Annotated in this window: 36 protein-coding genes, 2 tRNA genes, 3 rRNA genes and 2 pseudogenes (1 of these 43 only partly in view); 22 read left to right on the top strand and 21 right to left on the bottom strand. The window is 40.7% G+C overall.

Annotated elements, in window-relative coordinates; translation table 11 throughout:
* Positions 1-541: 541 nt before the first annotated feature.
* The 6 genes from rpmH (at position 542) to AMD27_RS16145 (ending at position 5,472) form a co-directional block, all read left to right on the top strand.
* On the top strand, positions 542-676 hold the full coding sequence (gene rpmH, locus AMD27_RS16170; RefSeq protein ID WP_067662597.1) for a 50S ribosomal protein L34: 135 nt from the start codon (positions 542-544) through the stop codon (positions 674-676).
* Between the two features lie 32 nt (positions 677-708).
* On the top strand, positions 709-1,101 hold the full coding sequence (rnpA, locus tag AMD27_RS16165) for a ribonuclease P protein component (RefSeq protein ID WP_067662594.1): 393 nt from the start codon (positions 709-711) through the stop codon (positions 1,099-1,101).
* Between the two features lie 9 nt (positions 1,102-1,110).
* The gene (gene yidD / locus AMD27_RS16160; protein WP_067662591.1) at positions 1,111-1,431 is read left to right on the top strand and encodes a membrane protein insertion efficiency factor YidD; all 321 of its coding nucleotides are present in this window, start codon (positions 1,111-1,113) and stop codon (positions 1,429-1,431) included.
* A gap of 5 nt (positions 1,432-1,436) precedes the next feature.
* On the top strand, positions 1,437-3,194 hold the full coding sequence (yidC, locus tag AMD27_RS16155; RefSeq protein WP_067662588.1) for a membrane protein insertase YidC: 1,758 nt from the start codon (positions 1,437-1,439) through the stop codon (positions 3,192-3,194).
* 81 nt (positions 3,195-3,275) lie between these two features.
* Positions 3,276-4,640, top strand: coding sequence for a tRNA uridine-5-carboxymethylaminomethyl(34) synthesis GTPase MnmE (mnmE, locus tag AMD27_RS16150; protein WP_067662585.1), 1,365 nt, complete (start codon positions 3,276-3,278; stop codon positions 4,638-4,640).
* 469 nt (positions 4,641-5,109) lie between these two features.
* Positions 5,110-5,472 carry a NirD/YgiW/YdeI family stress tolerance protein gene (locus tag AMD27_RS16145; RefSeq protein WP_067662582.1) on the top strand — a complete coding sequence of 121 codons (363 nt, stop codon included), beginning with the start codon at positions 5,110-5,112 and terminating at the stop codon, positions 5,470-5,472.
* 46 nt (positions 5,473-5,518) lie between these two features.
* Here AMD27_RS16145 and AMD27_RS16140 read toward each other — a convergent pair whose 3' ends face one another.
* A complete protein-coding gene (locus AMD27_RS16140; protein ID WP_150115791.1) occupies positions 5,519-6,775 on the bottom strand; it encodes an MFS transporter in 1,257 nt (418 codons plus the stop codon).
* Between the two features lie 193 nt (positions 6,776-6,968).
* Here AMD27_RS16140 and AMD27_RS16135 point away from each other — a divergent pair, with 193 nt between their 5' ends.
* The gene (locus AMD27_RS16135) at positions 6,969-7,670 is read left to right on the top strand and encodes a DsbC family protein (RefSeq protein WP_416202824.1); all 702 of its coding nucleotides are present in this window, start codon (positions 6,969-6,971) and stop codon (positions 7,668-7,670) included.
* 127 nt (positions 7,671-7,797) lie between these two features.
* On the opposite strand, the gene AMD27_RS16130 is transcribed toward AMD27_RS16135, so the two are convergent.
* From AMD27_RS16130 to guaD, 3 genes are all read right to left on the bottom strand, one after another.
* Entirely contained in the window at positions 7,798-8,049 is a 252-nt protein-coding gene (locus AMD27_RS16130; RefSeq protein ID WP_067662576.1) for a GlsB/YeaQ/YmgE family stress response membrane protein, read from the bottom strand.
* A gap of 220 nt (positions 8,050-8,269) precedes the next feature.
* Positions 8,270-8,797: a hypoxanthine phosphoribosyltransferase gene (hpt, locus tag AMD27_RS16125; RefSeq protein ID WP_067662573.1), complete on the bottom strand. Its 528-nt coding sequence runs from the start codon at positions 8,795-8,797 to the stop codon at positions 8,270-8,272.
* 247 nt (positions 8,798-9,044) lie between these two features.
* Complete coding sequence (gene guaD / locus AMD27_RS16120) at positions 9,045-10,364, bottom strand: guanine deaminase (RefSeq protein WP_067662570.1); 1,320 nt, start codon at positions 10,362-10,364, stop codon at positions 9,045-9,047.
* Positions 10,365-10,567: 203 nt separating this feature from the next.
* Between guaD and AMD27_RS16115 the strand changes: the two genes are divergently transcribed.
* Entirely contained in the window at positions 10,568-11,062 is a 495-nt protein-coding gene (locus AMD27_RS16115) for a nucleotidyltransferase family protein (protein WP_081406027.1), read from the top strand.
* A gap of 1 nt (position 11,063) precedes the next feature.
* On the opposite strand, the gene AMD27_RS16110 is transcribed toward AMD27_RS16115, so the two are convergent.
* The 3 genes from AMD27_RS16110 to AMD27_RS16100 form a co-directional block, all read right to left on the bottom strand.
* Entirely contained in the window at positions 11,064-11,459 is a 396-nt protein-coding gene (locus AMD27_RS16110; protein WP_067662563.1) for a hypothetical protein, read from the bottom strand.
* Positions 11,460-11,534: 75 nt separating this feature from the next.
* Entirely contained in the window at positions 11,535-12,497 is a 963-nt protein-coding gene (locus tag AMD27_RS16105; RefSeq protein WP_067662560.1) for a TerC family protein, read from the bottom strand.
* A gap of 322 nt (positions 12,498-12,819) precedes the next feature.
* Positions 12,820-14,013 carry a sugar transporter gene (locus AMD27_RS16100; protein WP_067662557.1) on the bottom strand — a complete coding sequence of 398 codons (1,194 nt, stop codon included), beginning with the start codon at positions 14,011-14,013 and terminating at the stop codon, positions 12,820-12,822.
* A gap of 203 nt (positions 14,014-14,216) precedes the next feature.
* Here AMD27_RS16100 and AMD27_RS16095 point away from each other — a divergent pair, with 203 nt between their 5' ends.
* On the top strand, positions 14,217-14,504 hold the full coding sequence (locus AMD27_RS16095; protein ID WP_067662556.1) for a GNAT family N-acetyltransferase: 288 nt from the start codon (positions 14,217-14,219) through the stop codon (positions 14,502-14,504).
* A gap of 39 nt (positions 14,505-14,543) precedes the next feature.
* Positions 14,544-14,828 carry a GNAT family N-acetyltransferase gene (locus tag AMD27_RS16090; RefSeq protein ID WP_067662554.1) on the top strand — a complete coding sequence of 95 codons (285 nt, stop codon included), beginning with the start codon at positions 14,544-14,546 and terminating at the stop codon, positions 14,826-14,828.
* 288 nt (positions 14,829-15,116) lie between these two features.
* Here AMD27_RS16090 and AMD27_RS19310 read toward each other — a convergent pair whose 3' ends face one another.
* From AMD27_RS19310 to AMD27_RS16075, 5 genes and pseudogenes are all read right to left on the bottom strand, one after another.
* Positions 15,117-15,332, bottom strand: coding sequence for a transposase family protein (locus AMD27_RS19310; protein WP_212846454.1), 216 nt, complete (start codon positions 15,330-15,332; stop codon positions 15,117-15,119).
* Positions 15,287-15,586, bottom strand: coding sequence for a transposase (locus tag AMD27_RS19305; RefSeq protein WP_212846453.1), 300 nt, complete (start codon positions 15,584-15,586; stop codon positions 15,287-15,289). Before AMD27_RS19305 ends, AMD27_RS19310 begins: the two co-directional genes overlap by 46 nt.
* On the bottom strand, positions 15,534-15,929 hold the full coding sequence (locus AMD27_RS18930) for a transposase family protein (protein WP_067662552.1): 396 nt from the start codon (positions 15,927-15,929) through the stop codon (positions 15,534-15,536). The genes AMD27_RS19305 and AMD27_RS18930 overlap by 53 nt, the downstream gene beginning before the upstream one ends.
* 120 nt (positions 15,930-16,049) lie before the next feature.
* A pseudogene (locus AMD27_RS19240) lies at positions 16,050-16,526 on the bottom strand (transposase).
* 68 nt (positions 16,527-16,594) lie between these two features.
* Entirely contained in the window at positions 16,595-16,969 is a 375-nt protein-coding gene (locus AMD27_RS16075) for an IS630 transposase-related protein (protein WP_067662548.1), read from the bottom strand.
* 332 nt (positions 16,970-17,301) lie between these two features.
* Between AMD27_RS16075 and AMD27_RS16070 the strand changes: the two genes are divergently transcribed.
* A complete protein-coding gene (locus tag AMD27_RS16070; protein ID WP_067662545.1) occupies positions 17,302-17,640 on the top strand; it encodes a BLUF domain-containing protein in 339 nt (112 codons plus the stop codon).
* Positions 17,641-17,852: 212 nt separating this feature from the next.
* Here the strand turns inward: AMD27_RS16070 and mpl are convergent, their stop codons facing one another.
* Positions 17,853-19,217: a UDP-N-acetylmuramate:L-alanyl-gamma-D-glutamyl-meso-diaminopimelate ligase gene (mpl, locus tag AMD27_RS16065; RefSeq protein ID WP_067662542.1), complete on the bottom strand. Its 1,365-nt coding sequence runs from the start codon at positions 19,215-19,217 to the stop codon at positions 17,853-17,855.
* Positions 19,218-19,469: 252 nt separating this feature from the next.
* Here mpl and AMD27_RS16060 point away from each other — a divergent pair, with 252 nt between their 5' ends.
* From AMD27_RS16060 to AMD27_RS16045, 4 genes are all read left to right on the top strand, one after another.
* Positions 19,470-19,814, top strand: coding sequence for a DMT family protein (locus AMD27_RS16060; protein WP_067662539.1), 345 nt, complete (start codon positions 19,470-19,472; stop codon positions 19,812-19,814).
* A 194-nt stretch (positions 19,815-20,008) separates the two neighbouring features.
* Entirely contained in the window at positions 20,009-20,521 is a 513-nt protein-coding gene (purE, locus tag AMD27_RS16055; protein ID WP_067662536.1) for a 5-(carboxyamino)imidazole ribonucleotide mutase, read from the top strand.
* Between the two features lie 27 nt (positions 20,522-20,548).
* The gene (locus tag AMD27_RS16050) at positions 20,549-21,670 is read left to right on the top strand and encodes a 5-(carboxyamino)imidazole ribonucleotide synthase (RefSeq protein ID WP_067662533.1); all 1,122 of its coding nucleotides are present in this window, start codon (positions 20,549-20,551) and stop codon (positions 21,668-21,670) included.
* 652 nt (positions 21,671-22,322) lie between these two features.
* Positions 22,323-23,654 (top strand): lytic murein transglycosylase, encoded by a 1,332-nt coding sequence (locus tag AMD27_RS16045; RefSeq protein WP_067662530.1) that lies wholly within the window; start codon positions 22,323-22,325, stop codon positions 23,652-23,654.
* A 116-nt stretch (positions 23,655-23,770) separates the two neighbouring features.
* Here the strand turns inward: AMD27_RS16045 and AMD27_RS16040 are convergent, their stop codons facing one another.
* Both AMD27_RS16040 and AMD27_RS16035 read right to left on the bottom strand, forming a co-directional pair.
* On the bottom strand, positions 23,771-24,145 hold the full coding sequence (locus tag AMD27_RS16040) for a hypothetical protein (protein ID WP_067662527.1): 375 nt from the start codon (positions 24,143-24,145) through the stop codon (positions 23,771-23,773).
* 113 nt (positions 24,146-24,258) lie between these two features.
* Entirely contained in the window at positions 24,259-25,176 is a 918-nt protein-coding gene (locus tag AMD27_RS16035) for a matrixin family metalloprotease (protein WP_067662524.1), read from the bottom strand.
* 696 nt (positions 25,177-25,872) lie between these two features.
* Here AMD27_RS16035 and AMD27_RS16030 point away from each other — a divergent pair.
* The 6 genes and pseudogenes from AMD27_RS16030 to AMD27_RS16005 all read left to right on the top strand — a co-directional run.
* A 16S ribosomal RNA gene (locus AMD27_RS16030) occupies positions 25,873-27,410 on the top strand.
* A 61-nt stretch (positions 27,411-27,471) separates the two neighbouring features.
* A tRNA-Ile gene (locus AMD27_RS16025) sits at positions 27,472-27,548 on the top strand.
* Between the two features lie 73 nt (positions 27,549-27,621).
* Positions 27,622-27,697, top strand: a tRNA-Ala gene (locus AMD27_RS16020).
* 479 nt (positions 27,698-28,176) lie between these two features.
* A 23S ribosomal RNA gene (locus tag AMD27_RS16015) occupies positions 28,177-31,071 on the top strand.
* Positions 31,072-31,236: 165 nt separating this feature from the next.
* Positions 31,237-31,351, top strand: a 5S ribosomal RNA gene (rrf, locus tag AMD27_RS16010).
* The 16S, 23S and 5S rRNA genes sit together here with 2 tRNA genes alongside, the layout of an rRNA operon.
* Before the next feature lie 353 nt (positions 31,352-31,704).
* A pseudogene (locus AMD27_RS16005) lies at positions 31,705-32,854 on the top strand (esterase-like activity of phytase family protein); the annotation flags it as partial.
* A 179-nt stretch (positions 32,855-33,033) separates the two neighbouring features.
* On the opposite strand, the gene AMD27_RS16000 reads toward AMD27_RS16005, so the two are convergent.
* The 6 genes from AMD27_RS16000 to tssH are packed head-to-tail and all read right to left on the bottom strand — an operon-like array spanning position 33,034 to position 40,726.
* On the bottom strand, positions 33,034-33,954 hold the full coding sequence (locus AMD27_RS16000; RefSeq protein ID WP_212846471.1) for a M15 family metallopeptidase: 921 nt from the start codon (positions 33,952-33,954) through the stop codon (positions 33,034-33,036).
* 59 nt (positions 33,955-34,013) lie between these two features.
* The gene (locus AMD27_RS15995) at positions 34,014-34,688 is read right to left on the bottom strand and encodes a hypothetical protein (protein ID WP_067662518.1); all 675 of its coding nucleotides are present in this window, start codon (positions 34,686-34,688) and stop codon (positions 34,014-34,016) included.
* An 11-nt stretch (positions 34,689-34,699) separates the two neighbouring features.
* Positions 34,700-35,503 (bottom strand): type IVB secretion system protein IcmH/DotU, encoded by an 804-nt coding sequence (gene icmH, locus AMD27_RS15990; protein WP_067662515.1) that lies wholly within the window; start codon positions 35,501-35,503, stop codon positions 34,700-34,702.
* Between the two features lie 10 nt (positions 35,504-35,513).
* Complete coding sequence (gene tssK / locus AMD27_RS15985; protein ID WP_067662512.1) at positions 35,514-36,881, bottom strand: type VI secretion system baseplate subunit TssK; 1,368 nt, start codon at positions 36,879-36,881, stop codon at positions 35,514-35,516.
* Positions 36,882-36,887: 6 nt separating this feature from the next.
* Positions 36,888-38,003, bottom strand: a complete 1,116-nt coding sequence (gene tssA, locus AMD27_RS15980) for a type VI secretion system protein TssA (protein ID WP_067663103.1) — start codon at positions 38,001-38,003, stop codon at positions 36,888-36,890.
* 26 nt (positions 38,004-38,029) lie between these two features.
* A complete protein-coding gene (gene tssH, locus AMD27_RS15975; RefSeq protein ID WP_067662509.1) occupies positions 38,030-40,726 on the bottom strand; it encodes a type VI secretion system ATPase TssH in 2,697 nt (898 codons plus the stop codon).
* A 389-nt stretch (positions 40,727-41,115) separates the two neighbouring features.
* Between tssH and AMD27_RS15970 the strand changes: the two genes are divergently transcribed.
* On the top strand, positions 41,116-41,207 hold the start of the coding sequence (locus AMD27_RS15970; protein WP_228140683.1) for a hypothetical protein. Its footprint extends 571 nt past the window's final position; the window shows 92 of its 663 coding nt (coding positions 1-92); the start codon lies at positions 41,116-41,118; its stop codon lies off the right edge, out of view.

The raw sequence follows: 41,207 nt of genomic DNA, 5'->3' as shown, positions 1-41,207 counted from the left end.
AAAACAGCAAAAGAATGAATTTAAATTTGAAATTTTAAATTTAAATCGCATGTGGATAAGCTTTTCCACAAGCTGTGGATAAATAAAACCTCAAAGTTATCCGCAAAACATGCGCATCATAAAGACAGGGTTATTCACAAGATAACACGATGATTTAATTTTAAAATATAGAGATTTCCACAGAAAAAACAGCTTCTAATAATAATAAACTTAAATTTATAAATTTGAATTTATATACTACAACAAAGAAATCTGGGGATAAACTGCATAATTTAAATTTAAATTCAAACCAATTGATATTCAGTTAAAAACAATAGACCTATGGATAACTCTGAGGATATTGTTGTAGATATCTTATATAGCTTTTATAAAACAAGCATTTAAGCTGTGAGTAATAGAATTAGAGGCTATTTAGGATTATTTTTAAACAAAAAAAGATCATCCTAGAAACGATGTAACAAAAACTGTTAATTCTTGACAGAACAAAGAATGCACAATACAATCGCGAACCTTTATAGAACACCAATTTTGGAGTTTCGATATGAAACGTACTTTCCAACCATCTGAATTAAAGCGCAAACGCGTTCATGGTTTCCGCGCACGTATGGCTACTAAAGCAGGTCGTCAAGTTTTAGCTCGTCGTCGTGCAAAAGGTCGGCAAAGCCTAACTGTTTAATCGCAGTTAGTCTTATCGACGATATGGGTGTTATGACACTTTATAGTTTCAGTCCAGAGGTGAGAATCCGATGTGCTGCAGATTACAAAGGTGTATTTGATGGTGCGCTTTTTAAAGTGCATCAACCCCATTTCCTCTTTCTTGCAAAATGCACTGAACAGCCGAAAAGCCGTTTAGGAATTGTTGTTGCCAAGAAAAAAGTGCGCCGTGCGCACGAAAGAAATCGAATAAAACGTATTGCTCGTGAAAGCTTTCGCTTACATCAGCAACAACTAGATGTATTGGATATTGTGGTTATGCCAAAAGTCGGTATAGAAGCAGTGCCTAATGCTGAATTGCATCAACAGTTACAATTTGCGTGGCAAAAGCTTCAGCGTCTTGTAAAAAAACATCAAAAAATATCTATTTCCTCTCCTCAAAATTAGAGGTGGCCAATGGTTCGTATATTGCATTGGTTGATTCGTTTCTATCAAATTGCGATTAGTCCGCTCCTTGGACCTCGTTGTCGTTATATTCCAACTTGTTCTCAATATTCGCTAGAAGCAATCCATACGCACGGCTCGATGAAAGGTGTCTGGTATGCAACGAAGCGTGTCTGTCGATGTCACCCTTGGGGTGGAAGTGGTTACGATCCTGTTCCGAAAAAAGCAATTCGTTTTATTTCATTTCAGCAAATAGATTCTCAAATGACTCACGTTCCTGTACCCTTGCGTGAGCGTTTTTTGAACCAAAATCACTCTAACCATTTGGGGTAAACGATATGCAACAATGGGCCAGATTTGCAATTCTCGGGGCCATGTTCGTCACCGCATATTTGCTTATTTTAGCTTGGCAAAAAGATTATGGTCATGCCGAAACTGCCGTTCAGCCAAAGCCGGCTGCAGTGGTTGCGCATGATGTATCTGCAGATTTGCCAAATAGCGAAACAGCCGCGGTTGTGACAGACATTCCGCAAGCAAATATTGCTGCTGCACAACAAAATACAGCTGCTCCAGCACCTGTAAATCAACAATTGATTTCAGTTCAGACTGATGTATATCATCTTTGGATTAGTCCAAAAGGTGGCGATATCGTTCGTATTGAACTTTTGAATCATGACAAGAGCAAAGACAGTGATCAATCATTTGTTATGCTTGAAAATGATGAAAAAAGAACCTATGTCGCTCAGTCAGGCCTGATTGGTTTAAATGGACCAGACAGTAGCCGCAGTGGTCGCCCTAGTTACGAATTTGAAAAATCGAGCTATACATTAGCAGATGCAAAATCTTCTCAAACGAAAGAAGGTCAAGCTGAAAAAGTGTTGTCAGTACCTATGGTATTGAAAACTGCTGATGGCGTAGAAATTATTAAGACCTTTACTTTCAAAGAAGGTAATTACCCAGTCAATGTGAGCTATCAGGTTGTGAACCGTAGCGCGCAAAACTGGCAAGGTCAGATGTTTGGTCAAATCAAACGTGATAATTCAGACGATCCAGGTAAATCGGATCAAGGGATCTTTACCCTTGGAACTTACCTAGGTGGCGCTTGGGGTACACCAGATGAACACTATAACAAGTTAAAGTTTGATAACTTTACAGAAGAGAAGTTGAGCACAGAGGCCAAAGGTGGTTGGGTTGCTATGGTTCAACATTACTTCGTGAGTGCTTGGATTCCAGGTCATTTTGGTACACAGCCGTATTCTGCGAAGTTGGAATCACGTAAATCTGCTGATGGTATGAACATCATTGGTTTTACGTCTCCAACGATCAATGTTCCTGCAGGCAAAACCATGACTGTGGACGCAACCTTCTATTCAGGTCCAAAAATTCAATCTGAATTAAAAGACTTGGCGGTGGGTTTAAACCAAACTGTAGATTACGGTTGGTTATGGCCAATTGCTAAACTATTGTTCTTAGGTTTGCAATTCTTCCATGGCATTGTGGGCAACTGGGGTTGGTCAATTATTTTATTGACGGTTCTGGTGAAATTGATTCTTTGGCCATTGTCGTCTAAGAGCTATCGCTCAATGGCGAAAATGCGTGTGATTGCACCTGAAATGCAGCGTATGAAAGAAGAGTTTGGTGAAGACCGTATGCGTTTCTCTCAAGAAATGATGGCGCTTTACAAACGCGAGCAAGTGAACCCATTGTCTGGTTGTTTACCACTTCTTCTTCAAATGCCAATCTTCCTTGCGCTGTATTGGGTATTGATGGAATCGGTTGAACTTCGTCATGCACCTTGGCTCGGTTGGATTCAAGATTTATCTGCAATGGATCCATGGTTTATCTTGCCGTTGTTGATGGGTGTGACCATGTTTGTTCAGCAATCATTGAACCCACAGCCTGCTGACCCAATGCAAGCGAAAGTGTTCAAGTTTATGCCGATCATTTTCACAGTATTTATGTTGTTCTTCCCTTCAGGCTTGGTGTTGTACTGGATTGTCAACAACAGTATCACCATCTTGCAACAAAGTATGATCAACAAAAATGTTGCAAAATCACGTGTCAATACAGCCGAAGAAACTCCACCAACCAGCTAGTCTGTGTTGTTGTAGCTGAATCGATCCGCTTAAGGTGATATCCTTAAGCGGATTTTTTTTGCCTTTATTTGAGATACGTTCATGCACACCCCTTTGACTCAAACCACCATTGCTGCCATTGCAACACCGCCCGGTCGTGGTGGCGTCGGGGTGATTCGTCTGTCTGGTCCAAAGGCGTATGCCATTGCTGAGGCATTAACGCAAAAACCTTTAGACAAGCCGCGTTATGCCGGATTTCGTTATTTCTATGATGCTTTCGGTGAAGTCATGGATGAGGGCTTAGCTATTTGCTTCCCAAATCCGCATTCATTTACCGGTGAAGATGTGGTTGAGCTACAAGGTCATGGTGGTCCTGTGATTCAAAATGCCTTGCTGGCGCGTTTGTTTGAACTCGGAGCCATAGCTGCAAAAGCCGGTGAATTTTCCATGCGTGCTTTTGAAAATGGCAAAATGGATTTGGTACAAGCCGAGGCCATTGCGGACTTAATTGATGCCACATCTCAAGCTGCTGCACGTTCTGCGGTGCGTTCTTTACAGGGCGCATTTTCAAATAAAGTAAATGCAGTTTTAGAGCAATTGATTCACTTACGTTTACATGTTGAAGCTGCAATTGATTTTCCAGAAGAGGAAATAGACTTTTTGGCTGATGGAAAAATATTGGCACTGCTTGAAGGTGTACAAAAATCTGTCGGCGCAGTACAACAATCTGCACGTCAAGGCCAGCTTTTACGTGAAGGTTTACAGGTGGTAATTGCAGGTAAGCCCAATGCAGGTAAATCCAGTTTACTCAATGCATTGGCTGGTGTGGACCGTGCGATTGTCACGGATATTGCAGGGACAACACGTGATGTATTGCATGAAAAAATCAGTTTAAATGGTCTTCCCATGACCTTGACCGACACTGCTGGTTTACGTGAAACAGGAGATGTGGTCGAAAAAGAAGGTATTCGCCGCGCCATTAAAGAAATTGAAAATGCTGATCTGTTGCTTTTGGTGTATGACCTAAGCCAAGGCGAAGACCCCCTACAATTGGCGCAAAATTACTTTGCAGAGCATATCGATGCTAAACGTTTAATCTTGATTGCCAATAAATGTGATTTAACGGATCAAGCAGCAGAACTCAGTGATGTTCAAGGTTTTCGCCATGTGACGGTGTCTGCCAAGCAAGAAACAGGCGTTCATGCGCTGATAGATACGATTACAGCGCATGCAGGCTTTCAACCCGAGGAGGATACCTTTATTGCGAGAACCCGCCATTTGGACGCAATGAAGCGCACTCAGGCATATTTGGCAGAAGCACATGAGCAGCTTACCGTCTATCAAGCGGGTGAGTTGGTGGCTGAGTCACTGAGACTGGCTCAAAATGTACTGGGTGAAATTACCGGTGACTTTAGTGCAGATGATTTGCTGGGTGAAATTTTCGGATCGTTTTGTATCGGAAAGTAGCCCCTTTCATAGTAAATCTTTTTGGAAAGAGCCTAAGAATTCATTGTGATAGCTTAGTATTTAATTGTTTTATATAGTGATATTAAGACAATGATCACCATTTCGGATCAGTGGTCTAAGTTTATCTTCTAAAACTTTCAACATTGTAAGTTTTGCTATAAAAAGTCCGTTTAATCGCGGACTTTTTTGCTTTTATTGGCGCTAAATAATTCTATCATCTCTAAAATCATTATTGAGCCTTGAGACGTTAATGCGTTTTAATGTGTAAGAGTTTTTCAGAGCAAGATATGCAGTTTATCTACGATATTGTATTTTTAAAAACTAAGGACGACTAAGTTTCATTTGAAGTTAATAGAACAATGCCATATGTCAGCTTTTTTAGACTTTGCGTAATGCTTTGGTAAGTTTTATATACTTAACGGCAGATACTTTATAAGATGGTTCAGTCTCCTTTTTGATGAGAAGAAAAATGAAAAAAACACCGTTTCTATTGACTGCCCTGCTCTTGGGTTTAACGGCCAATGTGTGGGCTGGCAAGTCTGATCAAACCATTATTGCTGAAGCGAGCAAAAATCTGAGCACTGTTGCAGGCGCAATTAAAGCCAATGATGAGACCCCGGTGAGTGTGACAGGCACCATTGTGCGCCATATCAAAGATGATCATTTCGAGTTAAAGGACAATACTGGCTCGATTCCTGTCGAAATTGATGAAGACTTAGCCACAGTGAAGCAGCTCAAGGCGGGTACGAAAGTCAAAGTTTATGGTGAGGTCGATACGCACCGCGAAAAGCCCACTGATATAGAGGTCCTTAAAATTGAACTTTTAAAGTAATTTAAAACTCATTTTAAAGTGATATGACGTACATATAAAAATCAGCCTAATGAGGCTGATTTTTTAGGTTCAATTGAATTATTTGTGTATGACGTATCCAAAGCACTGCAAACATCAAACCCATGCACATACAGAAGATGAGCACGCCTACACTTAAACCAAAATGATCTGCCAAATATCCCACGGCAATAATCGGAACGATCGTACCCAAATAACCCACAAACAGATACGTTGACATGATCGCTGCACGATTGTCAGGTGTACTCATGCTATGGATTAAACCGAAAGCGCCAAGTAATGTCAAACCATGTCCAATACCAAACAAAACATCACTGATCAAAAACAGCACACTCACTTTAAGCCACATACACAGTGCAAGCATGACCAAGCTCAATACAGCCATGATCAAGCCATAACTCAGACTTTTCGTCGGTTTGATGGCGCGTGAAAAATACTGCACCGTTGCAGAGATAAATAAAATACTGGTGATGGCAATACCACTGACCAATGGTCCATGCCAAGGTAAAATATCTTTTAAAAATGAAGGTGATAAAGATGCAAATAAACTAAATGCAGCAAAAATACAAAAAGCAGCTAAGCAAATAATCCAGAACTGAGCGTGATGCTTTTGCTCTGGGCGTAACAGTTTAGGTGCAAAACTAAAGGCTTGCGCTTTGAAATGATCTGCTTTTAGAAAAAAAAGACTGATCAAGCAAAAGACCGATCCAATCACAACGGGAATATAAGGGGTCACCAGTGGTGCTTCTGAAAACTGTGCAATTAAGCCCCCGATCAATGGACCCAAACCAAAACCAATGGCAGTGATTATAGAACTGAGCTGAGGTGCAATATGCTTATGACTTTCAGGAACGGTTTGAATTAAACCCAATAATGCAGATGTGGTCATTAAACCAGAGGCAATACCAATAATAAAACGCCCGATGCATAGCCAAAGTGCATTGGATGCGAAGATTGAAAAAACCAAACCGATAATGATAAACACCAAACCCACTTGCATGGTTTTGATATAGCCAATGGTGTTACTGGTTCTGCCTAAAAATAGTAATGTGGTCAGGCAGCCGAACATATACGACACAAAAATTAAAGTAATATCGCTGGGCATGAGTTGCCACAATTTTTGGTAGATTGGGTAAAGCGGGCTGGCTAAAGCTGTTCCAATGGTTCCAATACATAAGGCGAGGCTAACTAATATAAAAGGTCGCCATAAGGATAGATTCATAAATTTCTGATTTAATATGGGTGAGTTTTTTCTATGCGTTTCGGGCAAGATAGAATTTAACATTGTGTGATCAAGAGTAAGACCTATCAAAATAATGGTCAATTCATTTCCAGTAAAATAACCAGCTCTACCTGGTTGGTCATTTAAAGGTTTCACGTGAAACATAAGTCACACACAGCTGATAAGATAATTTAAAGAATATCCCATCGTTTAAGATTAGAATAAAAGCAAATAGATGAATGTATAACTCAATATGATTGCAAAAAAAATCGCCGCAATTGCCTGTGCAGCACTTTTCTCAAGCTTGAGTTTTGCCAATGTTGCGACGGTAAAAACAAAGCTTGCGACAAATTATCCCAATATTCAAATCACCAATATACAAGCCACAGAAATGCAGGGTCTATATAGCGGGACTTTGGATAAGCAAGTGGTGTATGTGAATGAAGATGCCCAGCATCTATTTTTGGGTTCAATGATTCGTTTGAAAGATCAGCAAAATCTGACACAAAGTCTCTTGATTCATCAAAATTCAGTCGACTTTAAACAGTTGCCACTTGATGATGCGATTAAATCTGTACGGGGGAATGGGAAGCGCCAACTCGCGATCTTTTCTGACCCAAATTGCCCATATTGTAAGGTTCTTGAAGGTCATTTAGCCAAACTCAACGACGTGACCGTATATACCTTTCTATACCCCATTAAAAATCAGTCCATCATCCCTGCAAAAAAAGTCTGGTGTTCTGCCAATAAAGAATTTACTTGGAAAAACTTAATTCAGAAATCCATTCAACCGACTGGAACTAGCGACTGTGCCAATCCGATTGAACGTAATCTTGCTCTAGGAAAAAAACTCGGCTTACAAGGCACGCCTGTGATTATTTTCTCAAATGGTTTTAAAGTCACGGGTGCCTATCCTGCGCAAGAGATTGAAAAAATTTGGAAAGAATTGGGGCTATAATTATTTTAATTGAATGAATCAAAGGTTTTACAAGCCTAATTTGAGTTTTAGAAAAGCTTCCTTTAAAAATGACAACGCACCTTCAAAGGTGCGTTGTCATGAAAAACAATATTTTATGTAATGTAGATTAGGTTCTTTTCGCAATCATGTTGTAAATGAACAACACGACAATTGCACCAATCACAGAGGCAATGAACCCCGCAGAGGAACCTTCGGGATAAAGCCCCAGCAGACGTCCACCGTAAGTCGCCAATAAAGCCCCGACAATACCCAGTACCGTGGTCATGATAAAACCCAGTTTATCGTCTCCAGGGTGAATCGCGCGTGCAATTAAACCTGCAATGAACCCAATCACAATCGCGCCTAGCAATGAAAACATATGATTCTCCTTGTTGTTCTTTTCGGTTTAGATCTAGAAATAGAAGTCAGATGCTTACTAAAGCATTGACGATCAAGCTAAATTTAAAAAGAGGCCATTTGCTATTTATTGTATATGTTTTGTTCCTGATGTCGAGGACAGGAAAATCCAACGTTAAAAAAAGCGACCGAAGTCGCTTGATGTTTGGATATTATGGTTGATGGCTATTACGGTTTAACCTTCATAGTCCAATTTCACCAATAAATGGAATGTGACGATATTTTTGATCGTAATCGAGACCATAACCCACAATAAATTTATCTTCGACTTCAAAACCTAAAAATTGAACATCAAGATCAATTTCACGGCGTGAAGGCTTACTCACCAAAGTACACAGTTGAATTGAGTTCGGTTGACGAGTTTCCAAAATTTCTAAAACTTTACTTAATGTATTGCCCGAATCAATAATATCTTCAATCACTAAAACATCTTTACCACGGATTTCACCGTCAAGATCTTTTAGAATTTTTACATCACGTGAAGACGTTGTTCCACCCGCATAACTTGAAACGGTCATGAAGTCGAGTTCATGGGGCTTCGCAATCGCGCGGCAAAGATCTGCCATAAAAATCACAGAACCACGAAGTAGGCCGATCAGCACCAATTCCTTGTCACTGTTTGCATAGTGAGCATCAATTTGTTTACCAAGCTCCAAAACTTTTGCATGAATTTCTTCTGCAGAAATCATTACCTTCATTTCAATGGTCATGGGTAGATACCTAAAACAACAATTCAAAAATTAAAAAAGGCGTTGACTTGCAACACCTGTAATATGCGGTAATTTTAAAACATATCTAAATGAGATGCATCACTTTTACTCATAGAATATGTAAGTATTGCTGATCTAGTGGGCATCACGTTTTAAAAGCAATGCACAAAAGACAAATACCCCACCGATCAAAAGATATTTTTTCGTTGAGGTTTTTTTTGATTCAGACTTTGAATTAAGCTTTGAATCAGACGGATTGGTCATAGGCTTTTTGTCCAAAAATATAGGTTGCTTGAATGTTGCGATCATCACCCATGGTGAACAACGCAAATAAGGCATCTTCTATGTTTTTAGCACGTTGTTGGCGCAGTGTCTGTAGCGCGGTTGCATTCAAATTCAGCACCACAAAATCAGCTTCCTTCCCGACATTAAAGTTGCCCAACTTGTCATCCAAATGCAAAGCTTTAGCCCCACCTAAAGTGGCATGATACAGCGATTCAAAGGCAGACAACTTGTTGCCCTGTAGCTGCTGAACTTTATAAGCTTCACTTACCGTTTGTAGTTGATTAAATGACGTCCCTGCCCCAATATCTGTGCCTAAACCGACTTTAACTTGTTTGTCCCATGTTTTTTGCAGTGGAAATAAACCACTGCCTAAAAATAGGTTGGAGGTCGGGCAAAAGGCGATGGCAGAATCTGTGGCATGCATGCAATCCCACTCCGCATCTTCTAAATGCACGCAGTGTGCAAAAACGGAACGCGAACCCGTCAAACCATAATGATGATAGACATCCAAATAACCGTTTTGCGCAGGGAATAAATCTTTGACCCATGCGATTTCATTTTTGTTTTCACTTAAATGGGTATGCACATAGACATCTGGATATTCAGCTTTGAGCTGACCTGCTTTTTCGAGTTGCTCTGGTGTGGAGGTCGGTGCAAAACGTGGTGTGATGGCATAAAGATTACGTCCTTTGCCATGCCATTTTTCAATCAATGCTTTTGAGTCGGTATACGACGTGTCCGCAGTATCACATAGACCCTCTGGTGCATGACGATCCATCATGACTTTACCAGCGATCAAGCGCATGTCATGACGCTCTGCTGCTTCAAACAACGCATTTACGGATTGCGGGTGAACCGTGCAAAATACCAATGCGGTGGTGGTGCCGTTTTTAAGCAGTTCATTGACAAAGAAATGCGCAATTTGGTCTGCATAAGCTTTGTCTGCAAATTGCAATTCTGTTGGGAAGGTATAGGTGTTGAGCCACTCTAAAAGTTGTTCGCCGTATGCCCCAACCATTTCTGTTTGTGGAAAATGAATATGGGTATCAATAAAACCAGGAACAATGAGTTGATCTGGATAGTGCTGAATATCTATGTCTTGAGGAAGCTGTTTTTGACCATCTTGCCAAGTGCCAAACCACTGGATTTTACCTGCTTGGCAGATGAGTAAACCATCTTCTATATAACGCACTTGGTCGTGAATTTCACGCGCTTGGGCTACCGTATTCTGAATATCTAAGAAGCGACCACGAATTGCTGTCGATACAACTACAGAAGACATTTTAAACCTGCGTATTTATTTTTTCGGTTGATTGTAACTTAAAAAATAAACTCTTCCATGATTCGTCCGATATTCTTTTTCATTTACAATGACAGATCACCATAAAATCGAGAAAATTTAACGTGGAAAAAATAGAAGAGCTTTATTCTTCTGAATTAAAAGATCTTTTAATAAAAAATGAAAAAATTATAGATATTTTAAAAATGCTGAAGACATTTGCACCCCAAGCCTATCTTGCTGCAGGCGTCATTCGTAACACAGTTTGGGCGCATTTACATGATCAATCCTTCTCTTTAGATCAGACTGAAATTGATGTGATTTTTTATGATGAAAAAGATGTAGGCCATGTAGCAAAACACATTCAACAAAAACTGAAAAAGACATTTCCAGATATCAAGTGGGATATTACCAATCAAGCAAAAGTACATTTGTGGTACCAAACAGATACAGGGGCTTTTATTCCACCGCTGACGTCAATTGAACATGCACTCTCTTTATGGCCTGAAACTGCAACGGCTGTAGCGATTCGTCTTTTGGAAAATAACGATTTAGACATGATTGCGCCATTTGGTCTAGATGATTTATTCGAGCTAAAACTACGCTGGAACGATGCTTTGGTTTCACGTGGAGTCTTTGCAGATCGTCTAGCATCAAAAAGGTTTTTGAAAAAATGGCCGAAGTTGAAATGGGTTGAGTGATTTATTTTAGAGTGAGGGAAATTAAGTTATAACGGATATCAAAATCAAAATATGCATCATCCCAAGCCGAATTCAAGATTGATACTTTTGAATTATGGTGAGTTTTAAGATTCAAATCGTATTTTTTAGATTTTAGTTTTTTGATGATACTTGCATCGAGAAGATGACCTTCGTCTCTCCAAAAAATGATTGCGAAACTTAAATTCGATTTAATGATAATTCTATCTCCAACATGACTATAAAAAGTAAAATCACTTTTGATATGCCATTCATTAGAATTTGTATTAAATTCGGCATTAAAATTACCACTCGATAAATTTTCTAATGAAATTTCTTTGCCATCAAGACATACTTTTTTAGTTTTAAAATTTACAGTTAAACATGGATTATTCATCATTTTATTAAGTCCATTGAAGTGATTTTATTAAACTTAGAAAAGCCCTCCGAAAGGAAGGCTTTTCTATAGCTTTTATTACAAAGTGGTTTCTTTATATTTCTTACTATGACGAATAGACAGGATTGCGGTGATTGCAAGGGTAATCACGATAAAGCCCAGCGAAATCCAGATAGGCATATGGAATACGTCAAGCATCAGCATTTTGAAACCGATAAACACCAAGATCAAACCTAAACCATAAGGTAGGTAATGCATTTTCGACGCCGCACCAGAGAGCAAGAAGAACATCGCACGCAGTCCTAAAATCGCCATCAGGTTTGCTGTCAGTACAATAAACGGATCTGAAGTCACGGCGAAGATCGCAGGAATAGAATCAACTGCAAAAATCACATCTGATGCTTCCACCAAAATCAGCACCAAAAACAAGGGCGTTGCCCACAGTACGCCATTTTGACGCACAAAGAATTTATTACCTTCAAGCTGCGGCGTAATGCGCATGTGTTTGCGTAGCCATTTAAGAATCGCCATGTCTTCAATATTTGGATCATCATCTTGTCCTTTGAGGAATTTAAATCCTGTATAAACCAGAAAAGCACCGAAAATATAAAGAATCCAAGAGAACTCTTGAACGAACCATGCGCCAATAAAAATAAAGATGGTTCTTAAAATAATCGCGCCCAGTACGCCATAAAGCAGTAATTGGCGTTGCAGCGCAGGAGGAATCGCAAATGCAGCGAAAATCATCAGCCAGACAAATACGTTATCAATCGCGAGGGATTTTTCTAACAAATAACCTGCGAAGTATTCCATGACTTTGCTGTTTGCAATGTCTACACCCGCCGTTTGTTTTAAGTACAGCCATAAACCACCCCCAAATAAACTGGCCACGGTGATCCATGCCACACTCCAATATGCTGCTGTTTTTAATTTTACATCTTGCCCTTCTTTTTGCTTAAAGCCCAAGAAGTCGATGACCAGCATAATGGTCACAATGCCGAAAAATGCCAGATACAGCCAAAGATTGCCAATAGATTCCATAATCATCCTCTACATCTGACAAACGGCCATAAAAAAACCTTGACCAGTCGCCAGATGATATAAACATCTGAAACAACATGATCAAGGTCTTGCCTACATCTAAACCGCACTAAAAGCGCATTTTAGATGCTCGGATACCGACTTTTTTCAAAGCGTAATGACGATATTCCGACGCACAGCATTAAAAATCTAAACATTTTTAATGCTGTGCTTGAAGGAGGCTACTCCCCTTGTTCAACATAAATTTTGAAGAAATATTGAATATTTCTAAAGTGTCTCAAGAATCGCATATTTCTTTGAATTGTGCAAATTTTGTCTGAATTTAGGTTGTTTTGATAAAATCCGTTCTTTGAATCAAGATTAAAGCCAAGAATGTGCCTAATACGGCCAAAACTCCGCCAAAAATTCCAATATAACTTAAACCATAGTTAATACTGACATAACCACCGAGTAGCGCACCCGCGCCAATACCGACATTATAAAGCCCAGAGTAAATCGCCATGGCCACATCAGTTGCATCTGAAGCCAGATTTAAAGTCTTGGCTTGAAGCGCCAGACTCAACACAATAATGCTCATTCCCCATAATAGGCTCAACGTAGTCAAGTTAAAAACAGAACCTGAAAATGGCAGTAGCATTAACATAGCGATTGCCAAAGTTATGCAACTCAATGGAATAAAAAGTTTAGGGAATTTCGCACCTAACTTGCCAAACAGATATGAACCAATGAGTCCCGCACCACCAAAGACCAATAACAAGGTTGTGGTTTGAGATGAGCTAAACTGTGCAATATTCAAGGTGAAAGGCTCAATATAACTATACGCGGTAAATTGCGCGGTAATCATGATCATGGTTAGTGCAAATACAATCATTAGACTCGGACGTCTAATAAATACTTTTAAACTGCTGAGTGAACCTGAGTTTAGACTTGGAAGTTTAGGCAGGCTCAACGCTAAAACCAGACAAATCATCGCAGCACAGAGTCCAATTAAGCCAAAAGTATTACGCCAGCCATAAATCTCACCAATCATTCGACCTAAAGGAATACCCAGCACCATGGCAAGGGCTGTTCCTGTCGCTAACAGTCCCAAGGCTTGAAATTGTTTACCTTTAGGTGCAACCCGAAGGGCCAAAGATGCGGTAATGGCCCAGAATAACGCATGTGAAAACGCGATCCCAATCCGACTTGCCATGAGCACATTAAAATTCCATGCCATATAGGATAATAGATGACTCACAATAAATACCGCGAATAGAACCAACAATAGAGAACGTCTTTCAATATTTTTAGTCAGCAGCATAATCGGCAGTGAAATCGGTGCGACCACCCATGCGTATAGTGTAATCATGATCCCGACATCGGTTGAAGGCATGCCAAAACTTGCCCCAATGTCACTGAGCAGTGCGACAGGAATAAATTCAGTGGTATTAAAAATAAATGCCGCGAAGGCTAAACTAATGACACTAATCCACTGACGTGTGGGATCTTGTAGAGGTTCAGTTGTAGATAGGGTCATGAATGGTTGCTTATAAAAGTGTGCAGGTATTTTAGGGCTTAAATTTTGCTGTGTTAAGACTTGATCTGATTTATAGGAGGCGCTGTTAAAGTGACTGCGCAGATGATCGTTCGCTGCTGTTAAAAATTGATAATAAAATTTAACAGTGTTAAAAAAGCAAACGTGGCACTTTCTACATTAAGAAAAATTTTAGGAATATAAAAATGTTTGAAATTAAACATAGAGATAATGGTGCTAAAGGCGAATTTTATATTGGTGAAGAGGGTCAGCATTTGGCTGAAATGACATATTCTTGGGCCGGAACAGACAAATTTATTATTGATCATACCCAAGTGAGTGATGAGCTTCGTGGTCAAAATGTAGGTCGTAAATTGGTAGATCGTGCAGTCGAATTGGCACGCGAAAAAAATGTTAAAATTTTACCCCTCTGTCCTTTCGCTAAGTCTGTATTTGATAAAGACGAATCTATTCATGATGTATTATTCGTTTAAATGATAGTGCTTTACTCAATGATAAAATATAGGTGATCGATGCAGTTCCAACATCAAGATGATGGTCAACAGGGTGAATTCTTTGCTGTGAATGAACAGGCTCAGCGAATTGCAGAAATCAGCTATGTCTGGCGTGGTGAGCATCAGGTGATTGCCAATCATACTTGGGTTGATGATGCCTTGCGAGGGCAAGGTGTTGCTCGTCAGTTGCTGGACGTGTTGGTTGCTTTTGCACGTGAGAAAAATTTAAAAATCATTCCCACATGTTCATATGTTGAAGTGATGTTTAGACGGGATAAAACTTTGGCGGATGTTTTTTATTGATAGCTTACAATCAGATAGATTCTTTAGTTAAGAAACTCTCTATTTTCATTTAAAGGTCGACGCCGAGCGCGTTCGTTGCGTCTTTTTCGAGTTTTAAAGTAATGAACGGTGATATAACCAAAGAGTAGACTACTCAACATTACAGGTATAGATATATAGTCTTGCGCTAAAACAAAGATAAAAGTTATTATGGTTATACTGAGCATTAAGTAATGTGTTTTATAGATGAGCAAATACATTGCAGAACCAAGTAAAATAGATGAAATAATAATAGACTTCTTTCATAAATCATTTTTTACTCAGCTCAAAGTTATAAATTCCAGCAATTAAATTGAATCTCAAGCCCAATCTTTTGCCTCGGTTTCGATAACGTTCCGAAAGAATCTTAAACTTTTTTAAACTGCCGAATACAGGCTCAATTCCGATTCTTCTTTTATTGATTTCACGATTATAACGTTTTAGTTCAGGATCCAGTTTACAGCGCCTTTTGGCTTTGAATGGCAACAGGCGATAGAATACACAATATAAATCCCTTGATAGCCTTTATCTACAAGGATGAAAGCCCCTAAAGGTATCTGCTTTAAATTTCGTTTGAATAGCTCGAAATCATGTACTGCACTGCGACTACTACACAAACTCAGAATTTGCTGAGTTTTATAGTGAATTATGGCCTGTACTTTAAAGGTGTGCGTCTTTTTCTTACCGCTATAGCTTTTCTTCTGTTTTTTTGGGTCTTTGTATTGGAATTTCTGTGGCATCCACGATCACAACATTCCAGTCAATGCCTCCGCCTTCGGGTAAAGCTTTGGGTAAATTAAACAATTTAGACTGAATCAGGCATTCTTCAACATGACGTACAATTCTTGAAGCTGTCGGCTCTGAAACCCCATAACTCGTCGCAACGTGAAATAAAGTTCGGTATTCCCGCCAATAACTAAGACAGAGCAGAACCTGATCTTCCAAGCTTAACTTGGGTGGTCTGCCCTTGGCAGGGATATTCATTTTCAATTGCTCAACCATTGAATAGAAGGTTGACCATGAGATGCCTGTATATCGCTTGAACTGATAATCAGAAAGCTTTTTTGAATCGATGTATTTCATCCGTAGATTATGCACCAATGCCAAGAAATCCGGAGTGCAAATATTGACCAAAAGAATGGTCACTTTTTGATTTATGAAAGAGATCTAATATTTATGGTATAGCTGGATTTAAATTTTAAGCTACATTTCCTTCAAACCCAAATCGAGTGCTTCTTCTATCGTTTTGTCTAACCGGACAGCGATATTTTTGACTTTGGATTTTAGCACTGACCATGCTTTTTCAATTGGGTTTAAGTCTGGACTGTAAGCAGGCAAGCACATGATTCTACAGTTAAAGTCTGTGGCTGGTTTTTTGATATTCCCATTCTTATGAATCGAAGCGTTATCTAGAATCAGCAGATGCCTCTTGGTCTTATCCTGATTATTTTAGTTAAATTTTCAAGTAGATATCTCAGCCATCCCGTGAACATTGCTCGATCGCATGAATCTTGAAAAAACCAAAGGGTAAAGGAACTCATATGCCGAATTAGACCTCACAGCACTGATGATACTTAATCTTTTCCCATGACCACCCAATTTTAAAGCAGGGCAACGACTGCCTAGTCTAGACCAACCACATTGCGCTGTATCTGTGGTGTTTATTCCAGATTCATCAATATAAAGAATCTGATCTTATCCAAACTCCTCTTTCCATTGCGGAAGAAACCAGTTGAATACAGCCCTTGTTATTTTATCGGCTTGCTTGTAGAGAAAACTCTTTTTTTACGTGTCCAACCAAGCCTATGAATGGCTTTTAATAGGGTTGAGTAAAGGATTGGATACCCAAACTTTTGTTCAAATAAAGGAATGAGATCTTTCACTTGAGAAAATTCAGTAGTTTGAACAAAGTGTTTGAAAACGTCCATATCCTTGATTTTAGTGGGTCGACCTGCATTGATTTTAGGCTGTTTCAATTCTCCAGTAGTGTTCTGAAGAAAGATCCAGTCATCCAAAGTGGTCCAAGATATTTTGAAAGTTTTATATGTGTGTGATTTGTGATTGTTTTCTTGATAAAACTGCATGACTTTTTCACGTAAATCCACTGAATATATTTCAGGCATAATCTTGATCAAATGAATTTTTAATCATTGTATCCTAAAATAGGATTGCAGCTATATCAGTTATACCCAATCTACTTAATATAATCATTAGACTCAAATAAACGCATAGAAGTCCAAGAGTGATGGATATTTTTTTCAACGTCTGACTTCCTCTATAAATAAAAATCAAATGGGTTTTTATTTAAATTTTGTTGAATTTATCACTATGGAGAGTTAAATATTAGACGTTTCACACATAAGCGCGTGTAAGAAAAAAATTACAATTGATTAAAAAACAAACAGAGTGAATTTTATTTTTTAATCTTCAACTCATGATAAGAAAGAGAATGAGCATGCTTTTACAACTTTGTTATGCAAGCCGTCGTACTGAATTCCAAAATGATCTATTACAGGATTTAAGTGAAATTTTAGCCAAAGCTCGTGCTTTTAATCGTTCTCAAAATATTTACGGTGTACTTTATTATGCTGAAGGAATTTATTTTCAATGTTTGGAGGGAGAATCAGAGGTTGTAAAAGCACTATTTGACAATATTTACAAAGATTCTCATCATCATGATATTCACCGTTTTCCTGATCGTGAGATTGGAAAAAGCCATTTTTCACAATGGTCGATGAAATATGTCAATCAGCATGGAAAAGTCGCTAAGTTTTTTGAAAAAAAAAGGCTTTGATCATTTCGTACCGCATGATCTGGATTCGGAGAATATTGCGAATCTAATCGATCTATTGTTCAAGCTTCAAGCCAGTGATGAACACGCAAAAAATTCAATAGGTTTGAACAATAGAGGTTATCAAAATTTCTTCTAAATTTGATTCTAAGATTATTTTAATTCCCTTTTTTAAAAATAAAAAAGCCCGCTTTGCGGGCTTCATTACAGTCATATTATTCTTGTAAAGCCGCAATCAATTTACGATGCAACCCCCCAAAACCACCATTAGACATGATGACGACGGCATCACCCTCGCCTGCACTTCGAACCACAGTTTCAATAATGTCATCTAAGGTCCGTGCAACTTTGGCTTTATTTGGAGCAGCATCAATCACAGGTTGTAAGTCCCAGTCCAAACCTTCAGGTTGGTACCAAATTACTTCATCTGCCAACCGTGCAGAATAAGCCAAACCATCTTTATGGCTGCCCATACGCATAGTGTTCGAACGTGGTTCAATAATTGCCCAAAGCTTACGCTCACCTAGACGCTTACGCGCACCGTCTAAAGTCGTTTCAATTGCAGTCGGATGGTGTGCAAAGTCATCGAACACTTCAATGCCCTTGACGGTATCAAGCAGTTCCATACGGCGCTTCACGCCACCAAAATTCGAGAGCGCTTTACAGGCGGTCTCAATCGAAACACCCACATGCTCAGCCGCTGCAATCGTCGCCAAAGCATTGGCAACCGAATGCTGGCCTGTCATGCTCCATTGCACGGTACCTTTTACAATCCCATTTTTGAGGACTTTGAAATGTGAACCATCGGCAGAAAGTTGCTCTGCATAGATTTCAGCGTTTTCATGTACATCCAAAGAAGTGCGTACCACAGGTGTCCAACAGCCCTGCTCTAATACTTCATCAATATTACTTTCTGTCACAGGCGCAATAATACGACCTTGGCTTGGAATAGTACGCACTAAATGGTGGAACTGTTTTTGAATGGCAGCCAAATCATCAAAAATATCGGCATGGTCAAATTCAAGATTATTTAAAATAGCCGTTTTCGGATGGTAATGCACAAACTTCGAACGCTTATCGAAGAAAGCAGAATCATATTCATCTGCTTCTACACAAAAATATTGACCACCACCTAAACGGGCACTTTCAGTAAAACCTAATGGCACACCGCCAATTAAAAAGCCCGGTTCTAAACCTGCCTGATCCAGTACCCATGCCAGCATCGTGGTGGTCGTGGTTTTACCGTGTGTACCAGCCACACCTAAAACGTGCTTGCCTTGTAATACATGGTCGGCTAAAAACTGCGGCCCTGAAATATAAGTTAAACCTTGATCCAGCATATATTCCACAGCGTCAATCCCACGTTTCATGGCATTGCCCACAATGACTAAATCAGGATTGGGCTGTAAATGACTACGGTCATAACCTTGCATTAAAGTAATGCCTGCATTTTCAAGTTGGGTTGACATGGGTGGATAAACGTTTGCGTCTGATCCTGTCACTTGATGACCTAGGTCACGCGCAAGCAGTGCCAAAGATCCCATAAAAGTGCCACAAATACCCAAAATATGCAGGTGCATGTTTTCTAACTCCACTGCTTTTATTGACACATCACTTTGTTGTTGGTGCTGTTGTCGTGATTAATTCGAATTAAAGCCAACGATAGCAAGGGTCTAAGGGAAAAGATAGTTTTTCTTGTATCGATTATCTGGGTTTTATTTATTGGTATACAGATATTTAAACCATATTTTTTTGAAAAAAAACAAATCAATTTATCTGAATTTCATTAAAGGAACGTAAAATATGCGAAATTCGATGCGCAGATGTTCTAGATGTTGTTTTGGCCTTTATTTCTTTTGGTGATTGCCAATTGTTTTATGACTTTGGCTTGGTATGGTCATTTAAAATTTTTGCCGCATGATGCACCGCTCTGGCAAGCCATTTTATTCAGTTGGGTGATTGCTCTGTTTGAATATGGCTTGATGATTCCTGCTACACGTATGCTCTCTCAACATGGTTGGGCTGTCGGACAAATGAAGATCACACAAGAAGTGGTTACTCTACTGGTTTTTGTTCCCTTTATGGTTTTTATGTTTAAACAACCGTTTAAGCTTGATTATATTTGGGCTGCTCTATGCTTATGTGGTTGTGTTTATTTTGTATTTCGTACGCCATAACGGTGATTATTTTTTGATATTTTAATTTTTAAGCGGCTTTTCCTAAATCCTAGAAAAAAATAATAAAAATCGAGCCTTGTTTTAAGCACTGAAATTTTATGAAGTTGAATTTTCAGTCTATAATACAGGGCTCTTATTAAAGCTTGGCTCTAGTCGAGATTTATCTCTCTTAACTAATCTCTGGAAACATTGCAATGAATGCGGCCGCTTCACAAGACACACCTCTCGTTGGAATCATCATGGGTTCTCAGTCAGACTGGGCAACCCTCGAACACACTGCCAATATGTTGAAACAGCTTGGCGTACCCTTTGAAGCTGAAGTGGTTTCCGCGCACCGTACGCCAGATCGTTTATTCGAATATGCTGAACAAGCACGTGGTCGTGGTATTCAAGTGATTATTGCGGGTGCAGGTGGCGCAGCGCATTTACCGGGGATGTGTGCCGCAAAGACTGACCTGCCTGTATTGGGTGTTCCAGTAAAATCATCTATTTTAAATGGTGTTGATTCATTGCTGTCGATTGTTCAGATGCCTGCGGGTATTGCTGTCGGTACGCTTGCAATTGGTCCTGCTGGTGCAACCAATGCGGCGATTATGGCAGCGCAAATTTTGGGTCTTACTCGCCCTGAAATTGCAAAAAATGTCGCAGATTTCCGTGATGCACAGACTGAAAAAGTCGCAAGCAAAAATATTCCAGGTCAAATTTAGAACCAAGCTTATTAGGGGACATTCCTCATGTATAAAACCATTGGTATTTTTGGTGGTGGTCAGCTTGGTCGCATGATGGCGCAGGCAGCATTACCCCTCAATATTCAGTGTACTTTCTTTGAAGCAAGTACAGACTGCCCTTCCGCGGCTTTAGGTCAGGTGTTTTCAAGCAAAGCTGAAAATGGCTTGGCTAAATTTATTCAAAGTGCAGATGTTTTTAGTCTAGAGTTTGAAAATACGCCGTTGGCTGATGTTGATGTATTGAGCAAAAGCAAAGACCTCTATCCACCACGCCAAGCCTTAGCGATCGCGCAGCATCGTCTGTCTGAAAAAGCCTTGTTTGATGAACTCAATATTCCAGTTGCGCCGTATAAGGCAGTTGATTCATTAGAAGACTTAAAGCAAGCCATTACAGATTTGGGTCTACCGATTGTTTTAAAAACCGCAACTGGCGGTTATGACGGTAAGGGACAATTTGTACTGCGTCAACACGATCAAATTGATCAAGCATGGGCGGAACTTGGTCCTGCAGGTTCACTGATTGCTGAAAGCTTTGTGATCTTCTCGCGCGAAGTGTCGATCATTGCGGTACGTGGTCAAAATGGTGAGGTCAAAACGTGGCCTTTGGCGGAGAACCACCACCATAATGGCATTTTATCGCATTCGATTGTGCCTGCACCAAACAGCGCAGACTTACAACCTGCGGCGCAAGACTACATCACTCGCCTACTCAATCATTTGAATTATGTCGGCGTGTTGACGCTTGAGCTGTTTGTCACAGATAAAGGCTTATATGCCAATGAAATGGCGCCTCGTGTGCATAACTCTGGGCATTGGTCAATTGAAGGTTCAGTTTGCTCACAATTTGAAAATCATGTCCGTGCTGTGGCAGGTTTACCGCTGGGTTCAACTGACGTGATTCGCCCTACAGTGATGGTGAACATCATTGGTCAACATCCGAAATCTGAAGATGTTTTGGCTTTAAATGGCGCACATCTGCATTTGTATAACAAGACCGAGCGTGAGGGTCGTAAGATTGGACACATCACATTAATGCCAACAGATTCAGCTGAATTAACCACGCTGTGTCAACAATTGGCAACGATTTTGCCAAATCCACTGGCTTTAACTCAAGATATAATCATCTAAACGCAAAACTGCTTCTAAAAAAAGCGATCACGTCCGTGGTCGCTTTTTTAATGCCCGTGTTTCGGGCATGATTGCGCCTCTTTGAAATTGAATGCCTTTTGTCGGAAGCGCTTGAAAAAATCTGTATTTAACTTGATCAATGGTTAATAAATATTTGACGCTTTAAAAAAATAAAAATGCATTGAAGCACGCGAATGTTTTCAACTTAACTTTGAATTTAAAAATTCAAGCTTCGTCATTTTAAATTCAAAGTCTCAAAATATAACTTTAAAAACCCATTGTTTGAATTCAAAGTCTAGTAATTCATTGTTTTTGAATTCATAAAATCGCAGCTTTGAATTTAAAGATTAAAACTTTAAATTCAAAAAATAAATAATGAATTTAAAAAATATTTATTCATGTTGGCTTTGATTTGTATCAGTTAAGTTATCCACAGGCACAATATCATTTCTGTTTTTAAATTTTAAATTCAAAGTGTGGTTTATCTGCTTGTTGATATCTTTTGCTGTGTGGATAAGATTTAACTTTAAAAATGAAACTATGAATTTAAAGTGGAGAAAATGAATTTAAATTTACCATTTGGCGCTTTAATTTTTCCTTCAGAATGCTATGTTGAAGCCATAATTTAAATTTAAAAGATTAGTGGAAAGCTATGCATCGTTTATCGGTTGTTCTCGGTTCGTTATTTTTGGCGGTGACTCATGCTCAGGCTGAGCTTATTATTCATAATCAGCGTACGGCCACATCGACTTCAAGTCCTACGATTTCGACTTCAAGCCCAGCAATTTCATCTGCGCCAGTCGCGCCACAACAGTTCAATCCTCAAAATAATTTTCAAGCCTGTATTTCAAATTTACGTTCGCAAGCGATTTCTGCAGGTGTTAGTGCTTCAACCTATGATCGTTATACTCAAAACTTGACGCCGGATTATTCAGTGATTGAAAAGTTGAACTATCAACCTGAGTTCTCAACACCGATTTGGGATTATTTGTCGGGCCTTGTCGATGACGAACGCGTGGCTGCTGGAAAACAAAAGCTTGCGCAACATCATGATGTACTCAGTCGTGCATCGAGTGTCTATGGTGTGCCAGTTGAGACCATCGTTGCAGTTTGGGGGGTAGAAAGTAATTTTGGTGATATCTCAGGCAAATATCCACTATTGCAAGCTTTAGGTACCTTGAGCTGTGAAGGGCGTCGTCAAAGTTATTTCAGAGGTGAGTTTTTTGCCACCATGCGTATTTTACAGCGTGGCGACTTAACTGAAGATCAATTAAAAGGCTCGTGGGCGGGTGCGTTTGGTCATACTCAATTTATGCCAAGCACCTATGAAGAGCTTGCAGTGGATTTCGATGGTGATGGTCGTCGTGATTTGGTCTCAAGTACATCAGATGCTTTGGCGTCAACAGCAAATTTCTTGAAGAAACGCGGCTGGCAGACTGGGCAGCCTTGGGGCTTTGAAGTGAATGTACCTGTGGGTACTTCAATTTCAGGTGAAGGTCGTCGCAATAAGAAATCTTTAGCTTCTTGGGTGAATCGTGGTTTAACACGTGCAGATGGGGCACCCTTAATTCAAGGCAATTTATCTGAAAGCTCGCAAGCGGGTCTGATGTCTCCAGCAGGGATTAATGGTCCAACCTTTTTGGTCTTTAAAAATTTCGATGCTATATATAGTTATAATGCAGCAGAAAGTTATGCATTGGCGATTGCGCATTTGTCAGATCGAATGCAGGGTAAACCTGTGTTGAGTAAAGCATGGCCAACCGATGATGCAGGCACATCACGGGCAGAGCGTCGTGAAATTCAACAGTTCCTGATTAACCGTGGCTATGACATTGGGGCTGTGGATGGTTTGATTGGTGACAAAACCCGTCAAGCGATTCAGCGTGAACAAACCCGTTTGGGCTTAAGTCCAACAGGTCGTGCTGGGCAAAATATCTTGCGTGCATTTAGAAATGAAAATGCCAAACTGATGTTGCAGCAATAATCATGTTGAGCGCAGATCGACGCTTTCTGGCTTGGGTCTGCTGTGCTTGATCTAAATCTAAGACATAAAAAGGTCTGCTTGATGCAGACCTTTTTAGACTTTGCAACTGAGATTGATTAAATCGAAGAGGTATCTAGTTTTACTGCATCAAGTAAATCAAAAATAACATGGGTCACGTCTTGGCAGAGTTCACGATCATTAAAGATTTCATGCGCAGTAATGGTGATATCGGTATCGCTTGGCAGTTGTTTCTGCTCTTCTTCGATCAAGTCTTGAATCGGCAGTAAAGTCTGTTTGACTTCAAGATGTAAAACATCTTCAAACTTGATATTTTCTTCTTCAAGCTCAATCAGCTGCTGATTAAAATAAGGCAATAAAATAGAGTATAGATAAGGTTGAATTTCGACGATATCAAAGATTTCAATATCACGAGTTTCTTCAATCGTGCTGATATGATCATTTACTTCTAAAATAAGATGATAATAACTCACGGCAATCTCCTCTATATAATCAGTTCACACCATAACATGAATTATGAAAAATAGAATTTCTAAGCTTGAAATACTTAAAAAAGTATGGGTTTTCATTTACCATAATCACAATGTTAAGGTCTATTTTCAAGCAAGGCTAAATCTGCTGTGGTTAAGCTAAAGTTTTTGAAATCCTGCTGTTCAAGCACGGGATACATTAAAGAGTGAGGTTCTGCACTGTGATTGAGTCCTAAGGCATGTCCAAACTCATGAGCCAGCGTTAATCTCAAATCATCGTCTGATTGGAATTCGTAAATATTAATTTCAAGACCATTAAATAAACCTTTATCGAACAATCTGGGTTGAAAACGATGATTGAATTCATCGACGGATTGATTGAATTGTTGATTCATTTGATTGACGTTATCGACTTGAGTATTCAGCACAGCGACCTTCTGATTAAATCCTTCAATTTGCTGTTCTAATTGTTGCTGATCATACTGCAATTGTTGTTTTTGAAAATTTAAATGGCCTAAGTTTGCTTGTGAGCGTGGCTGCTGAGATTGATTAAACTTTTCAACCTGCTGGTTATAGTGATTTAATTTATCTTGATAGTTGATTTTGAGCTGGTCAATCTGCTGTTTATAGACATTTAAGTCAGATTCGAGCTGATTTAGCTTGTGTCGTTCGTTGTCTGTATAAGTACGATGTTGCTCTATATGGGTGATTTGAGTATTTCTGGCTTCTGTATCCGCTTGTCTTTGGTCATAAATCAAATTAATACTCAGCCGAGCATTGGGGTCATAAACAAAAAACTGCTTTTGCGTACCCAAAAACCAAATGTCAGTGGCTTGCTGAGCTAAATTTTGAAGCTGTTCAGGAGAAATATTAAAGCGGGGATCTACATTACCAATTCTATAACGCAAACGTGTATCTAAAGGATGCTGTAAACGATCGGTCACAGCGTTGTGATTCAACTGAGGATTGAACATCCGCTGAGAGGCGAAAAAAATCAAAACGATCACAAGTGCACATAGAAGCAGAAATCGCATAACAAGGATCTTAAAAACTATTCAATCTCAAATAATGTATAGGAAATTATAAAATTGACAATAATATGAACACACTGATTGTTGATGCTTATATAGCGCTATAGAGAAGATGATCTCAACTCGTGTCTGATACTTTATATAGAAAGAATGAAGATGGTTTAAAGACAAAATGCTATTTGAATGTGTTTTTCAAATTAAAAATGATCAAATGTGTGGAAGTAGGATGTTTTTATAGCTAAAGCCTTGCAAAAGCACATCTAGAAATGAAAAATTGAATGTAATTCAAAATAAATAATGAAAATAAAACTGCAAAATGATTAAAAAATGAGTGAAAAATCATTTATTTTATCGAAATGGTAGAAAAAACCATCACCCAGTGTAATTCAATGAAATAAGGGGTTGCGCTAGAAATAAAACTGTATAGAATACGCTGCATACCGACGAGATAGACGGAAGCGAACGAAGCTGATTGGCTGAGTTGTTAAGTTTATTGAAGTCCAGCTTCTAGCACTGACGAGGTGTTAGAAAGATCATTAAGAGATTATGAAGAACAACTTGTGTGGATTTTTACTGATTGATCGATCGAAATTATTTTCATTGATTTACTGGTAGAAATTACTCGAAGTTTATTTGAGAAATATTTGTCAGAAGATTGATGAGCCAAGATTGGTACCCTTTAAGGTACTAAGCAATATTAAACTGAAGAGTTTGATCATGGCTCAGATTGAACGCTGGCGGCAGGCTTAACACATGCAAGTCGAGCGGGGGAAGGTAGCTTGCTACCTAACTTAGCGGCGGACGGGTGAGTAATACTTAGGAATCTGCCTATTAGTGGGGGACAACAGTTGGAAACGACTGCTAATACCGCATACGCCCTACGGGGGAAAGCAGGGGATCTTCGGACCTTGCGCTAATAGATGAGCCTAAGTCGGATTAGCTAGTTGGTGGGGTAAAGGCCTACCAAGGCGACGATCTGTAGCGGGTCTGAGAGGATGATCCGCCACACTGGGACTGAGACACGGCCCAGACTCCTACGGGAGGCAGCAGTGGGGAATATTGGACAATGGGGGGAACCCTGATCCAGCCATGCCGCGTGTGTGAAGAAGGCCTTTTGGTTGTAAAGCACTTTAAGCGAGGAGGAGGCTACTTGGATTAATACTCTGAGATAGTGGACGTTACTCGCAGAATAAGCACCGGCTAACTCTGTGCCAGCAGCCGCGGTAATACAGAGGGTGCAAGCGTTAATCGGATTTACTGGGCGTAAAGCGTGCGTAGGTGGCCAATTAAGTCAAATGTGAAATCCCTGAGCTTAACTTAGGAATTGCATTCGATACTGGTTGGCTAGAGTATGGGAGAGGATGGTAGAATTCCAGGTGTAGCGGTGAAATGCGTAGAGATCTGGAGGAATACCGATGGCGAAGGCAGCCATCTGGCCTAATACTGACACTGAGGTACGAAAGCATGGGGAGCAAACAGGATTAGATACCCTGGTAGTCCATGCCGTAAACGATGTCTACTAGCCGTTGGGGTCTTTGAGACTTTAGTGGCGCAGCTAACGCGATAAGTAGACCGCCTGGGGAGTACGGTCGCAAGACTAAAACTCAAATGAATTGACGGGGGCCCGCACAAGCGGTGGAGCATGTGGTTTAATTCGATGCAACGCGAAGAACCTTACCTGGTCTTGACATACAGAGAACTTTCCAGAGATGGATTGGTGCCTTCGGGAACTCTGATACAGGTGCTGCATGGCTGTCGTCAGCTCGTGTCGTGAGATGTTGGGTTAAGTCCCGCAACGAGCGCAACCCTTTTCCTTATTTGCCAGCGGGTTAAGCCGGGAACTTTAAGGATACTGCCAGTGACAAACTGGAGGAAGGCGGGGACGACGTCAAGTCATCATGGCCCTTACGACCAGGGCTACACACGTGCTACAATGGTCGGTACAAAGGGTTGCTACCTAGCGATAGGATGCTAATCTCAAAAAGCCGATCGTAGTCCGGATTGGAGTCTGCAACTCGACTCCATGAAGTCGGAATCGCTAGTAATCGCGGATCAGAATGCCGCGGTGAATACGTTCCCGGGCCTTGTACACACCGCCCGTCACACCATGGGAGTTTGTTGCACCAGAAGTAGGTAGTCTAACCTTAGGGGGGACGCTTACCACGGTGTGGCCGATGACTGGGGTGAAGTCGTAACAAGGTAGCCGTAGGGGAACCTGCGGCTGGATCACCTCCTTAACGAAAGATTGACGATCGGTAAGAATCCACAACAAGTTGTTCTTCATGAAGATGTATCTGAGGGTCTGTAGCTCAGTTGGTTAGAGCACACGCTTGATAAGCGTGGGGTCACAAGTTCAAATCTTGTCAGACCCACCAATCTAACGAACGAAGATGAAGCAATTCATCGGAGTGAAGGATAAGAAGATATATCGAATCTATATGATAAGCTGGGGACTTAGCTTAGTTGGTAGAGCGCCTGCTTTGCACGCAGGAGGTCAACGGTTCGACTCCGTTAGTCTCCACCAAATTTCAAGACAAGAAAAGCATGCTTTTCCTTGAAATTTAAAGCAAGAAGCTATGCTTCGCGCAGGCTTTAATCAAACGAAGCGATGTTCGAATGCAAAACAAGCAAACAGCTAGATAGCTTATAGAGATTAACAAGTACAAGCATTAAGATATGCGGACTTGGTAATCTCTGTGATTTATCACAGTTTCTAGACCTGACGAAGGCTAGAGCAATCATTAACAGAATATATTTGAGTTGAAATAAATTGTTTAAGGCTCAGAACTAAATTGACATTGAATTGTTACACGCAAGTGAAACGATTGAATGAAAGTGAAGTGATGAGAAACTAGCGATTAACTGAATCAAGCGTTTTGGTATATGAATTAGATTGAAGCTATATAGTGTTTAAATACACGAAACAACGAACTGTATGAAGTAACGTAAGTGACTTCTGTCCTAGTACTGCTTGTAAAGTACTACGACTGTTTGGGGTTGTATAGTCAAGTAATTAAGTGCATGTGGTGGATGCCTTGGCAGTCAGAGGCGATGAAAGACGTAATAGCCTGCGATAAGCTCCGGGGAGGCGGCAAATATCCTGTGATCCGGAGATTTCTGAATGGGGAAACCCACTTACCATAAGGTAGGTATTGCAACATGAATACATAGTGTTGCAAGGCGAACGAGGGGAAGTGAAACATCTCAGTACCCTTAGGAAAAGAAATCAATTGAGATTCCCTTAGTAGCGGCGAGCGAACGGGGAAAAGCCCATTAAGTCATATAAGTTCTAGTGGAATGCTCTGGGAAGTGCAACCGTAGTGGGTGATAGTCCTGTACACGAAAGGGCTTATATGATGATGTCGAGTAGGGCGGGGCACGTGAAACCTTGTCTGAATATGGGGGGACCATCCTCCAAGGCTAAATACTCCTGACTGACCGATAGTGAACCAGTACCGTGAGGGAAAGGCGAAAAGAACCCCTGTGAGGGGAGTGAAATAGATCCTGAAACCGCATGCATACAAGCAGTGGGAGCCGGCATTGAGTCCGGTGACTGCGTACCTTTTGTATAATGGGTCAGCGACTTACATTCAGTAGCAAGGTTAACCGAATAGGGGAGCCGTAGAGAAATCGAGTCTTAATAGGGCGTTTAGTTGCTGGGTGTAGACCCGAAACCAGGCGATCTATCCATGAGCAGGTTGAAGGTTGGGTAACACTAACTGGAGGACCGAACCCACTGTCGTTGAAAAGCCAGGGGATGACTTGTGGATAGGGGTGAAAGGCTAATCAAGCCTGGTGATAGCTGGTTCTCCCCGAAAGCTATTTAGGTAGCGCCTCGGACGAATACCATTGGGGGTAGAGCACTGTTTCGGCTAGGGGGTCATCCCGACTTACCAAACCGATGCAAACTCCGAATACCAATGAGTACTATCCGGGAGACAGACTGCGGGTGCTAACGTCCGTAGTCAAGAGGAAAACAATCCAGACCGCCAGCTAAGGCCCCAAAATTATAGTTAAGTGGGAAACGATGTGGGAAGGCATAGACAGCTAGGAGGTTGGCTTAGAAGCAGCCATCCTTTAAAGAAAGCGTAATAGCTCACTAGTCGAGTCGGCCTGCGCGGAAGATGTAACGGGGCTAAAACTATATGCCGAAGCTGCGGATTTGCAATTTATTGCAAGTGGTAGGGGAGCGTTCTGTAAGCCGATGAAGGTGGATTGAGAAGTCTGCTGGAGGTATCAGAAGTGCGAATGCTGACGTGAGTAACGACAAAACGAGTGAAAAACTCGTTCGCTGAAAGACCAAGGGTTCCAGTCCAACGTTAATCGGGGCTGGGTGAGTCGACCCCTAAGGCGAGGCCGAGAGGCGTAGTCGATGGGAAATTGGTTAATATTCCAATACTTCTGTGTAATGCGATGAGAGGACGGAGAAGGTTAAGTCAGCCTGGCGTTGGTTGTCCAGGTGAAAGGTAGTAGGCATGCATCTTAGGCAAATCCGGGGTGCTCTATGCTGAGAACTGATAGCAAGCTAATTTATTAGCGAAGTGGCTGATACCATACTTCCAGGAAAAGTCTCTAAGCTTCAGTTACACAGGAATCGTACCCTAAACCGACACAGGTGGTCAGGTCGAGTAGACCAAAGCGCTTGAGAGAACTCTGCTGAAGGAACTAGGCAAAATGGTACCGTAACTTCGGGAGAAGGTACGCTGTCGACGGTGATGGAATTTACTTCCTGAGCTATTGATAGCCACAGAAACCAGGCCCCTGCAACTGTTTATTAAAAACATAGCACTCTGCAAACACGAAAGTGGACGTATAGGGTGTGATGCCTGCCCGGTGCTGGAAGGTTAATTGATGGGGTTAGCGTAAGCGAAGCTCTTGATCGAAGCCCCAGTAAACGGCGGCCGTAACTATAACGGTCCTAAGGTAGCGAAATTCCTTGTCGGGTAAGTTCCGACCTGCACGAATGGCATAATGATGGGGGCGCTGTCTCCAGCAGAGACTCAGTGAAATCGAATTCGCCGTGAAGATGCGGTGTACCCGCGGCTAGACGGAAAGACCCCGTGAACCTTTACTGCAGCTTGACATTGAACTTTGATCTTACTTGTGTAGGATAGGTGGGAGGCTTTGAAACTTGGACGCTAGTTCAAGTGGAGCCAATCTTGAAATACCACCCTGGTAATATTGAGGTTCTAACTCTGCTCCATAATCTGGAGCGAGGACCATGTCTGGTGGGTAGTTTGACTGGGGCGGTCTCCTCCTAAAGAGTAACGGAGGAGTACGAAGGTGCGCTCAGCGTGGTCGGAAATCACGCGTAGAGTATAAAGGCAAAAGCGCGCTTAACTGCGAGACCCACAAGTCGAGCAGGTACGAAAGTAGGTCTTAGTGATCCGGTGGTTCTGTATGGAAGGGCCATCGCTCAACGGATAAAAGGTACTCTGGGGATAACAGGCTGATACCGCCCAAGAGTTCATATCGACGGCGGTGTTTGGCACCTCGATGTCGGCTCATCTCATCCTGGGGCTGAAGCAGGTCCCAAGGGTATGGCTGTTCGCCATTTAAAGAGGTACGCGAGCTGGGTTTAGAACGTCGTGAGACAGTTCGGTCCCTATCTACCGTGGGCGTTGGAAATTTGAGAGGATCTGCTCCTAGTACGAGAGGACCAGAGTGGACGAACCTCTGGTGTACCGGTTGTGACGCCAGTCGCATCGCCGGGTAGCTATGTTCGGAAGGGATAACCGCTGAAAGCATCTAAGCGGGAAGCCTACCTCAAGATTAGATTTCCCTAGGACTATATGTCCTCTAAAGAGCCGTTGAAGACTACAACGTTGATAGGTTGGATGTGGAAGCATAGTGATATGTGAAGCTGACCAATACTAATTACTCGTGAGGCTTGACTATACAACACCCAAACAGTTGGTGTTGTTGATCTAATTGATACAAAAACCTTGATTTAGTAATCGCAAGTACCTAAACTGCAACTCAAATATTATTCTGTTAATAACTCTTTTGGTAGAACGCCTTGGCATCTAAATAAGACCAATGCAAGTATCCATAAACAGTTGTGCTGGCGACAATAGCAAGAGTGAACCACCTGATCCCTTCCCGAACTCAGAAGTGAAACCTCTTCGCGCTGATGGTAGTGTGGGGTTACCCATGTGAGAGTAAGTCATCGCCAGCTCATTAATTCCTAAAACACCCCCTTCATCTTAATGATGAAGGGGGTGTTTTTTATTGGGATTTTAAAATATGAGGATAAAAAGCTTGCTGAAATTGAGGTTCATTCACTCAATCGACATGATTTCGACATGATTTCGACATGATTTCGACATGATTTCGACATGATTTCGACATGATTTCGACATGATTTCGACATATGAATGTCATCCAAATGCCCTACAAAGAATAAGATGAAAATAAAAGATTAGATAAATCATGAGATTGTTTAAATATTCAGCACTAGTACTTTCGTTAACTGCACTTTTAGGTTGCAATGATTCTCATTAAGATGAAGTAGAATCAATCAAGCCGATCACAGCACCAACTTTAGTGGGATTTTCAAAATTAGACGTCACAACTTATGCTGAAGGACCTGATTCAGGTAAAGATGTGAAAGGTGCCAATGGCATTTTTCCAATGTTTAAAGGGCAGCCTGTGCAGGGTTTTTCTGCAGCATTAAAGAATAAAGATGGTACCTATTTGGTGATGTCGGATAATGGTTTCGGTGCACAAGATAACTCGTCTGATTATTTGCTTCGTCTTCACTATATTTCTACTGATCTCAGGACAAAGCATAGCGGGCAGGGTCAAGTTCAGCATTTGTCGTATATCCAACTGAAAGATCCCAATAAACTGATTCCCTTTGATATTGTGCAGGAAGGCACACAGGAACGCTTGCTTACTTGGGGCTGATTTTGATCCTGAATCAATGCAACGTGCGCCTAATGGAGATATCTGGATAGGCGATGAGTTTGGCCTCTATCTGCTACATTTTAATGCAGAAGGCGTTTTACAAAGTCCTCCAATTTCGCTTCCCCATCCAACCTTAGCAAATGCTGAATTAAGATCGCCTCAAAACCAGCTGAATAAAATAGCGAATAATATTGTAGAGCCTTTGGTCCAGCGTAGCGGTGGTTTTGAAGGGATGGCGATTTCAACAGATGGTCAATTTTTATATCCCCTTATTGAAAAGCCTTTGGTGAATGAACTTCATGCACGATTACTCATTTCCGAGTTCGATATACAAAAGAAAGCTTAGACAGGCAAAACCTATTATTTTGATTTAGACAGTAAGGCAACAGCCATTGGTGATTTTCAGCTTTCTAATGCAAATGAAGGCATCATTATTGAACGGGATGACACTGAAAATAATATCGCGGGCTATAAGAAGTTAATTAAAATCAAATTTCAAGATCATAGAACATCAGTACAGCGTTCAGAATTAGTCAATTTAATGGATATCGTAAATCCTGATTTATTGTTTGGCACGCCTCGTCAGGGCGATATTGCAACAGGTGAGCGCTTTGGATTTCCATTTCAAACCATTGGAGATATTATTATTGAAGGTCCAGATTTGATTACTGTGTTGAATGATAATAATTTTCCGGGTTCAAGTGGCCGAAATAAACATTTGGCGGATGACAATGAAGTGATTCAAATTAAACTTCCCGCTAAATTATTTTAATGGAATCAGTTGAGTAGGGCCCTAAGCATCTTAATAAATTACTCTTATCAATCGCTATCGCATTTAAGTAAGCAAGAAGGTTGCCAGTGTAAAAGCCATAGTAGCTTTTTTAAAAAAAATCTAAATGCTCAAGTATTAAGATTTTTGGAAAATTTTAAATCTGTTTAAAAACCAAAATTCTATTCAATCGCATTTGCCATCAAGTTACCTTGAGCAGCTTCCGCAATCAAACGATCATGGGTTGCTCGATCTCGCGTTAAACCAGGTAGACGGTATTCAGTATGTCCATAGTCATGGATTTTCGTCCATCGCCCCCCCCAAACCAGCCCTACAGACTCAGCAGTTTGACCATAAAGCTGATAGCCTCTCATTGCCCATGGATCACGCTCTGAAATCACCACTTTGCCATCACGTTTAAAGGCAACATCTGCTGCAAGCCCAAATTGATGAAAGCTTCGATAAGCCGTTGCTAGGGTTGTGGCTTTATTCTGCGATAAATTATTTTGTCGTGCAGGACTACGATAGCCTTCTAACAATACCAGCTCATAACCATGTTGTTCCTTCATGATTTTAAAGACCATGAGTAAGCGCTGTTTATAGCGCGGATGCATTTTGTCCCATTTACGATTCACCATAGACGTATCAAGATGGCCATTGGAAAACTCGGCATTTTCTACGACATTTGGAATCGCGGTTGAGCCAATGACCCCAGCTTGTGCTGTATATTCTGCTTCAAGACGCACCGCTTCTATAATCGCAGCATCCACCAGTGCTTCTTCTACCACCGGAGGGGGAGAGAGAATATCACCATTCAGTAAGTTATAAATTTGAGGGTCAGAGACTCTTAAATAGTTGGCTTCAACGCGAGTAGGGTCGATAGGTTGGGTAAATGCGAATAGCATAATACTGGACAATAATAAAAAGCCTGCAACCAGAATCCACCACTGTTGTAAATGCCAGTGTGATTGGGTTTGTTCAATGGCTGCCGCATGATTCATCTGCTGGGCGAAATTTTTGGCAGAGATCAGTCTTTTTTTACCGTGCGGAAGTAGGCCATGAATAAAATCTTTCGATTTTGTGCGTAATTCATAGGACATCATCAGTGCCAGTGCAAACACAAGCACAATGAAACTTACGATAATAAAAACAATCACGGAATTTATTCTTTCACTGAACGAGTAACTGCAATTTGCACTGTGGCATGAGGAACCTCATAGTCTGCTTCTTTTTCGGCAGCTTTGGCTTTCTGAGGCTCTTTAGCAGCAGTTTTCGCTGTCATTGGCTCGGGTTTAACCGCAGCTTTAACTGTAGGTTGTGCAGGAACAGACGTTTTGCCTGGTAAAGCTTTCTCAGGGAGGCTAGGTTTAGGTCTAGGTACAGCTGCGGCAGCTACAGGTTTGGGTGCTGGCTTAAAAGTATCAAATGGATTTCCACTGGGTTTCGGTTCAGCTACTGTTGCAACAGGCGCTTCTTTTTTATGTTGGAATACTTGCGTGATTTCATTTAATTTCGGCTGAGGCTGATTAAAACCTTCATGCTCGTCATCCATTTCGACTTCAGGGGCTTGTTCAACGGCTTGATTGTTTTGATCGGTTTGCGCAGTGAGTGTCTCAGTCGTCGGCTTAGGGGGCACGGCAGCAATGGATTCAGCCGATTTATGATTTTGAGTCTGTATCGCAGCTGAGCTTGAATCTTCTTTCAAGAAAGTAAAAAGTAATACCGACGTGGCAATCACACCAAAAGCCGTTCCAATTATGCCAAACAGCATGGGAGAGAATTTTTTCGCCTTTTTGTTCGGTGTGAGTACCCGTATTACTTTTTTTTCTTGAGTCATATTCTTATTCTTTATGGTAAGTGAATGGTGATATGGGCTTGTTCAGCAGGGGCACTAATCACATTATTGTACTGAGCCATTGCCGTTTGATCTTGCTTATTGAGCATATAACGCAGACCACTAAAAGCAAGTAAAGCAAACAAGAGTAAGAACAGTAGAATCCAGGTGAATGGAAGCTCGCGGTGGATGATATTTTTAATCTGATCAGGTAGTGCTGAAAATGGAGAGAATGCCGCTTTCTTACCTTTTAAATAATCAATTTCATCACCGACACGTGCCACGAGATGATTTAAACTTTCAATCGACTCAATGCGATACTTGCCTTGAAAGCCCAGCAGTAAACAGTAATGAAACACTTCGAGTGCGGCAAGACGGTCTTTTCCACGCGCGCGAATATGTTCGAGCGTATCAAAGAAACGATAGCCTGCTAACTGAGAACCAAAAAGACTGAGCTGTAATGGACTAATCAGCCATGCATTTTGCAAATGAAAAAAGCTTGGATCTTGTTGAGTGACAATGGTTTCATCCAGCAAAGCACAATAAGCATATTTGGCATCATGGATATCTTCAGCAGAAAATTGTAGCTTTTTGGCTTGCTGCTCAAAGCGATTCAACTGATCCATGATTTTATTTCTAAACGTTTCAGGATGATCAGGCAAATATTGGTTTTTGATTAAAAACACAATATAAAAACCATCATGCATCAGATCGACCAAATTGGTCGCCTGACTGATTTTGGCTTGACTATGTGGGGTTGAGCCTGCCCCAATTTGACCATCATCAAACAGGGAAGGCGCACCATTCGGTAAATTCATGATTCTCTCCTTATGATCCGTTCATCACAGCGATTAATTCGATGGTGATGTCTTGGAAACCTGCTGGCACATAAATACAGATGGTTTCAGAATCAAGCATGCGTTGGTACAAATCATGATGAGGTTCTATTTCAAAATAATTCACGCCCGAGCGTACAGGAATGGCAGTAGGAACCTGCATTAAGTGATGAATTGGAATCGCTGGAAGTGCTGAGACCACACGCTGTTCAACATCGACCGTGGTACCCACTTTAAAGCGTAACGGTACAATCTGAACCAATTCATGCGTTTGCATCATGGTACTCGACACCGCAATATACAGGCGTGAATCACGCGTGATTTTGTCAGACTCAAGACTACCGACCCAATAAGATGGTCGAATTTCTTTCAAGCCAATATTGATATAACGGCTTGAAATAATGGTATCCAATAAATCACGCAAAATTAGATCCAGCTGACTAAAGCTTTCTTGTAAATTATGATGCTTATATTGCGGTAAATGATCGACTTCATAGGCAGTCGAGAAGGTCAGAAGAGAGCCTGTTAAGCGTAGTAATTCAAAGAATAAACGTTCAGGATGAATCTGAGGATGTTGCAATAAATGGCTGAGGGTTGAATGCGCGGTATTCAGTGCATTGACCAACCAAAATGAAACGATATCGCCTGAACGAAACTCGATCAGTTTCTGTTCATTTTCACGGTTATTGGTTTGAATAGTTTTAATTTTGGCCTTAATCACATTTAAAGTACGTTTTAAATTGCTGACCAGAGATTCACAGGCTTCAATATGCAAAATAGGCGGAATAAATTTAGCATCAATTTCAAAAGAGCCTGAACTTTGACGCTTAATTTTCCCTATGGGTAAATATAAGAAACCGTCCAGATCATGATTTGGATCAACATTTGCATCGAGTAACTTTAATTCTGCACGTCTACGCACTAAGGTGATTTCAGCAGGTGAGGCGTCGGTATACAAATCATGGGTTTCATTGAGATATGAATGATAACGACTTGGCTGAGCCGAACCTTCAAATGCGACGTTCTTTTTATTCGGTTGTAAAATAGAGAGAGCCAAATAAATAGTCACTTCACCACGCAAATTTAAATCATCAAGTTGCACTGGTTCAGGCAACAAATCACGACTGGGCGCAGCATAAATTTCGCCATCTTGCCAAATCATTTCAACGCTTTCTAAAGCCAGCACATGCGTGCCCAGCTGAGTTTCGTCAAAACGAAGCGCTTGAACGCCATAGGCAAACGGGATCATCGAACGAATGGTTTGATTCAGTCGCTGCTCATGATAAGTGTCTTGTAATTGAAAGTGTTGCGGTCTTAAAAATAAACCTTCACCCCAAAGTATTTTTTCCGCTTTAAACATACTTAATTACCATTGATTCGTTTCATTTGAGTTGTTCTGAACGCCAAGCAATTCTTGAACAGACTCGAGAGGGTTATCATTTTTAATCACTTGCGCTAACCATTCATGTAAAGGCATATGGCTCCACTTAATGGTTTTTTGCAGCATATAACTGACCGGACTATGGGGTTCATTGGCCTGAAAATAATCTGCGATATCTTGAAGTACTTTCATCGCCTGTTCACGGTTCTGTAAGTGACTTTGTGGTTGTGGCTGAAACGATTGCTGGTTTTGATTATTATTCATGATCAGCGGCACATTTTGAATGTCATCAGCATGTTCAATAGCACTTTGCTCAACAGCAGCAGATGGACTTGCAGCTGCGGTATCGAATGCATCCGCTTTATAAATTTTTCTGAGCATTTTTTGAATGCTGTCGAGCTGCGAATCGATACTGGCAAAACTAGGGGCATCAAACTCCATCAGTTGATCAAGAACTTGCTTTAAAGTATTCCAATGCACCAATATTTCAGTGAAATGTTGATAATTTTGAAATTGAAAGCTTTTTGAGCTATTGAAAAGTGCTTGGTCAAACTGTTCTAAATCTACAGATTGATTCACATGATTAGAATCATCCGTATTTTTTAAGCGATTGTTTTGTTGATGTAAAATTTTCTCATAATCGAATAATGAGTAAAAGGGCTGGGTATTTAAAAGCGGCACTTGCTTAATCAATGCAGGCAGCTGAGTGGTTAAACCTTGCAATAAACCTAAACGCTGATCTAGATCATCATCTTCAATTTCGGGATAGATTTTGAGCCAATATTGTTCCAGCATTCGATGCGCCAGTTCTAAACTCTTGGCAATGCCTTCAAAACCATACAGATGACCCCACGACTCGCTTAACCACGTCAACAAACGAATATCTTTGGTTTTATGAATCAAAAGTTCGCTAGACTTATTGGCGACGAAGTGCCAATCGGCTTGCTTAGGCTCAGCCACCCAATCGCCTAAATCTAACAGTGGATCATCTTGGATTTTCGCCTTTTTAATTTCATGAAACTCGTTAGAAAATGAAAGATCATCTCCGCAGATGTCATCAGCTGAAACAGGCTGTAATAATGTTTCGAGTTCTAAACTCATAATCATACTAATCTCGTCATTACGGATTAAGCTTCCGTTTCTTTCACTTTTTTGGTGGCGCGTTTTTTAGCCGGCTTGTCGACTGGATCCAAAACGTACTCAATATCATTGTCTTTGCTGTCAATCTTGATCAGCTTCGGTAATTTTTGATCTGCTAGAGCGATTAAAATTTGAGTTGCCAATTCAGGCAAAACGCTTGAACTTAAGATGTGATCAACATTACGTGCACCACTGTCGACCTCAGTACAACGACTCAGTAACAGCTCCACAAGGTTGTCACTGTATTCAACTTTGGTTTGATATTGCTTTTCAATTCGCGCGGTAATTTTGCCCAATTTGTGATGAATAATACGCACTAACAAATCATCGTGTAATGGGAAGTAAGGCACGATGCGCATACGCCCTAAAAATGCAGGTTTGAATTGTTTATATAAACTTGGCTTTAAGTGTTCCAACAATTCTTCTGCACTTGGCCACTCTTCAACAGGTTGATTGAGACAAGCTTGCATAATCGCACTGGAGCCCGCATTGGAGGTCAACAAAATCGTGGTATTTTTAAAATCAATTAAACGACCTTCACCATCTTCAAGCACGCCCTTGTCAAAGACTTGATAAAACAGCTCTTGGACATCTGAGTGAGCTTTTTCAATTTCATCAAGTAAAACAACGCTATATGGATTACGTCGCACCGCTTCGGTAAGTACACCACCTTGACCATAACCGACATAACCTGGAGGTGCGCCTTTAAGCGATGATACCGTATGTGCTTCTTGGTACTCGGACATATTGATGGTGATTAAGTGTGATTCACCGCCATAAAGCTCATTGGCAAGTGCCAACGCCGTTTCAGTTTTACCGACCCCACTTGGACCCACCAACATGAACACGCCTTGAGGCTTATTCGGATCTTCAAGTTTTGCTTTAGAGGTTTTAATGCCTTGGACCAGTTGATGTAAGGCGTAGTCTTGTCCCATCACCCGCTGTTCAAGTTTTTCTTCCAAACTTAAAATTTGTTTGATTTCATCACTGACCATTTTGCCCACAGGAATACCGGTCCAGTCAGAAATGATTTCATTGATAATAAAGGCGTTGACTCGTTCAAACACCAAAGGCGCCTGACCTTGAAATGCAGCCAGTTCAGCACGGATCTTGGCAGTCTCTGCTTGAGATTGCTTATTTTTCTCTAGATCAGCGGGATCGGTCTCTTGCGCTTCAAGTGCCTTAATTTGATGGATTAAAGCGAGCTCTTTTTGCCATCTTTGTTCAGTATCTTCAACATCCTTTGCTAAACGCTCGATACTGTCTTTCAGTTGAGCTAAGCGTTCTTGGTGAATCGGGAAATGTTGATGTTCATTTTCTAAAATATTCAGTTCAAGGTTGAGATTATGCTGCTGAGCTTTGAGCTGATCCAATTTTACCGGTTGTGCATTTTGCGTCAGCGCAACCCTTGCCGCTGCCGTGTCTAACACGCTAATGGCTTTGTCTGGCAGTTGACGACCAGTAATATAACGATGAGAAGAATGCACCGCGGTCACAATGGCTTCATCATCAATTTGTAAATTAAAATGATTGGCCATGACAGGAATCATGGCACGGAGCATATCAATTGCGACGGCTTCAGTCGGCTCTTCCACTTTAACCACTTGGAAACGACGGCTCAACGCGGCATCTTTTTCAAAGTATTGTTTGTATTCCGCCCAAGTGGTGGCTGCAATGGTACGTAGCTCGCCTCGTGCCAGCGCAGGTTTGAGCAAGTTCGCCGCGTCGTTTTGACCTGCCTGACCACCAGCGCCAATTAAGGTGTGCGCCTCATCGATGAAAATAATGATGGGATGTGCTGAACTTTGAACTTCTTTAATGACCTGCTTTAAACGATTTTCAAATTCACCTTTGACACTGGCGCCCGCTTGAAGAAGTCCCATATCTAAGACATGAATATGAACATTTTTTAATGCATCAGGTACTTCGTTGTTGGCAATTTTGAGCGCTAAGCCCTCAACCACAGCGGTTTTACCTACACCTGGTTCACCAGTTAAAATGGGGTTATTCTGACGACGACGCATCAAAATATCCAACATCAGGCGAATTTCAAATTCACGACCAATGACAGGATCAATTTTTCCACTCAAGGCTTTTTCAGTCAGATTAATCGTGTATTGGTCGAGAGCAGGGGTCTTTAAATTGGGCGTTTCAGCTTGATCATCAGAGACCGTTTCACTAATTGTTTCAGCAGGCTCAGAATTCACTTCGTTTTCAACACTTTTAATACAAAGCTCTAAAAACTTATGTTTCATGGTGTCGATAGGAAACAGATCGAACAGGCTCGAAGCGCGAATCGCAATTTGATAAAGATCAGGCGCGGTCAGTAAAGCGACCAACAAATGTCCACTACGAATCACAGGTTTTTGTTCAGCCGAGGCCAATAACCAAGCTTGTTCAAGTAAGCGAACAATGGACTTTGCAAAGATGGGTGTACGTGCATTGCCCTTAGGAAGCTGTGAAATAGTTTCTTTTAAATCATCCACTAAGCCGTCTTTTGAGATCTTGTATTTTTCTAATAAAAGTAACAAATCATTTTTTTGAGCTTGATTGAGAAGCTCATACAGCAAATGTTCAATTTCGATTTCGTAGTTTTGTTGATTTATACAGAAATTGGCTGATTTTTCTAAAGCAGTTCTTGTTGTTGTCGATAATTTTGTAATTAAAATTTTCAAATTATTCATTTGATCTCTCAATAAGATTATTTATATTTTACTTAACAATAAACAAAGTAACCGGTTTATATTTTGATTAGCAAATTGCTAAACATATAAAAAACAACGGTTTTTAATATTAGCTTTTAAAGCCTTAAGTTTTATTCTACATAATTATTTTTCAGAAAAAAACCATAGTTAAGTATCAAACTACAACGAAACTATATAATTTTGTAACTGAAATATGATAATTGTATCACTACAATGACACGAATTACCTTGACGTATATAACGTTTTTCTAGTTAAATTTTAAGCAATATAAATAATACGAATTCTTTTTTGGTGAGTTTGGGGTGGTTGAAATCCTTCAATTCGGCAAAAATTATAGAATCTAGTATTTAAAAAAAAGAGGCATATTTTGAAAAATAGTATCCTATTCACAACATTTTTGTTGTGTTCAACTTTCGGTTCAATGGCCTATGCAGATGAAGTTGAACTTAAGAAAAGCTG

This window comes from Acinetobacter sp. TGL-Y2 (assembly GCF_001612555.1).
Classification (GTDB): Bacteria; Pseudomonadota; Gammaproteobacteria; order Pseudomonadales; family Moraxellaceae; genus Acinetobacter.
The sequence above is the reverse complement of the archived record's forward strand: the minus strand, read 5'-3'. Positions and strand labels throughout refer to the sequence as shown.

What these genes read in the sequence shown, in the direction of transcription:
- AMD27_RS16035 (WP_067662524.1), bottom strand. Translation starts at nt 25,176, where the DNA reads ATGCGATTTCTGCTTCTATGTGCACTTGTGATCGTTTTGATTTTTTTC.
- icmH (WP_067662515.1), bottom strand. Translation starts at nt 35,503, where the DNA reads ATGAATTTACCGAATGGTGCGCCTTCCCTGTTTGATGATGGTCAAATT.
- AMD27_RS16075 (WP_067662548.1), bottom strand. Translation starts at nt 16,969, where the DNA reads ATGCCTGAAATATATTCAGTGGATTTACGTGAAAAAGTCATGCAGTTT.
- AMD27_RS16045 (WP_067662530.1), top strand. Translation starts at nt 22,323, where the DNA reads ATGCATCGTTTATCGGTTGTTCTCGGTTCGTTATTTTTGGCGGTGACT.
- mpl (WP_067662542.1), bottom strand. Translation starts at nt 19,217, where the DNA reads ATGCACCTGCATATTTTGGGTATTTGTGGCACTTTTATGGGATCTTTG.
- AMD27_RS16115 (WP_081406027.1), top strand. Translation starts at nt 10,568, where the DNA reads ATGCTGAAGACATTTGCACCCCAAGCCTATCTTGCTGCAGGCGTCATT.
- AMD27_RS16130 (WP_067662576.1), bottom strand. Translation starts at nt 8,049, where the DNA reads ATGTTTTCATTGCTAGGCGCGATTGTGATTGGGTTCATTGCAGGTTTA.
- AMD27_RS18930 (WP_067662552.1), bottom strand. Translation starts at nt 15,929, where the DNA reads ATGAAATACATCGATTCAAAAAAGCTTTCTGATTATCAGTTCAAGCGA.
- AMD27_RS16105 (WP_067662560.1), bottom strand. Translation starts at nt 12,497, where the DNA reads ATGGAATCTATTGGCAATCTTTGGCTGTATCTGGCATTTTTCGGCATT.
- mnmE (WP_067662585.1), top strand. Translation starts at nt 3,276, where the DNA reads ATGCACACCCCTTTGACTCAAACCACCATTGCTGCCATTGCAACACCG.
- AMD27_RS16000 (WP_212846471.1), bottom strand. Translation starts at nt 33,954, where the DNA reads ATGATGTCCTATGAATTACGCACAAAATCGAAAGATTTTATTCATGGC.
- yidD (WP_067662591.1), top strand. Translation starts at nt 1,111, where the DNA reads ATGGTTCGTATATTGCATTGGTTGATTCGTTTCTATCAAATTGCGATT.
- AMD27_RS16060 (WP_067662539.1), top strand. Translation starts at nt 19,470, where the DNA reads ATGTTGTTTTGGCCTTTATTTCTTTTGGTGATTGCCAATTGTTTTATG.
- yidC (WP_067662588.1), top strand. Translation starts at nt 1,437, where the DNA reads ATGCAACAATGGGCCAGATTTGCAATTCTCGGGGCCATGTTCGTCACC.
- purE (WP_067662536.1), top strand. Translation starts at nt 20,009, where the DNA reads ATGAATGCGGCCGCTTCACAAGACACACCTCTCGTTGGAATCATCATG.
- AMD27_RS16145 (WP_067662582.1), top strand. Translation starts at nt 5,110, where the DNA reads ATGAAAAAAACACCGTTTCTATTGACTGCCCTGCTCTTGGGTTTAACG.
- hpt (WP_067662573.1), bottom strand. Translation starts at nt 8,797, where the DNA reads ATGACCATTGAAATGAAGGTAATGATTTCTGCAGAAGAAATTCATGCA.
- rnpA (WP_067662594.1), top strand. Translation starts at nt 709, where the DNA reads ATGACACTTTATAGTTTCAGTCCAGAGGTGAGAATCCGATGTGCTGCA.
- AMD27_RS16140 (WP_150115791.1), bottom strand. Translation starts at nt 6,775, where the DNA reads ATGTTAAATTCTATCTTGCCCGAAACGCATAGAAAAAACTCACCCATA.
- AMD27_RS16095 (WP_067662556.1), top strand. Translation starts at nt 14,217, where the DNA reads ATGTTTGAAATTAAACATAGAGATAATGGTGCTAAAGGCGAATTTTAT.
- AMD27_RS16100 (WP_067662557.1), bottom strand. Translation starts at nt 14,013, where the DNA reads ATGACCCTATCTACAACTGAACCTCTACAAGATCCCACACGTCAGTGG.
- tssK (WP_067662512.1), bottom strand. Translation starts at nt 36,881, where the DNA reads ATGTTTAAAGCGGAAAAAATACTTTGGGGTGAAGGTTTATTTTTAAGA.
- AMD27_RS16050 (WP_067662533.1), top strand. Translation starts at nt 20,549, where the DNA reads ATGTATAAAACCATTGGTATTTTTGGTGGTGGTCAGCTTGGTCGCATG.
- AMD27_RS15995 (WP_067662518.1), bottom strand. Translation starts at nt 34,688, where the DNA reads ATGACTCAAGAAAAAAAAGTAATACGGGTACTCACACCGAACAAAAAG.
- rpmH (WP_067662597.1), top strand. Translation starts at nt 542, where the DNA reads ATGAAACGTACTTTCCAACCATCTGAATTAAAGCGCAAACGCGTTCAT.
- guaD (WP_067662570.1), bottom strand. Translation starts at nt 10,364, where the DNA reads ATGTCTTCTGTAGTTGTATCGACAGCAATTCGTGGTCGCTTCTTAGAT.
- AMD27_RS19305 (WP_212846453.1), bottom strand. Translation starts at nt 15,586, where the DNA reads ATGCCACAGAAATTCCAATACAAAGACCCAAAAAAACAGAAGAAAAGC.
- AMD27_RS16070 (WP_067662545.1), top strand. Translation starts at nt 17,302, where the DNA reads ATGCTTTTACAACTTTGTTATGCAAGCCGTCGTACTGAATTCCAAAAT.
- AMD27_RS16090 (WP_067662554.1), top strand. Translation starts at nt 14,544, where the DNA reads ATGCAGTTCCAACATCAAGATGATGGTCAACAGGGTGAATTCTTTGCT.
- AMD27_RS16110 (WP_067662563.1), bottom strand. Translation starts at nt 11,459, where the DNA reads ATGATGAATAATCCATGTTTAACTGTAAATTTTAAAACTAAAAAAGTA.
- tssH (WP_067662509.1), bottom strand. Translation starts at nt 40,726, where the DNA reads ATGAATAATTTGAAAATTTTAATTACAAAATTATCGACAACAACAAGA.
- tssA (WP_067663103.1), bottom strand. Translation starts at nt 38,003, where the DNA reads ATGAGTTTAGAACTCGAAACATTATTACAGCCTGTTTCAGCTGATGAC.